The sequence below is a fragment of the Clostridium brassicae genome (genome assembly GCF_026738875.1).
GTDB lineage: Bacteria > Bacillota > Clostridia > Clostridiales > Clostridiaceae > Clostridium_H > Clostridium_H brassicae.
This window is the reverse complement of record NZ_JAPQFJ010000007.1, coordinates 1-57,671: the sequence shown is the minus strand read 5'-3', so window position 1 is coordinate 57,671 and position 57,671 is coordinate 1. Positions and strand designations below refer to the sequence as shown.

The following is a 57,671-nucleotide window of genomic DNA, read 5'->3' as shown; positions in this document are numbered from 1 at the left end:
GAAACAGTAGAAAATGGATGGAATATTATTGTCGGAGCAGACAAAGATAAAATAAAGAAATGTATTTTAGATTTTGAGCCTAAACAAGTTAGAAAAGAGTATTTTGGTGATGGAAATGCCGTGCAAAAGATAATTAGTGAGTTATTTTGATTAATAACCTTATATATAAATTATTGCTAAATAGTATTATATTGCTCTATAATTGATTTTAGTAAAATAAAAACAATTATAAATTCAACTAGTTACTCTATATTTATTTTACTTATTGAATTATGGAGCAATTATGTTATATTCTATATAGTTATAGTTTAAAGAATAATTATAAACTATAGCCAAATGTATGGGGGAATATAAATGAAAAACATATTAATAGTAGCCTATTATTATCCACCAAAAGGAGGAGCGGGAGTTCAAAGGACAGCTAAATTTGCTAATTATCTCAGTAAATTTGGATATAATGTAAATGTGCTAACGGTGGTTAAAGATGCAAGTGGACTTAAGGATGATTCTTTAAATAAAGATATTTATTCTGAAATAAGTGTTTATAGAACTGATATAAAAGAAACTAATATTTTAAATAATCTTTTAGCTTTAAAAAATAAGAAGATTAGCAATGAAGTGGAAAATAAAGAAAACACGACAAGTGAAGTTATAGAGACTAATTCTTTTAAAAGGAAAATTAAGAATAACATAAAAAATGTAGTTAAAAAATCTTTTTTTAATATGTACAATTTTATATATGCTCCTGATGATAAAAAGGGATGGATTGAATACGCATTAAAAGAAGGTAGAAAAATAATTAAGGAAAAAAATATAGATTTAATATTTTCAACTTCTTCTCCATATACATCTCATTTAATAGGGTATGAGCTTTCACAAGAATTTAAAATAAAGTGGATAGCAGATTTTAGAGATCCATGGGTTTCTAATGCCTTTGTGGATTATGGACCATTAACAAAAAAGCGTCATGAAAAGCTAGAATCTAAAATAATAAAGAATGCAGACAAAGTTATAAGTGTAAGTGAACCTATAGTACGTGATTTTATAAATAGATATAAGGATGAAGAAAAGGATAAATTTTATATTATAACTAATGGATATGATGAAAATGATTTTTGTAACTTTTCTTTAGAAGATAATGATAAAAAAGACGAATTTGTTATTTTACATAACGGATCTTTATATGGAGAAAAAAGGACTCCTGAAAAAATTTTTGCTGCAGTAGAGAATTTAATAAATTCAAATAAGATACCTGCACAGAAAGTAAAATTTAAATTTTTAGGAGAAATAGGAAGTGAACATAAAAAGATAGTAGATTACTATGAGAATAAATACCCTGGAATGGTAGAATGTAAGAATTATGTTCCTCACGAAGAAAGTTTAAGAGAAATGTCAAAATCAGATGCATTACTTTTGTTTATTCATGAAGGAAAAGGTACTGAAGGTATTTATACAGGAAAAATATTTGAATATATAAGAGCAGGAAAGCCTATTATTGCATTGGTACCAGATGGAGTAGCAAGGAACTTGGTTATAAGTACAAATACAGGTTTTGTGGCATATCCATCTAAAATAGATGAGATTGAAGATAGTATATATAAAGCTTATTATGTATGGAACAAAGAAGATGGTTCAATAGAACCTAATTGGGAGGAAATACATAAATATAGTAGGGAAAACTTAACTAAACAACTAATAGAAGTTATAAATAGTTTAGAATAAAAAAATTTAAATTGAGGTAGATAAAGATGAGAGTCTGTTTTTTAGGAGATGGAAATAGTATTCATATAAAAAGATGGCTTTATTTTTTCAGAGATAGAGGTCATGAGGTACATTTGATTACTTTTTCTAATACAGATCTTGATGATATTATTGTACATAAAGTAGGGAAGTTTGATATAAATCAAGATGGTGGTAATTGGCGATACATATTAAAATCAGGAGAAATAAAAAAAATCATAAAGGAAATAAATCCTTATATAGTAAATGCCCACTATGTAACAAGTTATGGATTTATAGGGGCACTTACAGGATTTAAAAATCTAGCAATTTCTGCTTGGGGAAGTGATATACTTGTAGCGCCTAAGAGAAATGCAGTTTACAGATGGATAACTAAGTTTGCATTAAACAAAGCAAAAATTGTTACTTCTGATTCAGAATTTATGTCAGATGAAATTAGAAAATTAACCAATACAAAAACTATTACTGTACCTATGGGGGTTGAGCGAGAACTATGCTTTTTAGATAGAGAAGAAAAAGAGGATGAATTTAAAATATTAAGTTTAAGAACGGTTAATAAAAATTCGAATATAGACATAATAGTTAAAGCTTTTGCAAAATTAGTAAAAAGTGAAGAAAATAAAAAAATGAAGCTCATTATTACTAATGATGGTCCAGAGATGGATAATATAAAAAATTTGATAAAAGAACTTGAAATAGAAGACAAAGTAGAAATAAGAGGGTTTGTTTCAAGACAAGAACTTTTAAATTTACTGACTTCATCTCAAATATTTATATCCATATTAAATTCAGATTCTACTTCAGTTACTTTATTAGAAGCTATGGCATGTGGGGTACTATCAATAGTATCTGATTTACCTGCTAATAGGCAATGGATAGAAGATAAAACAAATGGATTAGTACTAAAAAATATAAATGAAGAAGAGTTATATAATGCTATTAAGATGGCTATGGAAGACGATAAGTTAAAAGGCAAAGCAGAAAACATCAATAGAGAGACTATAATTAAAAAAGCTCTTTGGGAAGATAACATGTCTTTTGTAGAAAAAGAATATTTGCATCTTAGTAGATTATAGATTGAGGAGTGATACATAAGTGGAAGAAGGTAAATGTAGGGAAACAGTATCCGTAGTTATTCCTTGTAGAAATGAGAAAGATTACATAGGGCAGTGTCTTGATTCTTTTGTAAATCAAACATATCCAAAGGAACTATTTGAAGTGTTTATTTGTGATGGTATGTCTGATGATGGAACAAGGGAGATAATAAAAGGGTATGAGGATAAATATGACAATATACATCTTTTAGATAACAAAGGATTATCTGCTCCTAAGGGAATGAATTTAGGCATAAAAAAAAGTGAGAAAGATATAATAATAATTTTTGGGGCTCACTCTTATGCAGATAAGGACTTTGTAAAAAACAACGTGGGATTGCTTCAAAAGGAAGGGGTAGGATGTTCAGGAGGTCCTATTGAGACTATTAGTACTAATGAGGTAGGAAAAGCTATTTCTCTTGCTATGAGCTCACCATTTGGTGTAGGAAATGCATTATTTAGATATGCACAGAAAGAAATGTATGTGGACACCGTTGCTTTTGGAGCTTATGAGAGAAAAGTATTAGAAGAAATAGGGCTATTTGATGAAGAACTTGTAAGAAACCAGGATGATGAACTCAATTATAGAGTTGTAAAAGCAGGTTATAATATATTATTATCTCCTAAAGTAAAATCAAAATATTATAGTAGAGGTTCTCTTGGAAAGCTATGGAGGCAATATTATCAATATGGATTTTGGAAAGTTAGAGTTATGCAGAAGCATGGCAAGACATCATCTATAAGACATTTAGTACCAGCAGCTTTTGTTCTTGCAAATACTTTTGGTATAATTTTAGGATTGTTTTTTAAACCTATATTGATTTTATGGCTAATACAGCTTATTATGTATTTAGGTTTAGATATGCTATCATCTATTAAATTGATTAAAAATGATTTTAAACTCATAAAATATATACCATTTATATTCCCTATGCTACATTTAAGTTACGGATTAGGATTTATAAATGGATTTATGACATTTTATGTATTTAAATCAAATAAGGCAGTTACGAAGAACACAAAAATGTCTAGATAAACAGGATAGATCTATTGAATAATTAATTGAACAATTATTTCAAAATTAGCACGCCTAACTGCGTGCTAATTAATTTGATGAAAAGTAGGTGAGACAATGTCAAAGAATAATAGCATTTTAAACGTGTTAATATATTTGTATATAATAATATTAGCAGTTGCTCCTAGTAAAGTTAAGGGAGTTCCTATAGCAGATGTACTATTTTTACTAATTGCTTTTGTATATATAATGAAAGTATGTATAAGTAAAAAAAGTAGAACTAGACTAACTAATGGACTTAAAGATTTTTTAAGAGATAGTATTGGTATATTTATGTTATTATTATTTATAGTGATGGGGTTATCTGTTTTATATGCATCCTATAAAGGAATGGCATTAAAAGAAACTTTTAGATTTGCCACATACATAGTTATATACTTTATTTTCAAATATGAAATAAATGATAAAAGAATACTAGATAATATAATTAAAATTTATGTCGTATTAATAATATGTATATGTTGTTTTGGAATAATCCAATACTTCACAAAAATAGGAGTAGCAAAAGAATTTATATATGCAGAAGGATATGCATTTAAAGTAAGAATTCCATCTACTCTTGAAAATCCAAATAGCCTAGGAGCTTTTTTGATTTTACCAATGTTCCCATTAATAATGGCTGCTACAAATGTAGAATATAGGGATGAAAAAATTCTATATTGGACTTCATCTATATTAACATTTATAAATATAGTTTTATGTGGCTCACGTAATGCTTGGCTAGGCGTTTTAATAGGAGCATTCCTTTTAGTGATAATTTATAATTGGAAAGCCATATTCTTGTTTCTTATTGGAGGAGGAGCAGCACTTATGATTCCTCAAGTTAGAAATAGATTACTGGATTTTAGAACAATAGCTGGCGATGGAAGAATTAAGTTATGGAAAATAGCAGTCAAAATGATAAAAGAACATCCAATAAGGGGTGTTGGAAATGGGAATTATTATTGTTTATTAGGAGAATATGTAAAGAAATATCCTGAACTAGATTACAATCATCATGTTAATTTTCCAGTTCACAATTCCTATCTTAAAATATTAAGTGAACTTGGAGTTGCTGGGATCGTATCTTTTGTAGGACTTTTGATAGCAGTATTTATAAAAATAAAATCTTTTGCAAATAAGGTTAATGATAAATTTTATAAAGCATTTTATACAGGATTTACAGTGTCAGTGATTGTATTTTTTATGATGAATATAAATGATAATTTATTTTTTGTTCCTAAAATAAGTATGTATTTTTGGATTTTAGTAGCTATATCTCAATCTATGATTTATAATAATAGCAGAAGTAGCAGACGTTTTTATTAAAAATATTTAATTTATGTAGGAGGCAATATGGACGTAAATTCAATACAAATTAGTATACAAAATGATATAGATAGTAAACAACTTCAATTTGCAATTAAAAGGATTATGGACATAATATTATCTATGGTAGGTATAATAGTTCTTATGCCCATATATATAATAATTGCTATTTTGATAAAAACAGATTCAAAGGGACCTGCTATATTTAAGCAAGTAAGAGTAGGAAAGAATGGTGAACTTTTTAAAATATATAAATTCAGAACTATGGTAGTAGATGCTGAAAGTAAAAGAGAGTTAGCCATAGATACGCAGAATATAGAAAACTTTGTATTCCAAAGCAAAAGTGATAATAGAATAACAAAGATTGGTGCTTTTCTAAGAAGAACTAGTTTAGATGAAATACCTCAGTTATTTAATGTACTTTTTGGACATATGAGCTTAGTAGGCCCTAGACCTGAAATACCTGATGTTGTTAATGTTTATCCAGAAAAATATAGGGAAAGACTATTAGTTTTACCAGGCATAACTGGGCTTGCACAAATTAGTGGCAGGGGCGAAATTGAGCTTGGGAAGACTGTATATTATGATTTAACATATATTAAAAATTTTTCTGTTTTATATGATGTAAAAATTTTATTTAAAACAGTAGCAAGTGTATTTAAAAATGAAGGAGCATTCTAGTTAAATGTTTACAGAAATATTAGACTATAAAGTCTTTGGTGGAACTAAAAAAGAGCTTTTAGATTGTGTGGAGAGTTTTGATAAAGTAAATATTATTTCAGGAAATCCAGAAATACTATATAGTGGTATGAAGGATGAGTTTTTAAATAAAGTTTATAATGATGAATCTGCCATAATAATACCTGATGGAGTGGGTACAGTAATAGCTTCAAAAATGGTTAAAAATCCTGTGAAAGAAAAAATTGCAGGAATTGAGGTTATGGGAGAAATAATAAACAAATGTGAAAAAGAAGGTAAAAGCATATATTTAGTAGGTGCTAAAGAAGAAGTTCTTAAAGAGTGTGTAACTAATATAAAGAATAAGTTTCCAAACATAAAAATTGTAGGTTACCACAATGGATACTTTGATTTAGAAAATTGTGATGATATTGTAGAGGATATAAAGATTAAAAAACCATATGCTCTATTTGTTGCTATGGGATGTCCTAGACAAGAAATTTTTATTGCAAGAAACATGAAAGAATTTCCATGTAAAATATTTATGGGAGTTGGCGGAAGCTTTGATGTTTTTGCTGGAAAAGTTAATAGAGCACCAGAATGGATGATAAATCTAGGAATAGAATGGCTTTATAGAGTTGTAAAAGAGCCTTTTAGAATAAAAAGACTTGGTGTTATACCTAAATTTTTATGGAAAGTTAAGAAAAATAATTAAGTACTAGACTAAAGGTACTAGGAAAATGTGAGCTTTACTCACTAAGCCAATTGTGGAGTTCCACAATTGGCTTGTTTAATAATTAGATTAATAATGTATAATGATTTTCAATTTAATTATTAAATATAAGGAAAATATTTGCTAGGCACTAATTAATAATTTACAAAAAAGCTAATTGAGATGTTACATAAAGGTTTTAGCTATTACGAAATATTACTAGTGATTAGAATAAAAAGGCTACTTATTAGGAAGTGGCTATTAGTAACTAGTTTGTAACACCTATAATAATATTGTATTGCAATATTATTATAAGAAAGAAAGGCGGGTTAAAATGAAGGTTCTTCATATTATAACAGGTAATGATAATGGAGGAGGAGCAAAACATGTTTTAAACATATGCAAATACTCTATAGATTGTGAAAATATCCTTGGATGCATAGGAGAAGGATATTTATATAGCAAAAGCTTAGAAGAAAGTGTAAATACAATAATGTTTCCAAATAAGATTTCAAACAAGGAGATTATAAATTTTGTTGAGGAAAACAAAATAGATATTATGAACTTTCATGGAGCTAAGGCTTTTTTAATACATAGATTTTTAAAAAACAAAATAAAGGCAGCTACTTTAGCAAGTATACATAGTGACTATAGATATGATTTTTTAAACAACAAGATTAAATATTTATTATTCACTCCTTTAAGTAAATATGGTCTTAAATCTTTTGAAAATTATATGTGCATTTCAAACTATATAAAGGATGTTTTAGATGAAAATGGATTTAAAGGAGATAAGGCTGTTATAAATAATGGAATAAATGCGGAAGAGATAAAGGTAACTGTTACTAAAGAAGAAATAAGAAAAACATATGAGATTTCAGAAAAAGATTTTGTTTTTGTAAGTGTGGGAAGATTGCATCCTATTAAAAATCACCAAAGTCTTATAAAAAGTTTTAGTAAGCTAAGAAATGAATTTAAAGATACAAAGCTTGTAATAGTAGGAGATGGGGCATTAAGGGAAGAATTAAAAGAACTTATAAAAAAATTAGATTTAGAAAATGATGTTGTATTAACTGGTTTTGTAGAAAATCCTATTAATATTGTAAACGCTTGTGATATAAGCATACTAACTTCTTTTAATGAGGGTGGTTCTCCACCTATAGTAATTCTTGAAAGTGGTCTAGTTAAAAAGTCAATTATATCTACAAAAGTAGGAGATATAGAAAAGAATTTTGATGAAAATACAGTATTTATTATTGACAAAAATACTGAAGAAGAAATCTACAACAAAATGAAAGAAGTTTATTTAAATAAGGACAAGATAGATTGTATGGGAGAAGAACTTTACAAGGAAGTTATAAAGAATTATAATATGAAAAGATTTTGTAATACATATTATTCATTTTATAAAAAAATACTAGGATGTTAAATAAATCTTTTTTACAAGTAACTTGTATTTTTTACAATGAAAATATTTAACAATATAAATATGTTAAAAATGGAGATTAGTATATGCATAACAAAACAGTAATAAAAAGCTCAGTTATAATAATTATATTAACTATTTTAGGAAAAATTATGGCTTTTGTAAGAGATATCCTTATTGCTTCTGAATTTGGAAAAACTTACACAACTGATATATATATATCTTCTTTGAGAGTAGTAATGCTACTTACTACTATAGGATATGGTCTTACTACAACCCTAATACCAATGCATACAGATAATATAGAAAAGAAAAGTGTGGAAGAAAGAAATATTTTTGTAAGCAATCTTTTAAATACTTCGGGACTTATTACTATAGTATTTATATTTATTAGTATAATTATTTCACCATACATATTTAAAATATTTACACCAGGATATGCTGGGAAGCCAGAAGTATTTTATAAAGCTGTACATATTTTAAGAATAATGTTTGTATCCTTAATTTTTGTAGCTATTCAAAGTATAATTACGGGAGTACTTCAGGCTCATAAAGAATTTGCTGAACCCGCTGCTATGGCTTTTGCACAGAACATTATAATGGTTATTTATCTTATAGTACTAAGTAATGTATATGGTATGAATGGATTTGCAGTAGCTACTGTTACAGGATTTGCAGCTCAACTTTTAATAAATATTCCCAAATTTAAAAAATTAGGATATAGATATATTTTTGTAGTGAATTTTAAAGATAAAGATATATTAAAACTTTTAAAATTAATGTTTCCAGTTATAATAAGCACATCCATAATACAAATAAATTTATGTATAAGTAATTCTTTTGCTACAACTGTATATGAAGGTGCTAGTACAGTATTAGATTTTTCAAATAAGTTAAATATGATTGTATATGAAGTTTTTGCTGTAGCTATATCAATGGTTATATATCCAACTTTAGCTACATATGTTGCTCAAAAAAACAGTGTAGAATATAAAAATTCTTTAATTAAAGCATTTAATGTAATATTGCTTATAATGGTTCCAGCTAGTATTGGAGTTTTAATACTAAGAGAACCTATCGTAAGTGTTATATTTGAAAAAGGTAAATTTGATAAAGATGCTGTAAAACTAACAGCTACAGCTCTTATGTTTTATACTCCAGCCATGATTGCTTATGGTGTTAGGGACATACTATATAAAGCTTTTTATTCTATTAAAGATACTAGAGTTCCTATGATAAATAGTATTTTGGCTATTTTATTAAATATAATTTTAAGCTTTGTATTAGTTAAAAATATGGAAGTATCGGGTTTAGCTTTAGCTTCATCTATTTCTACAGTTATTACAACTTTAATTTTAATTTTTATACTAAATAATAGACTTAAGGGTATAAATTTAAAATATTTAATTAAAAGTTTTTTTAAAATTGGAATTTCATCACTTGTAATGGGTGGAGTTATAATTAATATTAGAAATTTATGTTTTTTAAAGTTAGGAATTAATTTTTTAGGAAATATAGTTACAATTATAATTTCTTTTGTGGTAGGAGTAATTGTGTATTTTGTATGTGTTTATTTGCTTAAAGTGGAAGAATACATATACATGGTAGAGCTTGTAAGGAAAAAGATAGGAAAGAATAAAAGCTAATTTCTATACACATACTACTATAAAAGGAGTGTGATATAATGGATTTTTATGACGTAATAGAAAATAGAAAAAGTATAAGAACTTTTAAAACTAATGGTTTGGATAGAGAAAAAGTAAATAGAATGATAAATGCAGCTATGATGTCTCCATCATGGAAAAACGCAACTTCATACAAATTCATTTTAGTTGATGATGATAATTTAAAGCAAAGAATAGCAGATACTATAATAAATAAAACAAATGAAGCTGGTGAAGCTGTTTTAAATGCGCCTATGACAGCAGTAGTAGTAGCTGAGCCAGATGCTTCAGGAGCTATAGAAGGAAAAGAGTATTATCTTGTAGATGCGGCTATAGCTATGGAACACTTTGTACTTGCTGCTACAGATGAAGGGTATGGAACATGTTGGATAGCTTCTTTTGATGAAAGAAAAGTAAAAGAAATCCTAGGAGTACCAGATAGCTTTAGGGTAGTAGCTTTAACTCCTGTAGGAGAAGTAGCTGCAGAAAAACCTCATAATCCTAAAAAAGATGTAAAAGATTATGTATTTTTAAACAAATGGGATAGAGCTTTTTCAGATATTGATACTAAACTTATATTAAATCATTAATCTTATATAACCATACAAGAATTCTTGTATGGTTATTTTATGTGTGCCCAGCATGGAGAGGACTGAACTTTAAGGAGATTTAGAAATTTGAAAGTTCCGGAAAATATTCAAAGATTGTAGAAAACTAAATATTTAGAATCTAGTGTGAAAAATAAAGTGGAACTTGAAGATAAGCAAAGAGTACATAGAGTATTTCCAGCAACTTCAAAAGGAAGAACCAGTGAAGAAGAATATATAAGAAATCAACAAAATGAAGATAAAATACTACAAAAAATACTTTATATTATGCCTTAATATAATATCTGGTTTTACATAATCATTAGGGCCATATTTCTTATTAGAAGTTAGTATATCATATAATATTTTTATGGCCTTATATCCTTGAGTATGAGGATGTTGATGTATTGTTGCTTTTATTATACCTTTTTCTATGTAGGGGATTTGTTCATTAGAAAGATCTGTGGTTATAATTGCAACATTTTCTTCCTTACCAAGATCAATTAAAGCATCACATCCATAAATGCTATTTGAGGAATTAAAATAAATGCCTTTTAAATCAGGATGATGATTAAGTATTTCTTTAACCATATTATAAATAATTTCAGGATTTTCTAGTGCTCCATAAACTCCTACAAGTTCAATAGAATTTGGATAGGAACAGATTACATTAGCAAATCCTTTAACTTTTTCTTGATGATCTGCTAAATTGTAAAATCCCGTTATGATGGCTACTTTACCTTTATTACCTATAAAATTAGATAATAATTCTCCGGCAATTTGTCCATTGGTAAAAGAATCTATGCTAACACAAGTAGTGCGATTACTTTCTGGTGCATCTGTACCGATTGTAACAACAGGAATGTTATTATTTACAATTTCATTAATAATATTATTCATTTCTGTTCTATGTTGTGGAAAAATTGCTAATCCATCAATACCTTTTTTCATTACTTCTTGTATGTATTTAATTTCAGATTTGGAACCTAATTTTTTTGTTTTTATACATAGTATTTCTACATTATAATCAATTAAAGATTTTTGTGCATCTATAATACCAGATTCAACCTCTGGAAAAAAATAATCAGAATTCCCAGGCAATATACATCCTATTTTTATAGGTTTGCGTGACAAAGATTGAGCTACTTTATTAACTTCATAGCCCATTTCCTTAGCGACCTTCAAAACTTTAGATTTGGTTTTTTCGCTAATTCCAGGACGATTATTTAATGCACGGTCAATTGTACCAATAGAAACATTTGTAGCTTTAGCCAAGTCCTTTATTGTGATTTTTTTTACCATAATAAGGTACACCTTGCTTTCTTATAGAATCAGAAAAATTTTAATAATAAAAATAAATAAAAGTTATTGAAAAAGAATTATAATTAACTTATTCTTATATCATAAGTTTTTATTTAAAATATTTGAATAGTGTGTTAATATATATGAAATATATTAGAATATACATTAATATTACTTCATCCAGAAGATATTATCTAGGGTGTACTATTAAATTACATAGTATATTAATATATAATTGCCAAATGCAAGAAAGTATTTTCATATCTATTATTTAATATTATAGAATGTGGTTAATGACATTCTATTTATAGTAAGTTATGAAATTATTTAAGATTTATACAAGCTACCGTTAACGATAACGAATTTTTATAGATAGATATAATACATTTTAAATAGTGGGAGGAAAATGTATGGAAAGAAAATTTTATAATGTTAGATTTGCTGCTCAACCTATAAATTGGTCAAACAATGACTTAGCTAGCTTGGAAGAGAACGTTAGTTTTCAACAGATTCTTGATGAAATTCATGAAGTTGGGTATGAAGGAACAGAATTAGGAAAAAAATATCCTAAAGATACTAAAATTTTAAAAAAAGAATTAAAGAAAAGAAATCTTGTATTAACTTCTGGTTTTGGGAAAGTTTATTTTACTAATTCAGAGTTATCAGAAGAATTTTTTAAACAATATAAAGAACATGTATTATTTCTAAAAGAGATGGGATGTGAATATGTAATAACTTGTGAAATAGGGAATTCGTCTTATTGGGATTCAAATTCAGATATGAATGAAATAGAATCAAACAATTTAAACGAAGAACGATGGTATTTATTGTCACAAGGGTTAAATAAAGCTGGCCAATTTTGTAAAGAAAATGGAATGAAGCTTGTTTATCATATGCATGCTGATACACCAATTAATAGTTTAGAACAAATAAGAAAATTAATGAATTTAACAGATAAGGATAAAGTATTTTTAGTGGGAGATACAGGACATCTATTTTACTGTGGTGTGGATTTAGAAAGTTTCTTTGAAGAATTTGCAGATAGAATAAAATACGTACATTTAAAAGATGTTAGGGAAGAGGTTTTATTAGAGATTAAAAAATATAATATAGATTTTGAAGCAGCAGTAAGATTAGGAGTGTTTACAGTTCCAGGAGATGGAAGTATTGATTTTACACCTATTATGGATATATTAGAAGAAAATGATTATCAAGGATGGATTGTAGTAGAAGCAGAGCAGAATCCTAAATATGCAAATCCGTTGATATATGCCAGTAAGGCGAGAGAATATATTAGAATCATAACTAATATGTAAATTAAGAGAATGAAATAATTTAATATATTATTTAAAATAATGAATACTATCGTTATTTTTATTAAAAAATGATAAGATAAGGACTAGTAATGAAATATTTATATAATAGTTAAGAAAAATTATTTTATAGGAATTTTTGCACAAAATAAGATTATTTGATTATAGTATAGAAAATAGGAGGAAGAGCATGCAGAAAAATTTAATGATCAAAGATTATATTGAAAAGTTATCTTCAAAAGAAGCTGTACCAGGAGGTGGAAGTGCATCAGCTGTAGTTGGGGCTTTATCTTCAGCTTTAACTTCTATGGTATTTAATCTTACAATAGGTAAAAAAATTTTTGAAGAATATAGTGAAGAAGAAAAAAAACTAGTATATAGAGCAGCAGATAAAATAATAAGTTATAATAATGAATTTTTAGAGTTCATGGATAAGGATGGGGAAGGTTTTTTAAGCCTTATGTCTGCTTTTAGACTTCCTAAGAATACAGAAGAAGAAAAAATCAAAAGGAAAAATAAAATAAAAGAAGGGTATGAAAATGCATTAATAGTTCCTTTAAATTTAGCTAGAAGATGTATAGAATTATATGAATGTGTATATATATCAGCAAAGTATGGGAGCAAAAATGTTATATCTGATGCAGGGGTTGCTGCAATATTGCTTCAAGGAGCAGTAGAAAGTGCGGTCTTAAACGTAACTATAAACCTCCAAGGAATAGAAGATAAGGTTTATAAAAATAAAGTAGATTGTGAATGCAGAGAAATATTAAAAGTAGCTTCTAATAGGAAAATAGAAATAATGGATATAGTAAATAGCAAAATAGGGTAATAACGAGTTGTTACCCATATTTAAGTATGGTATACTTTTGTCTATGTGTTTATATTAATTTTGGAGAGATAAAAATGCTTAAAAATTTTTTAGACAAAATAAATGAATTATACAACATAATAAATATACCCATAGACAATACATTGAAAATAATGGCCCTTCAAAATTATAGAAAAATGCTTAATGTGGAGGGAGAAAGATTTTCAGATTTATATGTAAAGTACATGGAAAAAGATAAAGAGCGATCAATGGGAATAGTGTACACTCCTCGTGAAATATCTAGCTATATTATACGAAATTCAATAAAAAGTGAAGATATAATAAAAAATCCATATTTAAAAATTTTAGATCCTTCTTGTGGATGTGGAAATATATTAATTCCATGTTTTCAATATTTAATGAAAATATATGAGGATAATCTTGATGAAATAAATAAAAAGAATAATTTATGTATTTCAAAAGAAAATATAGCTCATCACATAATAGATAATAATTTGTTTGGATTTGATTTAGATGTGGATGCCTTAAAGATATTATCTGTAGATTTATTCAATTTAGCTAATTATTTTAAAAAAGATAACTTTATTCAAAGAGATTTTTTAATAGAAGATATTAATGAAAAATTTGATATTATAATTGGAAACCCGCCTTATATAGGACATAAATCTATAGGTAAAGAAAAAAGTTTGATATTGAAGAAAAAGTATAAAAACATATATAAAGATAAAGGGGACATTTTTTATTGTTTTTTTCAAAGCGCGTTAAATAATTTAAATAAGAAGGGAAAGTTAAGTTTTATAACTTCAAGATATTTTATTGAATCTCCTAGTGGAGAAGAACTAAGAAAGATTTTAAAAGAAGTATGTTCGTTGTACAAAATAGTAGATTTTTACGGAATAAGACCTTTTAAAAAAGCCGGTATAGATCCAGTTATAATATTTTTATCAAATGAGCAAAATAAAAATGAAGATATTGAGGTAATAAAGCCAATTCATGGTACTATAAAAAATAATAAAAATAATTTTTATAAATCTTTATTTTTAGATGAAGGAGATAGTTATAAAAAATTCTACATAAAAAAGAATATGCTTAATAATAAAGGGTGGATATTAAGGGATGAAAAAGAAAGAAATATAATTTCTAAAATAGAAAATAAAAGTTTTACTCATCTTTATAATATATGTGAAAGTTATCAAGGAATAATTACAGGATGTGATAAAGCTTTTGTTGTAGATTGCAAAACAATTGAAGAAGAAAAAATCGAAAAAGACTTAATAAAACCCTGGATAAAAAGTAGTTTTATACATAAGGATAATGTAAAAGAAAGTACAAAATATATTATTTATTCTGATATGATAAAAAAACAAGAGAATTATCCTAATGCAATAAAATATATTGAACAATATAAGTATAAGCTTTCAGAAAGAAGAGAATGTAAGCGGGGAGTTAGAAAGTGGTATGAGCTTCAATGGGGAAGAAAGCAAGAAATATTTGAGATGGAAAAAATAATATTTCCTTATAAATCATCTAAAAATAGATTTATTTTAGATAAAGGTAAATATTTTAGTGCAGATATTTATTGTATCATATTAAAGAAAAATGTACCTTTTACTTACAATTATCTTGTTTCTATTTTGAATAGTAAAGTGTACCAATATTATTTTCAAACTTTCGCTAAAAAACTAGGAGATAATCTTTATGAATATTATCCAAACAATATTATGAAATTATGTATACCAACTATGGGGACTTTAGAAAAAATCTCAGACAAACAACTTTATTCTTTTTTTCAATTTACAGATGAAGAAATAAGTATAATAGAAGAATATGTAATAAGCTAAAATTGAAATTCTAAATTTTGATTTTAGCTTATTTTTATTTTATTTGTACCAATAATATAATTTTGATTAGATATTTAATGAAACTTATTTATATGACTTTATGAGTAAATGATTCATATAAAATCCAAAAATTAATTTACTATTTAAGCCTAAGGTTGAATAAAAAAGCCCCTTTATGTATAAAATATATGTTTTTGGGAAAAATATTAATGAGAAATTTATTTTATTTGGATAAAGAAGGAAATTAAAGGATATTATAGAACTAGTATAGTGATGTGAAATTTTAATTTAATTTACACATAAGTTATAAGTATTGGAAGCCTATTTGTAAAACTTAATACAAATTTATAATGAGGTATGGGAGGGGTATCATGAATGTAAGTTTTGAAAATAAAGGGGATAAGTTAGTAGTACATATGTTAGGGGAATTAGACCACCATAGTGCAGAAGAAGTGAGAAACAAAATTGATGATAGGGTAGAAAGAGAAAAATGTTATAAGTTAGTTTTGGATTTTTCAGGAGTTACTTTTATGGACAGTTCAGGGATAGGGGTTGTTATAGGAAGATACAAAAAACTATTGCGTAGCAAAGGTAAGCTTTATATTACTAAGGTAAACGGTTCGGTAAAAAGGGTATTTGAACTATCAGGGATGTTTAAAATAATTCCGCTATATGATAGTATTGAACAAGCACTAGAGAATATGTAATGGGGGGATAAAAGTATGTGTGATAATAAAATGAAAATAGAGTTTTGGAGTAAATCTGAAAATGAGGGTTTTGCTAGGGTATCAGTGGCTGCTTTCATTTCACAATTAGATCCTACAATTGAAGAGATTACAGATGTAAAAACTGCAGTATCAGAGGCTGTCACTAATTCTATAATTCATGCTTATGAAAACAAACAAGGGATAGTAAGTATAGAAGCTGAACTACATAAAAATGAGGTGGTCATTAAAGTAGAAGATAATGGAATAGGGATACAAAATGTTGAACAAGCAATGCAACCTTTATATACATCAAAACCTGATCTTGAAAGATCCGGAATGGGATTTACTGTAATGGAGACTTTTATGGATGAATTAAAAGTTGAATCAAAGGAAGAAATTGGGACAAAGGTTATAATGAAGAAAAGATTCAAGTCCATGGAGTAAAGTAATTATGTTTTAGGAAAGGAGGAAAACCTTGCAGGTGGTTTGTGAATATTATGAAGGATGATATAGCTAAAAAAGATAGTAGAAAATTTGATGGAAACTTAGAATTGATTGAAAAAGCTAAAGATGGTAATAAAGAAGCACTAGATAAACTTGTCAAAACTAATTTGCCTTTAGTTTCAGCTGTAAGTAAAAAATTTTTACACAGAGGATATGAATATGATGACATATTTCAAATAGGGTGCATAGGTTTAGTAAAAGCCATAAATAACTTTGATACAGAATATAATGTTCAATTTTCTACTTATGCTGTTCCTATGATTATGGGGGAAATTAAACGTTTCCTAAGAGATGATGGATTAATTAAGGTTAGCAGAAGTATAAAATACAATGCTAGAAAAGTGCATTATGATAAGGAAAAGTTAACAAAAGAATTAGGAAGAGAACCAACTATAGAAGAATTGTCAGATTTTTCAGGAATGTCTACTGAAGACATATTATTTTCAACAGAAGCAGTAAATGATCCTAAATATTTATATGACACAATTCACCAAGAGGATGGGGCACCTATTTTCTTGATAGATAAAGTAAGCGAAAATAAAGATGTAAATAAAGAATTAATTGATAAATTAGCTTTAAAAGAAGCTTTAAATAAACTAGATGTAAGGTCAAGACAAATAATTATGCTTAGATATTTTAAAGATATAACTCAGGTTGAAGTTGCTAAGATGCTTGGAATTAGTCAAGTACAAGTGTCTAGAATAGAAAAAAAGGTCTTAAAGTTGATGAAAGAAAAATTAAGTATATAAGATACAAATTGGGTACTAAAATTTGTATCCTTTTTTTTGTTTAAAAAACGTTTAATTGCAAACAATAAATATAGATTAAATAAAAGTTAGAATAGAAGGTGTTAATATGAATAAAAATCAACAGCAAAAAAAAGAACAAAAGCAAGAAGAAAAAGTAAAACAAAAATTTAATACCATAACAGAACAAAAAATACCTAAGTCTAATCTTATAGGAGATTGTATAAAGGCTTTTGTTGTAGGTGGATTAATATGTGATATAGGACAGTTTTTTAATAATTTTTATATGAATATTGGTTATGGGAAACAGGATGCAGGTACACTAGCTTCAATTACTTTAATTTTTATAGGAGCTTTATTAACAGGAATAGGTATATATGATAAAATAGGTGATTTTGCTGGAGCTGGATCTGTAGTGCCTATAACAGGGTTTGCAAATTCTGTTGTAGCTCCTGCCATAGAATTTAAAAAAGAAGGGTTTGTTTTTGGAGTAGGTGCAAAGATGTTTACAATAGCTGGGCCTGTATTAGTATACGGTATAGGTTCTTCTGTTATTGTAGGAATAATATATTATTTTATTACTATATAATAGGGTGGTAGGCTTATGTCAAAGAGAATAGGTAAACAAACAATAAAATTAAATAGTAAACCAAAAATAATCACTACTACAAGTGTAGTAGGACCTAAAGAGGGAGAAGGACCATTTAAGGATTATTTTGATATTATACTTCAAGATGATTTAGATGGAAAAGATAGTTATGAAAAAGCTGAAAGCAGTTTACTTTATAGAGCGGTAAGTGAAACTATAACTAAAGCTAATTTAAAGGAACAAGATATAAATTACTTGGTAGCGGGAGATCTCTTAAATCAGCTTTCAGCATCTAATTTTGCAGCAAGAGATATGGATATACCTTTTATAGGACTTTATGGAGCATGTTCAACTATGACAGAATCGTTGAGTGTGGCATCAATGATTATGGATGGAGACTTTGCTGATTATGTAGTAGCAGCTACATCTTCACATTTTTCATCAGCAGAGAGACAATTTAGATTTCCTTTGGAGATGGGAAGTCAGAGAACACCTACAGCACAATGGACAGTTACAGGGTCAGGAGCAATGCTTTTATCTAAAAACGGTGATTATCCTTATACTACATATGTTACAATAGGTAAAATTAAGGATTATGGAAAGACTGATACTAATGATATGGGTTCTGCGATGGCACCTGCAGCAGTAGATACAATAAAACAACATTTTAGAGATACTGGAAGGACACCTCAAGATTATGACTTAATAGCTACAGGAGATTTAGGGAATTTTGGTAAAAAAGTAACACAAGAGTTGCTAAAAGAATATAATTACGATGTTTCAAAGAATTATATAGACTGCGGGGATGAAATATTTGACAAAGAAAAACAAAGGACTCAATGTGGAGGAAGTGGTTGTGGCTGTTCTGCGGCTGTTGCATGCGGGTATTTATATAAAGAAATGTTAAAAGGAAAATTTAAAAAAATTCTTCTCGTTTCTACTGGTGCACTTATGAGTCCTACTACTTCTCTTCAAGGGGAAACTATTCCCGGAATTGCTCATGCGGTATCTATAGAATTTGGAGGTAATTGAAATGAATGATTATATAGCTGCCTTTATAGTAGGAGGAATTATATGTGTTATTGCTCAGATTTTAATGGATAAAACAAAAATCAGTCCAGGAAGAATATTAGTTATTTATGTAACAGCAGGAGTTATTTTAGGAGCTTTAAACATTTATGATGTAGTAGTGGAATATGGGAAAGCAGGTGCAACAGTACCGTTAGTTGGGTTTGGTTTTAATCTTGCAAAATCTGTTATAAAAGAAGTAAATGAAGCTGGGCTTTTAGGAGCCTTTACAGGGGGAGCAAAAGGAAGTGCAGGAGGAATTACTGCAGCTATAATATTTGGATATATGATGGCTATAATTTTTGATTCTAAAACAAAAGGATAAAGGCTCATTTGAGAGCCTTTATCCTTTTGTTTTATATTAGTATTATCTAATACGCCTAGAATTTTGAGAGTTTCCTGTATCGGTGTTAGGAGTATTGTTACCAGGATTAGTAGTATCCGGATTTTCTGTATTACCGTTATTGTTATTATCTGTATTGTTGTTATTACCATTACCATTATTACCTTGATCATTATTTTCGGTATTATTATCTTGATTATTATTGTTATTGCCTGCCTCACCATTATCTGTAGGGGTATTAGGCGTCGGTGTTGGTGTAGGCGTTGGTGGTTGCGGTGAATAATCATCAAGTCGACTAGGTAATACATAAGGTTGATCTTCTAAATAAACACTTGGACTATAATTTCTTTTTATAAATACTCTAGAGACCCTAAGTGCAGAAGGAGTTAAATCTGATGCAAGCTTACCAGTTATTTTATTTATATCTGCACTTACATGTATATTGTCATATTCTGTAGGTACAGTTCCATTTATAAATAACTCTGAATATACCATGCTTCCTCTAGGATCTTGATATGACAATTCAGTAGGTAATAATCCAGATACTCTGTCTACTGAAGCACTTGTAATTCCAGAAGGCATAGCAATATCTTTAACTGGTAAATTTTTAACAGCTTGATTCATTATTTTACCAAAAATATAAGCAGCATCACTACTATATATTTTTTGAGCATTTTTATTTTCAATCCAAATAGCACCTGAATAATAAGGTGTAAGACCACAGAACCAAAGGTTTTTAAAGTTGGTTGTTGAACCAGTTTTACCAGCTATAGGTATTTCACTATTATAACTTGATTTTAATCTAGTTGCAGTACCTCCTCGTATAGGTTCTTTTAACATATCATACATTATGTATGCTGCTTGAGGAGTTAATATATTTTTGGTTTCTATCTTAGGTTCAAGTATAACTTTGCCTGTTTTATCAACAACTTTAGTATAAAGTTTAGGTTTTGTATACAATCCATTATTACCAAATACTCCATAAGCATTTGCCATAGTGTAAGTATTAGTACCGGAGTTTAACTCTCCTAAAGCTAAAGCTGCTATGCTATTTTTATCTGTTGCATTTAAAGAAAGACCAAATTTTTCTCCGTAAGTTGATGAAACCTGAAGTCCTATTTTATCCACTGTCTTTATAGAATAAAGGTTCACTGAGTTTTTTACAGCATTTCTCATATTAAGATATCCACTATATCTATATGAGGCATTTTTAGGATTCCATGGTCTGCCACCATTGTATTTTTTACCCATTTCTGCTGGTAGGGGTGAGTCTTCCAATACGGTAGCTGCAGTAAATATTTTTGTGTCAATTGCAGGTGAATATACAGTTAAAGGTTTTATACTTGAACCAGCAGGAACACGAGCATCGTAAGCTCTGTTATAAGACATAGCTGGCTGTTCTCCACGTCCTCCAACCATAACTTTTACAGCTCCATTACGATAATCAACTAATACTGCAGACATTTGAGGCTCTACTATTCCTTTTGAATCCTTGCCTGATGATACTCTAAGATTATCTTCATCTATAATTTTTTGCGTAGAAAGTTGTAAATCTTTGTCCATAGTACTATAAATTTTAAGATTTCCGTGAACTAATAAATTTTCAATTTCTTCATCAGTATACTGATATTTTTCTTTTAAATCTTTTCTCACTTCATTAACAACAGGTCTAGAAAACCATTCGAAATTATATTTATCACTAGAAATAGTAGCTTTACCAACAACAGAATTACCTAATGTTGCAGCAGAGCTATCTGCTGTTAGCTTTTCGCTAGGAATGTCAAGTTCATCAATAGCTTTTTTATATTCTCCTTCAGATATAAAACCATTTTCTTTCATTTTTGAAAGCACAGTTTTTGTCCTATTTTTATACTTAGATGGATCTTTCTTTGATGTCTTAGAATATGGGTAATAAACAGAAGGACTTTGTGTAAGACCCGCTAAAAAAGCACATTGTACCAAAGATAAATCTTTAGCGGAACAATTAAAATATTGTTGTGCAGCAGCTTCAACACCAATAGCTCTTCCACCTAGATAAATAGTATTTAAGTATGATTCCAAAACTGCTTCTTTACCAATCATTTTCTCTAGTTTAGGAGCTAAGTACCATTCTTGAATTTTTCTTGTCAATTTTCTCTTAAATATAGATGTTGAGTCTAAATTTTTTGTATCTGTATCGAATATGGTATTTTTTAACAGTTGTTGAGTTATAGTAGAACCACCTTGAAAATCTTTTTTACCACTAATTAAGTTTTTAAAATCAATAAAGAGAATTCCAGCGATTCTTTTAATGTCTATCCCATTATGTTCAAAAAATCTTTCATCCTCTATGCTGACAAAAGCATGTGTTAAGTTTTTAGGCATTTGATTATATTTTATTAATACCCTTTTTTTATCCGTGATTATAGTATCCATGGGCTTTTCTTTGTCATCATAAATTACTGAAGGTTGATTAGCTGCTACAATTTGATTGATATTTAATTCAGGAGCAGTTTTTATCATTGCAAGAGCCATACCACCAATAGCTACTGTGAAAAATATAAATAAAACTAAAATAGTTGTTAGTATAACTTTTAGAACTTTAAATTTTTTCTTTTGGGGTTTTTTATTTTTATTTTTACTTTGGGTTCGGCCCTCTTTATTTTCAGTCATTAATAATCCTCCTTATGCTTACGTAGTTTAAAATATTATAGCATATAATGAAATTATACACTATTTTTTAAAATTTGATAATATTAATACAGGGCTAATACAGAACATTAATTCTTAGTTCATTATATTAGAAAAATGAATAATATTTTTTGATAATTATTTTAGTGGATAATAGAATACCAATATAATTTATTCTGTTGTTCATTTATTAAGAACAAAGTAAATATAATATATAATAAAGCATAAAGGAGGAAATAGTATTAAATATAGAAAAGTAAAAATATTAGGAATTGTATTATTAATAATAATCAGTGTAAGTATTTTGTTATATATTTTTAATAAGACACTAACTCCTTCAATAACCGAAATAGCAGATACAGAGGCAAAGGCTATGGCGATAGAAATAATAAATAAGTGTATAGTTGATGAATATGTAAAAAACTTTAATTATGATGATATAATAAAGTATGAAAAAGATTCAGAAGGAAATATTATTCTTTTAAAAGCAGATACACTAAAGATGAATATGATTGCTTGTGAAGTAGCGTTAAAAGCTAGTAAGCAATTAAAAGAAGTTGGTGAAAAAGGCATAAGTCTTCCATTTTCTTATGTATTTAAAAATAACATAATATCTAGTATTGGACCTAATATTAATATAAAAATTAATCCTGTAGGGTATGTGGAAGCCAAATATATATCAGTTTTTGAAAGTGCAGGAATTAATCAGACAAGACATAAAATTTATGTTAGAGTTAATACTAAAGTAAAAGTTATGCTTGCGTTAAGTAGTAATATTGTAGAAATAAATAATGAAGTGCCTATAGCAGAGACTATTATTGTAGGAAAAGTTCCAGATACTGCTTTACAATTTGATGATAAGGGAGTAAAAATCCCAAGTAATTAAAAAATTACTATGCTTTTTAGCATAGTAATTTAAATAAATATTAATCTTCCCAATTAAAAACATAAGGAACATTTCTATAGTAATCTCCGTAATTTAATCCATAACCAACAACAAATACATCAGGTATTTCAAAACAACAGTAATTAGGTGTTATATCCACTTTTCTTCTTTCAGGTTTGTCTAAAAGTACGCAACTTTTAACATCTCTAGCGCCTAATGATTTTATATGGTTCATTACAAATTTCATTGTTATTCCTGTATCAACAATATCATCTACTACAAGTACATCAAATCCTTCAATATTATCAGGAATATCGTTTACTATTTTTACGTTGCCACAAGAAGTTTCATTATGACCATAACTTGAAGTTGTCATAAAACCGATTTTAGTAGGTACGGTTATGTGTCTAACTAAATCAGCGGCATATATAAAGCTTCCTCTAAGCAATGAAAGAACATAAAGATTTTTGTCTTGATAATCAGTTGAGATTTTTTCTCCAAGTTCGATTATCCTTTTTTGAATTTGTTCTTCGCTTATAAGAATGTTTCTTTTTTTATTTTCCATTGTATTCCTCCATACCATAGATATTTACAACATTGATTTTATAGTATAAAATTATATGAAAGTTGTCAAGTATAAGGAAATAAACACACAAATTTAACAAAAATAAACTGGCAAAGTGAAATGAGGTGCTCATATGATAACAGGAAATACAGAAGGAATAAGAAAATCTATTATAAATAGGTTAGAAGATATATATGAATGCAAAATAGATAAATATAGTTTTTTCCAAGAAGAATTAATAAACATAATTTGTGAGATTACAGAAGAGATAAATAAGGAAGTAAGTGTAGCTATAGATAGAAGAGGAAATGTAGTAGATATTTCTATAGGAGATAGTAGTGCAGTTGAAATGCCTTTAATAAATATACGTGAAAGAAAATTATCAGGGGTAAGAATTATTCATACTCATCCTAATGGAAATTCTATGTTGTCAAATTTAGATATTTCTGCTCTTATCAAGCTAAAACTTGATTTTATAGCTGCTATAGGTGTTGAAAATGGGGAATGTACAGGTGTAACATTGGGATTTTGTGGAATAGAAAATAATAAACTAAAAGCAGAAATAATGGGACCATTGAGTAAAAAAGATGCTTTGAATGTAGATGTATTAGATATTATAAATATTTCAGAAGAGAACATAAAATTTAATGAAGTTGAAGAAGATAATAGGGAAAAGGCTATATTAATAGGAATAGAAAACGAAGAAAGTTTGGATGAATTAGAAGAATTGGCAAAAGCTTGTGATGTAATTACTTTAGATAAGGTTCTTCAAAAAAGAGATAAGGGAGATACTGCGTTTTTTATAGGAGAAGGAAAGGCAAATGAAATTTCTATGTTAAGGCAGGCATTAAATGCAAATGTAATAATATTTGATGATGAATTAACAGCTTCTCAAATCAGAAATTTAGAAAGCTTAATAGGAGTAAAAATAATTGATAGAACAACTTTAATATTAGAAATATTTGCAAGAAGGGCAAGAAGTAAAGAAGCAAAAATACAAGTAGAATTAGCTCAGCTTAAATACAGACTTCCAAGACTTACGGGATTAGGTGTACTTCTTTCAAGAACTGGAGGAGGAATAGGAACTAAGGGTCCAGGAGAGAAAAAGCTTGAGATGGATAAAAGACATATAAGAGATAGGATTCATGATTTGACAGTACAACTTAAGAAAATTAAAAAAGTTAGAGAAGTCCAAAGGGAAAAGAGGAGTAGAGAAAATATACCTAAGATATCTCTTGTAGGTTATACTAATGCGGGGAAATCTACTTTAAGAAATAAGTTATGCGAAATAGCTTCTCCTAAGGAGATAGCTGAAAAAGAAAAGGTCTTTGAAGCTGATATGTTATTTGCTACTTTAGATGTTACTACAAGAGCATTGATGCTAAGAGATAATAGATTAGTAACTCTAACAGATACAGTAGGATTTGTACGAAAATTACCTCATGATTTGGTTGAAGCGTTTAAGTCAACATTAGAGGAGGTTATAAATTCTGAACTGCTTTTACATATAGTAGATTCTTCAAGTGATACAGCAAATAAACAGATAGAAGCTGTAAATGAAGTATTAAGAGAACTAGGAGTAGGAGATAAACCAGTAATTTTAGTATTAAATAAGGTTGATAAGTCTGATGAAAAATATTTAGAAGCATTAAGAGAAAAATACAATAAATTAAATCCTATAGAGATTTCGGCAAAGCAGGAAATAAACTTAAATTTACTTTTTGACAAAATTTCAAATTCTCTTCCTAATCCTTTAAAAAGAATGGAATATTTAATACCTTATACTGAACAAGGTATTGTTGCATTACTTCATAGAGGAGCAAATGTTTTAGAAGAGGAATATAAGGAAGATGGCACATATATAGAAGCTATGGTAGACCAAGAGGTTTATAATAGATGCCAAAAATATATTTTAACTGAAGACTACTAAAATAGAGTCATTAAGTAATGTAAGGCCAATAGGAGTAAATATGAGTAATGATAAAGATAATAGAGATATTTTAAATAAAAGTGGTAATGAGATTATTGAACAAATACAGGATGACTATATAAAATGCAAAAAAGATGCGGAAGAAAAAATAAAAGCTAATGAAAAAAAAATAAAAGATAGTAAGCAAGCGCAAGAAGCCACTAGTGATTCTGGATGTATAGATGATGAACTCACCTGTTTAAGTAAAAAACTAATAGAGATAAATACAATTAGGGAAGAAATTACAAAACTAAGATTAGATCCAGCAAAAAAAACTTTTTTTACGAATGATATAGAGCCGTTACTTAGAACTTTAGAAGTTTTGTCCCTTTCAACAGAAAGATTTGCTCTAGCAGTATTCAATATATATAGTAATAATTTTACAAAATTTTCAGAAGTGAAGGATTTATTAAACTTAATTTATAATTTAAGTGATACATCAGAAGATGTTTTAAAAGTATTAAATAAAGAAATAGATATGATGCTTAATATATATAAATGCGATTTTAAAAAATAAATTTGGGGTGTTTTGTATGGAAAAAAAGATATGTCCTATTTGTAATAAAATCAGAGAAATAAAACTCATATGCGGCAAATGTAAAGGTGATATGGTAGATAAAGGAAGACAACAAGAGTATTTTGATGATTATAGCGCGGATGATCCAATAAATGATTTAGAAGACTCTTGTGTCCATATATATAAATGTGAAAATTGTGGGGCTTTTGAGAAAAAATATATAAAGAAAGTAATAGTGTAATTATTAAACAAGTGATCTTTAAACTAAACCATAATATAAACGACTAAAGAAGAGACTCTATCCCAAATCTATGATTTGGGTTCTCTCATTTTATTTAGGGTGAAGTAGAGAAGAACTACATTTATAAATAAGTTTTTGTAAGCTTAATAGAAAAAATGTTTCTGATAAGCAATAGAAGCTTAGAGTTTGGAAAAATATCAAAAATATATGAAATAGGGGGAGTTTTAATGCAGAGTACTATTGCAAAATATCAACGTGCTTTTAATAATGTAGTGAAAAAGATGAAAAGTAATGACTCTATTCTTGCAGTTATGGTTTTTGGTAGCATAATAACAGGAGATTTGTGGAAAGAATCAGATATTGATTTGTTTGTTATTTCAAAAGATAATTTTGAAGGAATGAGAAACATATATACACAAGAGGATGAAGTACCTGTGCACGTAAAATTAATGAGCAAAGAACGTTTCCTTAATATTAATGGAAAAGACTTAATAGGTGGTTTTATACATAGAATTTTTGCTTCTTCTAAATTGGTGTTTTCTAAAGATGAAGAAGTTACTGCTAAATATGATATAGGAAGATATTATCCAGATAGTGAAAGAGAAAAATGGAATATGGTTTATCTTGGGGAGTTACTTAAAAATATGAGTGTTTGTGAAAAATATTTAAATGTAAGCAATTTATATATGGCATATAGTGAAGCTGTAAAATGCATTGAAGACTTTTCCAAGCTGTATGTCAATTCTTTTGGACACATGATAAGCAAAGATATAATAGTTGTTGCTATGAATTTAGATGATAAATTCAAGGAATTAGTAGATGATTTATTTTTTAATAAATCTAATATAGAAATGTCTATACAGAAAATATTAGATTATTTACATGAAAATATAGAATTAAATTTTAAAAAGTACACAAGTTTATTATTAGAATACATGAATAAAAAAGATTGTTTGTTAAGTTCAGAGGATATAAAAACAGATGAGTTCTTCAAAAATTATAAAATAGATTTTGAGTCGATATTAAATAAATTGTGGGAAAAAAAGATAATAAAAAGAGATATTAGAGAATTTAAAGACAAGAATGATAGCACATTATTTAAAGAGAAGGTATATTTTATTTAAAAATAGAGTATAGGTGATAGATACTAGATTTTAGAATAGGAGATTTCTTTTCAGATATCAGAAAACTTTGAAATAAATTAAGATAGTCACCAAAGTTTTTAAATAAGGTATCTGAGGAATAGAGATTAAAAAGAAGAAAGTCTAAGGGCTTGACCAAAAGGTTTACGAAACCTAAAATCCATCTAGTATCTAGTATCTAGTATCTAGTATCTAGTATCTAGTAGAATAGTTGGATGAGGATGTGATTATATGGAGAAGTACCTTTTGAATTTGGATGAAGAGATGCCAAAATATTTGCAAATATCAAAGCACATCGAAAAATTGATAAACGAAAAAAAAGTAAAGGACGGAGAAAGACTTCCAGCCATAAGAACATTAGCAAAATTCCTGGATGTTAATACAGTTACTATTGTAAGTGCATATAAATTGCTTCAACAAAAAGGTTATGCATTGCAAAAAATGGGAAGTGGTACTTATGCTAAAGGGAAAGAAGAGAGAAAAAACTTCCTTAAGCAATATTCTAATATATATAAAAAAGTTAGCGGGGAATCTTTAAAGGGGTACATTGACTTTTCAGGAGAAACTACCTGCAGTGAATTTTTCCCTGTTGAAACTTTTAAAAAGGTTTTAAATGATGTGTTAGATAGAGATGGTGCCGAAGCTTTTGTTTATCAAAGTGCTTTTGGTTATGAGGGACTTAGAAAAAGTATAAATAATCATTTTTGGGATAAGAGGATAGATACTGATAATATAATGATAGTTTCTGGAGCTCAGCAAGGAATAGATATAGTTGCTAAGGCACTGATAAATGTTAATGACAATATTGCTATAGAAAAGCCTACCTATAGTGGAGCTCTAAATGTATTTAAAGGAAGACGTGCAAATATTTTTGAGATAGATATGCTTAGAGATGGTATAGATATAGGTGCGTTTAAAAAAATATTAAAGAAAAATAAAATAAATTGTTTTTATATCATGAGTTATTTTCAAAATCCTACTGGAAGCACATATAGTATGCAGAAAAAGAGAGAAATTTTAAATTTAGCAGAAGAATATGATTTTTATATTTTAGAAGATGACTATTTATCTGAATTGATTTTTGATAAGGATATGGAATATAAAAGCTTTAAAAGTTTGGATACAAATGATAGAGTTATATATGTTAAGAGTTTTTCTAAAATATTTCTACCAGGTATAAGACTTGGATATTTAGTTTCTCCGTATAAATTTAAAGATAGAATACAGAGTTCTAAAATTAATACTGATATAACAACATCCAGCCTTATGCAAAGAGCATTGGATTTATATATTAAAGAGGGATATTGGAAAGATCATATGAAAAATTTAAATGAAGCTTACAAAGAAAGATATAATTTAATGAAAAATTATATTGAAGAAATATTAAAAGACAAGGTAGAGGTTAATATGCCTGGTGGAGGGCTTCATTTTTATTTGAAGATAAGCGATAAAATTAATGTTGATTGTTTAGAACTTTTTTATAAGTGTAAAAAAGAGAAGGTAATTATAACCCCAGGGGTTTTATTTTATAAAAATAATTTTGATGGTGAAAAATATTTTAGATTAGGTTTTTCTCAAACTAATGTCAATGATATAGAAAAAGGATTAAATATAATAAACAGGATTCTTAGGAGTTTTACTTCTTAGAAACCGTTATCCAGGGTTGTGTCATTATTTATTTCTACTTTAAAAAAGTAGGAATATTAGAATGACTAGACATCGGATAAACAGGGTTCTTAGGAGTTTTACTTCTTAGAAACCGTTATCCAGGGTCGTGTGATTATTTATTTCTACTTTAAAAAGGTAGAAATATTAGAATGACTAGACATCGGATAAATAAACTTCTTAAATAAATAGGAGAGTAGGTATGAAAAAAGGTCTTGTGGAGTTTGACTGGAATGATATAGAAAAGTATACTGATGAGGAAATTACCTATTTTTTATTTGTAGAGGGTAAAAGTATAGATAGCATATGTAAGATTAGAAAAATTGACAGGATAACTGCCCAAAGTCATATAATTGAGGGGAAAATAAAATATAGATTTTTAACTAAAAGTAAAAATACAGAAGAGTTTTTTGAGTCTATATCTAAAGCGGGAAAACAAGATAAATTGTCTGTGCTTAAATCTCTGGATAAAGATAGTGCAAAAAAATTGGTGCAATTTATAAGAGACAACTATGTGGAAATGTATCCTAAAGAAAAAGAAGCGGCTGTTTGGATTTTAGGAGAGTTAAGAGAAATAGAATGTATGGATATTTTGATGAAGGCTTCTGTACATAAGGCTACAAATGTAAGAAGAATGGCAATATCAGCTATGGGGAAAATACAAGACAATAAGTGTGAAATTGCGTTAATTAGAGCATTAGATGATCAAAATCCTCAGGTGATTACTTATGCTATAAAAGCTTTAGGAAAGATAGAAAGTGTAAATGCTAAAGAAAAAATAGAGTATATAAAAAATAACACTGATAAGAAATATGTAAGAGAAGCTGCAGAAAATTTTTTGAACGGGGTGGTTTAGTATGAGTTATTTCACAATAAAAAGTGAAGCTGTTTCTGAATTTGAGGAAAGAAAGTCTACATTTATTGGACATGCAAAAAGGGTATATACAGAAAGTGAAGCTAGAGAGTTTATAGATAAAATAAAAGCTGAGCACAGGGAAGCTACACACAACGTATACGCTTATGTAATTGGCGAAAACATGGGAATTCAACGTTATACTGATGATGGAGAACCTCAGGGAACAGCAGGAGTACCTATGTTAGATGTAATAAAGAAAAAAGGTATAACTGATGTAGTACTTGTTGTTACTAGATATTTTGGAGGAATACTTCTTGGAACTGGAGGACTTGTTAGAGCCTATTCTAAAGGGGCTTCTACTGCCATAGATGAGGCTGGTGTAGTTGAAAAGGTTGAAGGATGCCAAATACATATTAAAATAGACTATGATTTACTTGGAAAAGTACAATATGTATGTAGTCAAAATGAGTGGTATATTGAGGATACAGAGTATACTGATAAGGTATGTTTAAAAATATTATCTCCAGTAGATAATATAGAAAATATAAAGTCCAAAATAGTAGAAATAACAGCAGGAAAGTGTGAATTTAAATTAGATGATAAGAAATTTTATTTTAAATTAGAAACTAGGTTATTTGAAGAGGAGATTTAACAAACGATTTGAAATGAAATATTCTTATGTGTTATAATATTAATCGGTTTTTAAGTTAAATGCTGTGTTTTAAGAAGATGTTGATTTTTATTTGTTATCGGCAGTTATTTAAAGCATAGAAAACTAAACAGTATATTTTTAAAATAAATTTTTACATATTTAAGCTGTTAAATAATTTATTTATTAACATAGATTATAGAGCGGCCTAGTTTCAATAGTTAATATACGAAAGAGTTAGGGGGAATTTGTTTATGTCAGGACATTCTAAATGGCATAATATACAAGCTAAAAAAGGTAAGGTAGATGCTAAAAGAGGAAAGATATTTACAAAAATAGGAAGAGAACTTATGATTGCATCTAGAGAAGGTGGCTCTAACTTAGATTCAAATGCTAAGCTTAGAGATGTTGTTGCAAAGGCAAGAGCTGCAAATATGCCAAATGATACTATTGATAGAGCAATAAAAAAAGGTGCAGGTGAACTTGAAGGAATTAGCTATGAAGAGATAGTATATGAAGGATATGCACCTGCTGGAGTAGCTGTAATGGTAAAAACTCTTACAGATAATAGAAATAGAAGTGCAGCAAGTGTTAGACACTTATTTGATAAGTACGGCGGAAATCTTGGTGCAACAGGTTGTGTTTCATACATGTTCCAGAAAAAAGGTGAAATAGTTATAGAAAAAACAGATAGTATTGATGAAGATGAATTAATGATGATTGCATTAGAGGCTGGAGCAGAAGATTTCAATACAGAAGATGAAGTATTTGAAATCATAACTGACCCTGCTGAGTTTTCAACTGTACGTGAAGAGTTAGAAAAAGCAGGTTATGAGTTTGCACAAGCAGAAGTTACTATGATACCAGATATGATGACTTCTTTAGATATGGAAACAGCTCCAAAAGTTCAAAAGCTTATAGATATGCTTGAAGATGATGATGACGTTCAAGATGTTTACCACAATGCCGAGTTCCCAGAAGGATGGGAAGGTTAAAGGGTTTAGGACTAGGTAAAAACTTTTTAATCTCAAAAATTTAAGAGTTAAAAAAATACTTAACAAAGACCATAACAAATTGTTAAGCAATATAACCACCTTTTGTAAAAGTATATTATACTTTTACAAAAGGTGTTTTTGTTTTGTAAATAAAATTTAATAAATTGCTTAATCATAGGATATATTAATAATAAAACTTTCTATTGCTTTTTTAAAAACTGCTAAATGTTAAAATTATCTTTTAAAGGTAATTAGGAGGAAAGTAAGTATGAATATTAAAGAAATAAATGTTGAAGTCACTGACTTAATAAAAGATAAAATTCCCGAAACATCGTACAATACATGGTGTAAATATGTAGAAAATGCTTATGTACAAGAAAACAATATTGTAATTCCAGTTGAAAATGAATTTGAAAAAGCCATAATTGAGGAGCGGTATTTAGAGTTATTTAATACAGCTTATCAAAAGTTTAAAGATGAATTTAGCTATGATAAAATTATAATTATGACTGATGAAAATACAGATTCAAAACAGAATAAAAAAGAAGAATCTGAATATAAAACAGCGGAAAAAATGAAAGAGTTAGCAGATAAAAAGAATGAGGAATTAATAGATATAAAAAAAGAAACGGAAAAAGCACTAAAAAAAATACTAGAAACTGTAGAAATGATGGCTGGAAAAGGTGACTATTCTACAAGTTATCTATGTAACAATATAGAAGAATGTAATGTTATAGAAAATGTAGCTAAAGAACTTGAAAAATTAGGATTTTTAACTAAAATAGCGGATTTTGGAGAGTACAAGAAAGCAATTAATATTAAATGGGATAACTTAGAAGATGAAAATAATGAGAATTAATACAATAGATAATTTGTGCTTGTTTAATTGGATAAACTTCAGGATTATGTTTTATAAAGAATTATATTAAATGTAGATATGAAAAAAGAGAATTTAGAATTTAATAAGAAAAACTTTAAAATATTGTTATACTTAAATTTAACCACTTTCAATATAAATATTTATATTGAAAGTGGTTTCTTATATGATTACAGATTTAATAAAAAAATTCGATATTACATATAAATAAGTTTGGTTATATTTTAATAAATTGTTGGTTCCGTATAATTTCAAAAGTAATTCTAAATTTAGTTTAAGTAATATTGCTAAAATTTCATAACTGAAATAACTCAAACAATGAAATTTCTTAACACTAAATTCTATAAACTAAATGAGAATCGTAAATTTTTATTATAATGAACTCAATAATTTAAAACATAGTCTTAGAAATATTAAAGTAAGTTTTAAAAAAGTTAAACAATAAAACCTCTTTTAAAACATAACCATAAATCTAAAGATAATTTAGGAAAGAGAAAAAAGTTAACAAAATAAGAAGATAAAAAATATAATAATGGTGTTAAATTAATTTAAGATGAAAAAATTTTAACAAAAGAATTTATATATTTTTGATATTGATAAAAACACATTTCAATAATTAAAGTATATTTTTATGCTTGATCATAAAAACTAAATAAAAATTAGTATAGGGTATGATGAATTTTGTGATATATAGATAATGGAGGATCATGAAATGATTAAATTATCATTAGAAGAATATAAAAATAAAATGAAAGATAGATATAAGGATATATTAAAAAAAATAGATGATAAACTTGTATTGGCAGATTCATGGAGTAGAGGAAAGTTATTATATGAATTATTGGAAAAGACTAGTATGTGTCCAGAAGAATTAAAATATTATGTGTTTTATAAATGGTGGGATAGTATAGACTCATATCATTCAGAATTTGACAGAGATAGTATTAAGAAATGGATTAAATTAGCAAATGTTGATATAGAATTGGAAGTACAAAATAAATTAATTATAGATGATGAAGGATTTATAAAAGTTTATAGGGGAGCACATGAATTAAATGAGGGTTGGTACGGAATGAGTTGGACTACAGATAAAGAAATAGCTAAAAAATTTGCAAATGGCTGTGGGGTTAGACTTCAAACTAAAAATCCAACTATATTAATAGGAAGAGTTTTTTATTCTAATGTTTTAGGAATATTTAATGATAGAAAAGAAAGTGAAGTATTATGCTATCTTGTTAATAAGCAAGATAGTATAGAAAGAGTGTATAATTTACCATTACTAAAATTAAATTACTAAGATAAGTTGGAATATATATAAGGTTGTTGATGAATAAAACGTCAACAACCTTTTTCTGACAAATGCAAAGGAAAAAATAGTTATAAAGTGAATAAATAAATAAATACTTGACCATAATATCGATAAAGGACAAAGGAGTGATATTATGGAAAAAAAGAAAATATATGCAATAGAAATTATTTGTTTGATATGTTTTACTTTTTTATTAGGATATACTATAGGATTAAGTAAAGCTGAAAAAAATATAAATAATAATAGTTACGAGTCAAGTATGGATGTTAATGTGCCTAAGACAGTCAGTGACAAGGCTTTAAATAAAGTAGTTTCTGAAAATGCTGAAGTTGTTTTTCAAATGCAGTGTGATTCAAATAATGGAAGCAAATATATAGTAGAAAGAAGAAAAAAAGCTTCTGATGAAGGTATAGTAGGTAAAAAAGGAAATGAACTAGAACAAAAATATAAAGATGAAGGATATATTCTTAAAGACATTAATAACGAAACTGTTCAAATGATAAGAAAGCCTTTAGTTTATAATCCTAAGGCATATGTTTTAATGACTGAAAATAACGAAATAGTAATAGCTCATGCTAATGAAAAAGGAAGTATATTTGACGAGAAAGGCAATATAATAGAAAGACAGGGAACAGGAACTAAATTGCAAAGTTTAAGACCAGAAGATATAAAAAACATTGTAAAAGGTGATAAATCTATACAGTATAAAAGCAATGTAGAATTAAATGATAGCATAAAAGATTTTGATATAAAATATGAAATGCCAGAATAAAGCATTTCATATTTTTTTTAACATACTTTTGGTGTATGGTTCTAACAATACTTTATTCTAAGATGTATGGGATTGGGACATACTACTGAAGATAATGTATTCTTGATAATTTTAGATTTAAATGGTAAAGTATTATATGATTAAAAAGTAGAAAATATTTTAAAAAATCATTGAGTGTTTATAATTTTAAACAATATTAAAAAAAAACAGAGTCTAACAAAAATGAGCTTTGGAGGAATAAACTTTGTATGAATATATGAAAGGTAAATATGTTGGTATAAAAAAAGAGTACATAATAATTGAAAACAATAATATTGCTTATAAAATATATACTTCAGGAAGTACTATGTCACAGATGCCAAATAAAAGCGAAGAAGTAAAGCTTTATATAGAACAAATAGTTAGAGAAGATTTTATTGGATTGTACGGATTCCTAACAGAAGAAGAAAGAGAAATGTTTAATCTTCTGTTAACTATAAATGGAGTTGGAGCTAAAGCGGCACTCTCATTACTTTCTATAAGTAGTGTTAATAATTTAAAAATATCTATAGTTTCTAGTGATTATGGAATGTTAACAAAAGCTCCAGGCATAGGCAAAAAAATTGCTCAAAGAATAATTTTAGAACTAAAAGATAAGATTGCTATTGCAGATGAACAATTGGATGAAGAAAACTTAGTAAATATATCAGATTCTATAGAAAAGAATTTAGCAGAAGCACTTCAAGCTCTTATTTCTTTGGGATTTTCAGAAAAAGAGGCAAAAGCTGCGCTTAAACTTGCTAATGTTAATGATTCTTTGGAAGATATAATTAAAAATAGTTTAAAACATTTAATGAATTGAGGGGATGTATATGGAGGATAGACTAGTTTCTGCTTCATATAAAAATGAAGATATAGATATTGAATATTCTTTGAGACCTCAAAGCCTTAATGAATATATAGGACAAAAAAAAGTAAAAGAAAAACTTAGCATATTTATAGAGGCTGCAAAAAATAGAGGAGAGTCTTTAGATCATGTTCTTCTTTATGGACCGCCTGGCCTTGGGAAAACCACTTTAGCAAATATAATTGCTAAAGAAATGGGCGGCAATTTAAAGATAACTTCTGGGCCTGCTATAGAAAGAGCGGGGGATTTAGCAGCGATTCTTACAGGGCTCAATGACTTTGATGTTTTATTTATTGATGAAATTCATAGATTGAGTAGGGCTGTGGAGGAGATACTATATCCTGCTATGGAGGATAATGCTATAGATATAGTAATAGGGAAAGGAGCGGCGGCAAAATCTATAAGATTAGATTTGCCTAAGTTTACACTAATAGGAGCTACGACTAGAGTAGGACTTTTAACTTCACCTCTTAGAGACAGGTTTGGAGTGTTAAGTCCTATGGAATTTTATGATGAAGAGGAACTAAAGGAGATAGTAATAAGATCTTCTAAAATATTAGGAATTGAAATAAAGGAAGATGCAGCAACAGAAATTTCAAGAAGGTCTAGAGGGACACCTAGAATAGCTAATAGAATTCTAAAGAGAGTTAGAGATTATTGTGAAGTAAAAGGTGATGGAATAATTGATCTTTCTTCCTCAAAAAAAGCATTAGAATTACTAGAAATAGATAAACAAGGTTTTGATAGAATAGACAATAGAATATTAGAGGCAATAGTTGATAATTTCAAGGGCGGGCCTGTAGGACTTGAAACTTTAGCTTATTTTATAGGCGAAGAGTTAGATACAGTGCAAGATGTTTATGAACCATATCTTCTTCAAAAAGGATTTATAATAAGGATGCCTAGGGGAAGAAAGGCTACTGAAAAAGCTTATAAACATTTAAAGAGGCAAGTAGAAAAGTAAAAATATTGATTTAATATAATGGTCAAATTTTAAGAGTTAAAGATAAATATTTGTTAAATCGTATAAAAATAAAAATTACACAAGAGGAGTGGACATAGTGAAGGTTAGTGATTTTGATTTTTATTTACCAGAGGAATTAATTGCACAACATCCAGCAGAAAAAAGAGATGAGTCAAGGCTTATGATAATTGATAGAAAGACCAATGAAATTGAACATAAAGTGTTTAAGAATATTGTAGATTATTTAAAAGAAGGAGATTGTCTAGTATTAAATGATACTAGAGTTTTGCCAGCTAGGTTAATTGGGCAAAAAGAAGGTACTGGTGGCAAAATGGAATTCTTGCTTCTTAAGAGAATAGATAAAGATAAATGGGAAGTCCTTGTTAAACCTGGGAAAAGAGCTAAAATAGGAGCAAGATTTGAATTTGGTCAAGGAGAGCTTAAGGCCGAAGTTAAAGGAGAAGGAGAAGACGGAAGCAGAATTGTTGAGTTTGAATATGAAGGAATATTTGAAGAAGTATTAGATAATCTAGGGCAAATGCCTCTTCCACCATATATAACTGAAAAGTTAGAAGACAAGGAAAGGTATCAAACTGTTTATTCAAAAGAGGTGGGTTCTGCTGCAGCGCCAACAGCAGGTCTTCACTTTACAGAAGAGTTATTAAATGAAATTAAATCAAAAGGCGTTAAAATATGCTTTCTTACCCTTCATGTAGGACTTGGAACTTTTAGACCTGTAAAGGTTGATACTATAGAAGAACATCATATGCATTCTGAGTATTATACAATGTCAAAACAAACAGCTACTACTATAAATGAAACAAAAGAAAAGGGCGGAAGAGTTATAGCTGTTGGGACTACATCATCAAGAACTTTAGAAACTATAGGAGATGAAAATGGAAGAGTTAAAGAACAATCAGGATGGACAGATATTTTTATATATCCTGGTTATAAATTTAAAATAGTAGATGCATTAATTACAAATTTTCATTTGCCACAATCTACTCTTTTAATGTTAGTAAGTGCTCTTTCAAGCAAAGAACTTATGATGAATGCTTATAACATTGCTGTACAAGAAAAATATAGATTTTTTAGTTTTGGAGATGCTATGTTTATAAAATAAAAAATTAATATAGTGACTGGTTATTAATAAATTTATTATGCAACCTTATTTAAAGTTGATTTGGAAGGAGATAATTAATGTTTAAGCTGATAAAAAAGAACGGAAATGCTAGACGTGGTGAATTTACTACACCTCATGGAGTAGTACAAACACCAGTATTTATGAATGTGGGTACTTTAGCTGCTATAAAAGGAGCGGTATCTACTATGGATTTAAAAGAAATAGAATGTCAAGTAGAACTTTCAAATACTTACCATCTTCACTTAAGACCAGGAGATAAAGTCATTAAAAAGTTGGGTGGACTTCATAAGTTTATGAATTGGTATAGACCTATACTTACTGATTCAGGTGGTTTTCAAGTGTTTTCTTTAGCAGGATTAAGGAAGATAGAAGAAGAAGGGGTTTATTTTAACTCTCACATAGATGGAAGAAGAATTTTTATGGGACCTGAAGAAAGTATGCAAATTCAAAGCAACTTAGCATCTACAATAGCTATGGCTTTTGATGAGTGTATACCTAACCCATCTTCAAGGGAATATGTTGTAAATTCCGTAGCAAGAACAACAAGATGGCTTGAGAGATGTAAAAAAGAAATGGAAAGATTGAACTCTCTTCCAGACACAATAAATAAAAAACAAATGCTATTTGGAATAAATCAAGGTGGAGTTTATGAAGATATAAGAATAGAGCATGCCAAAGAAATATCAAAAATGGATTTAGATGGATATGCTATAGGTGGTCTTGCAGTTGGAGAATCTCATGAGGAAATGTATAGAATTATTAGTGCAGTAGAGCCATACCTTCCTTCTGATAAACCAAGATATTTAATGGGAGTGGGGATTCCAAGTAATATACTTGAAGCAGTAGAAAGAGGAGTAGACTTTTTCGATTGTGTACTTCCTGCCAGAAATGGAAGACATGGACATGTGTTTACTAAGTATGGTAAAATTAATTTAATGAATGCTAAGTTTGAGTTAGACAATAATCCAATAGATGAGGAATGTGACTGTCCTGCATGTAAACATTACACCAGAGCTTATATAAGACATCTTTTTAAAGCAAAAGAAATGCTTGCAATGAGATTATGTGTACTTCATAATTTATATTTTTACAATAAATTAATGGAAGATATAAGAGTTGCAATAGATGGCGATTATTTTGATGATTTTAAAGCTCAAAAGCTAGAGGAATGGGGCGGAAGAGCGTAGAATTAATAATAAAAGAATAAAGATTTGTAAAAAGGAGGGTTTACTATGCCACAACAATCAATTATATCATTAATATTGCCTTTTGTGTTATTTATGGGGGTACTATACATATTTATTATATTACCTGATAAAAAGAGGAAAAAGCAATACAATTCCATGTTAGAGGGATTAAGAGTAAACGATGAGGTTATAACAAGAGGTGGTATAATAGGGAAAATTACAAGAATACAAGATGAATTTATCATAATTGAATCAGGTCCAGATAAAGTGAAATTTAAACTTTCAAAGAATGGAATTGCTACTACTACTAGTGCATTAAAGGAAGAAAAATAATAATGTACTAAAACACCTCCAATCCACATAGATATTACTAGATAGGAGGTGTTTTTATGGGCGATAATAGTAGCATAATGCCTATAGGAGAAGGGATAGTAAGAAGTTTTTTTTTAACACTGGGATTATTGTTAATATATGCAGTGATAACTTCTTTTACAGACACAAATGCTAAATTTGATTCTGTATATAAAGTTGTAATAACTGCTCTTGGAGTAATGTATGGAACAATGTATGCAGTAAAAAAGATAAATAAAAAAGGTTGGCTAGTTGGATTGGTGGTAGCATTAATTTATATGATTATTATTTATCTCGTGTCTGTACTTAACGGAAGAGGTTTTGCACTTACAAATTTTAGTATACTTAGAATAGTACTAGCCCTCGGAGTAGGTACCTTATCTGGTATGTTGGGGGTAAATATTTAAAATACTTTATTTAATTTTGAATATATGATATAATTTACAGAGTAATTTTATATTGGGAATGGAGGAATTGAGATGAAACACATTAAAACTATAAACAAGCCAAATATAAAAAACAGTTTGAATAAGCCAGGATGTAAAGAATGTGCTAACTCATGCCAATCTGCATGTAAAACATCTTGTACAGTTGCAAATTTAGCTTGTGAAAAATAATAGTTAAAGATGAGCAGTAACATTTAGTTACTGCTTTATGTTTGTTTGAGGAGGAAATTAAATTGTCATTAATACATAAATTTATTCAAGATGAAGACTATTTTGTTTTAGATGTAAACACGGGAGCGGTACATATAATAGATGAAATAGTATATGATTTATTAGATGAGGATAATTTTAGAAGCAAAGAAGAACTTATTGAAGAATATAGAGATAAGTACCCTGTAGAAGAAATACAGGAAGTATACAATGAAATAGATGAATTAGTAAAAGAAGGATATCTATATTCAAAAGATTTATATGAAGATATAGCTATAAAAAGTGAAGAAGGAGACAGTTTTATAAAAGCATTGTGTTTAAATATAACTCATGATTGCAATCTAAGATGTAAATACTGTTTTGCAGATGAAGGAAAATATCATGGTGCTAGAAAAGTTATGTCTGTAGATGTAGCTAAAAAAGCTATAGATTATGTTATAGCTCATAGTGGACCAAGAAAAAATATAGAAGTAGATTTATTTGGAGGAGAACCTCTTCTTGCAATGAAAGAAATAAAAGAAATAATAGCTTATGCAAGAGAACAGGAAAAAGTACATAATAAAGTTATAAGATTTACTATGACTACTAATGCTACCCTTTTAAATGATGAAAATATGGAATATATGGACAAAGAAATGGGAAATATAGTATTAAGTATTGATGGAAGAAAAGAAGTAAATGATAATGTTAGAATAAGAGTAGACAATAGTGGAACTTATGAATCAATACTTCCTAAAATATATAAAATGGTAGAGAAAAGAGACAAGTCAAAACAGTATTATGTAAGAGGGACTTTTACTAGAGATAATACAGACTTTTTTAAAGATATAAAGCATTTAGCGGATTTAGGGTTTAAAGAAATTTCTGTTGAACCTGTTGTACTTCCGGATGAACATCCATTATCTTTAAGAGAAGAAGATTTAGAAACTATATTTGAGAACTATGATATGCTTTATAAAGAAATGTTGGATAGATACAGAAAAGGAAATGAATTTAAATTCTATCATTTTAACATAGATCTTCAAGGGGGACCTTGTGTTTATAAAAGAATATCTGGTTGCGGTGCAGGACATGAATATATTGCAGTAACTCCTGATGGAGATGTATACCCATGTCATCAATTTGTAGGAAATGAAGATTTTAAAATGGGCACAATATATGATAGTGATGATAAGATAAATTGGGATATTGCTCAAAAATTTAAGTCTGCACACATATACAATAAACCTACATGTAAAGAATGTTGGGCTAAATTTTATTGTAGTGGAGGCTGTCAAGCTAACAACTATAATTTTAACAATGATATACACACTCCATATAAAATAGGATGTGAGATGCAAAAGAAAAGAGTAGAATGTGCAATTGCTTTAAAAGCGAAAAAGATGGAAAAATAATTTAAAAATTACCTAATATTGACTAGAAAAAATAAAAGTACTATAATAAGGTATATTTGTGCCTATAATATGTGACAAAGGGGGATAAAAATGAGAAACTCAAAAGTTAACAAATCTAAAAAAACTAAGAGTACAACTTTGTTTTGTTTAATTGTTTTAGTAGTAGCTGTGCTAGCATATGCTGGTTTTTTTGGATTTAAGAATATAGCTGGGTATAGAGTAAAACCATTTAGTGAAACAATAAACAAAGGACTTGATCTTCAAGGTGGTATTTCTGTTTTAGAAGAAGTTCAAAGTGAAAAATTTGATAATTCTACAATGGAAACAACTATAGAAATGCTTTCTATGAGAGTAAACCCTAATGGGGCTAAAGAAACAACTGTATCCAAAGAGGGGAAAAATAGAATAAGAATCGAAATACCAGGAGAGTATGATTCGAAGAAAGTCCTTCAAAGTATAGGAAAAACAGGTAAATTAGAATTTAAAGGGCCAGATAATAAAGTTATTTTAACTGGTACAGATGTTAAAACAGCAAATTCATATATGAACGAAATGGGTAAACCTATAATAGGGTTGGAACTTAATGCAGAAGGAACTAAGAAGTTTGCTGAAGCTACATCAAAGTTTTTAAATCAACCAATAGGAATATATATGGACGGGGAAGAACTTACTAAGCCTACAGTTAACAGTGTAATAACTAATGGAAAGGCAATTATTGAAGGTAGTAAGTCATTAGAAGAAGCAAAACGACAAGCTAATATAATAAAATCAGGAGCTCTTCCTGTTACACTTAAAGCTGTTGAATTTAAGACAGTAGGTGCAACTCTAGGACAAAATGCTTTGCCTCTAAGTATGAAAGCAGGAGCTATAGGAATAGGATTGATTTTATTATTTATGTTATTCTACTATAGAGCGCCTGGATTAATGGCAGATATAGCACTAGTATTTTATGTAGTTATTGTACTTGCGACTTTCTCAGCTGCTAATGTAACACTTACTTTATCAGGAATAGCAGGTTTCTTACTTACGGTAGGTATGGCTGTTGATGCTAATGTACTCATATTTGAAAGAATAAAAGAAGAGTTAAAAATAGGGAAAAGCATAAGAAATGCTGTAGAAACAGGGTTTAATAGAGCGCTTTCATCTATACTTGACTCCAATATAACTACCATAATAGCAGGTATAGTTTTATATTCTCTAGGTTCAGGTTCAGTTAAAGGATTTGCTTTAACACTTATGATAGGTATAGTATTAAGTATATTTACAGCCCTAACAGTTACAAAACTATTACTTAAATTAGGTATTGAAATAGGATTAATCAATTCAACTTCTCATTTTGGTGTTAAGAAGAAGGAAACAGCAAATAGGGTATTAAGTATTATACAAAAAACAAAAATTTGGTTTAGTTTATCTTTAATAATAATTGTAATAGGTATGACTCTCTTGGGAGCTAAGGGGTTAAATTATGGTATAGATTTTAAAGGCGGAAATATTGTAACTATTGATATGGGAAAAGGCTTTAATCAAAATATTAAAGAAGAAGTAGATAAGATAATAAAAAAATATGATCCTAATGCTACCACTAATATAGCTAATGAAACCCAAATAGATATAAAAAGTAATGTATTAACAAATGATACTATAAATAAAATGTTTAATGATGTAAAACAAAAATATAAACTTAAGGACAATGCTTTGGTTTCTCAAAGTAATGTTGGTCCAGCCATAGGTAAAGAATTAAAAGATAAAGCGTTGAAAGCTTTTGGAATAGCAACTATAGCAATGTTAATATACATAGCTATGAGATTTGAACTTAAATTTGGAATAGCAGCAATAGTAGCGCTAGTGCATGATATACTGATTACTTTAAGTGTGTATGCTATTTTCCAAATCCCTTTAAATTCTCCTTTTATAGCAGCGATATTAACTATATTAGGTTATTCTATAAATGATACTATAGTTATTTTTGATAGAATAAGAGAGAATAAGAATAAGATGAGAGGCAAAAAAATAGAAGAATTAGCGAATGAAAGTATAACACAAACAATGACAAGATCTATAAATACTGTATTAACTACATTATTTACAATTGTAGCAGTTTATGTATTTGTACCATCTGTAAGAGATTTTGCTTTCCCTCTTATAATAGGGATAGTTTCAGGAGCGTATTCTTCAATTTTCATAGCAAGCCCAGTTTGGGTTATGCTTAAGAAAAGGAAATCCAAAAATAAAGCTGCAGCATAGATAGATTTCTTAGCTTTAGATGGAGTTCTAAACTCCATCTAAAGCCAAGAAAACATTATTTAAGGTTCTGTTATTTCTTACTCTCTTTAAAGAGAATGAGAGTATTAGAATGACTAGACATCGGATAAACAGAATTCTTAGTTTCAGAAGGAGTTTTTACTCCATCTGAAAATTTAGAAATCGTTATCCAGGGTCGTGTCATTTCTTACTCCCACTTTAAAGAAAATGGGAGTATTAGAATGACTAGACATCGGATAAGCAAAAAGATCCAGAGAGGTGAATTCTGGGTCTTTTATTTTTTTATTTGTAAAAAATATTTGTAATAATAGTGATTTTAACTTATAATATTATTTGCTTCCTATAAACTTTGGGGGACTGTATATGAAAAAATATTGTTGTTATGATAACTTTTTAAGTTCAATGAATGAAAGTGATACATATATTTTAAAAGGAATAAAAAGTGCTGTTGACAGGATTACTGAAGCAGTTAATAAAAGAGAGAAGATAATTGTTTACGGTGCCTATGATGTAGATGGGATAACCAGCGTTTCACTTCTTATTCTAATTTTAAAATATTTAAATTCAGATGTAGAGTACTATATTCCAGATACTTTAGAAGAAAAAGAAATTTTTAATTGTGATGCAATTGAAAATGATATAAGAGTTCTAGGAGCAAATTTAATCATTACCGTAGGATGTGGAATTAATTCATTCAGAGAAGTAGAGTTCTGTAAAAAATATAATATGGATGTAATAATTACAGATTATCATGTGCCCAAGGATGGTATACCGAAAACTATAGTTATAAATCCTAAACAAGAAGGGTGTATTAATTCATTCAAAGAATTGAGTGCGGTAGGGATAGCTTATAAATTAGCTTATGCTATAGCTAAAGAGTATCATGTGAAATATATTGAAAAGTATCTTGATTTAGTAGCAATAGGTATAATTTCCAGCGGTGTATCTTTAGTTGATGAAAATAAAAGTATGGTTGAAAAAGGCATTTATTATTTAGCAAATACTAATAACTATGGAATTAAAGCTTTAATGAAAATAAATAATATAGTTGATATAAACTATTTGTCTTTATTTAAGATTTCTCACACTATAATGCCTAAAGTTAATGCAGTAGGAAGAATGGACGATGCAAGGATAATAGTTGAGCTTTTTACCACTTCTGATAAAGAAAGAGCAGAAAGAATTGCTAAGTATATAAATATGATAAGAAAATATAATTTTTAATATAGACTTTGTTTTAAAAAATGCAAATAATATTTCCTAAAACGTCCTTATTGACAATTTCTTAAAACATAGCCTTAATACAATTAAAATCAATAAAACATGTAGGGGGAATACAAGTGGATTTAAGAGAAAGTATTAGAATAATTGATGGATTTCCTAAGGAAGGAATAAGTTTCAAGGATGTTACAACACTATTACAAAATAGTAAAGCTTTCAAGTACTCAGTAGATAAAGTTGCAGAGCATTTAAAAGACAAAAACGTTGATGTTATTGTAGGACCAGAAGCTAGAGGCTTTTTATTTGGTGCTCCAGTAGCTTATGCAGTTGGAGTTGGATTTGTTCCTGTTAGAAAAAAAGGAAAACTTCCAAGTGATACAGTTTCAGTTGACTATTCTTTAGAATATGGAACAGATACTTTAGAAATACATGAAGATGCTATAAAACCAGGACAAAGGGTTGCTATTGTAGATGATTTACTTGCTACGGGTGGAACTATTGAATCTGTTGTTAAACTTATAGAAAAGCTTGGTGGAGAAGTGGTAAGCGTTGACTTTATTATTGAACTTACTGATTTAAAAGGAAAAGACAAACTAGATGGTTATGATGTAATGTCTTTAGTTCAATACGATATATAAAAGTACTCCTGACTTGATCAGGAGTGTTTTTTATAATGATTAATATATTTCAAAATGGATAAAATATTGGTAGACAAAGGAATTATATAAAAAAAGGTTTTTATTGCAAATTTCTACACCATATTATATAATGTTTATAAAAAAAACAGCGGCTGGTTACTAAAACCAGCTTTTGATTTTAGGAGAGAAATTGTATGCTGGATGATTTATTAGAAAAAATTGACGGAAATTGTCATAATGTTAATAAAGAATTTATTATAAAAGCTTATAATTTTGCGGAGAGTGCACATGAGGAGCAAAAGAGAATATCTGGTGAACCATATATAATGCATCCAGTTCAAGTTGCTTGTATACTGGCTGAAATGGGATTAGATGAAAATACTATTGCAGCAAGTTTACTTCATGATGTGATTGAGGATACGCACTATACTTATGAAGATGTAGAGAAAGAGTTTAATAGTGAAGTTGCTAACTTAGTTGAAGGAGTAACAAAACTCGGCAAAATAAAGTATAAAACAAAGGAAGAGCAACAAGCAGAGAATGTAAGAAAGATGCTTTTTGCTATGACTAAAGATATAAGAGTTATATTAATAAAGTTGGCAGATAGACTTCATAATATGAGAACTTTAAAATATATGTCTGTTGAAAAGCAGAAAGAAAAAGCAAAAGAAACTTTGGATATCTATGCCCCTTTGGCACATAGATTAGGAATTTCCAAGGTTAAATGGGAATTGGAAGACTTAGCTTTAAGATATATGAATCCTAACCAGTATTATGATTTGGTAAAAAAGGTTGCTGAAAAAAGAGATGAAAGAGAAGAATATATAAATAATATAATTCAGCAACTAAAAGAAAAATTAGAAAGTACAGGTATAAAAGCAGATATAGCAGGAAGACCTAAACATTTTTATAGTATTTATAGGAAGATGGTTGTAAAAAATAAAACTATAGATCAAATTTATGATTTAACTGCTGTTAGAATTATTGTAGAAGATGTAAGAGATTGTTATGCTGCATTAGGGATTGTACATACTATGTATAAGCCTATTCCTGGAAGGTTTAAGGATTATATAGCAATGCCTAAACCTAATATGTATCAGTCACTACATTCAACAGTTATTGGACCTCAAGGAAAACCTTTTGAAATACAGATTAGAACTTATGAGATGCATAATACTTCAGAATATGGAATTGCAGCTCATTGGAAATATAAAGAAGGAGATTCGGCTAAAGATGGTAAGAACTTTGAGACAAAGCTTACTTGGCTTCGTGAAGTTTTAGAATGGCAAAGAGAAACTACAAATCCTGAAGAATTCATGGAAAATTTTAAAATAGATATGTTTTCAGATGAAGTTTTTGTATTTACACCTAAAGGTGCTGTAATAAATCTTCCATATGATTCAACTCCTATAGATTTTGCATATAGAATCCATACAGATGTAGGGCATAAATGTGTAGGGGCTAAAGTTAATAGCAAAATAGTTCCTCTTAATTATCGTTTAAAAACTGGAGAAATTGTGGAAGTGCTTACATCTGCAGCATCTAAAGGGCCTAGCAAGGATTGGCTAAATTTTGCAAAGAGTAATCAAGCTAAAAGTAAAATTAAAGCTTGGTTTAAGAAGGAAAAAAGACATGATAATATAGAAAAAGGAAAAGAATTAATTGAAAAAGAATGTAAGCGTCAAACAATAAACTTTACCAAATTGGCCAAAGGTGAGGTTTTGGATACATTATTAAAGAAATTCAACTTTAATACTTTAGAGGACTTATATGTCGGGTTGAGTATAGGTTCTGTAACAGCTTCTTCCGTTATAAATAAACTAGTAGCTTATTCAAAAACTGAAGGAGAACAAAAAGAAGAGGTTGATTTAGAACAGCTAAAAAAGCAACTTAATGAATCTGCTAAAATAAAGAGAAAAGGCAATTCACCTGGAGTTAAGGTAAAGGGAATTGATAATGTATTAATAAGATTTGCAAAGTGCTGTAATCCTGTTCCGGGTGATCCAATTATGGGATATATAACAAAGGGAAGAGGAGTTTCAGTACATAGAAAAGATTGTGAAAATGCAAAGTCTTTAGCTATAAATGATACTACTAGGCTTATTGAAGTTGAATGGGAATGTGAAAATTCTAGAAAGTCAGAATATATAACCGCTATAGAAGTAAGAGCAGAGAATAGAGATTGCCTACTAGCTGAACTTATGGAATCAATAATAGATACAAAAATAGCTTTATATGCAGTTAATGCTAAAACAATAAGGTCAGATATATCAATAGTAAATATAAAGCTTAGAATATCTGATATAGAAAAATTAAAAGAAGTTATGAGAAAAATGAAAAGGCTTAAAGGAGTTATTTCTGTATATAGAACAAAAAATTAATGAGGTGTTAAGATTGAGAGCTGTAGTACAAAGAGTTTCTTCATCCTCTGTAATGGTGAATGGAGAAGTTGTAGGAAAGATAAAAAAGGGATTTAATGTTTTGCTTGGTATATCTAAAGATGATACAATGGAAGATGTTAGATATTTAAAGGATAAAATAATAAACTTGAGAGTGTTTGAAGATGAAGATGAAAAATTAAATAAATCCTTAAAAGATGTAGAAGGGGAAATTTTAGTAGTTTCTCAATTTACTTTATATGGAGATTGTAGGAAAGGAAGAAGACCTAATTTTATGCAGGCTTTAGGAGGAGAAGAGGCGGAAAAACTCTATCTAGAGTTTATAGAGGCGTGTAAAGAAGAAATAGATATAGTAGAAACAGGAGTATTTGGAGCTCATATGAAAGTAGATATACAGAATGACGGTCCTGTAACTTTGATGATAGATAGTAAAAAAAATTTTTAATATAAACATGGTTCTTGGTTTCAGACGGAATTTTAAGTCTCACAGTTTAATTTTAGGACTTGTTTCAAATTATATATAATATTATATATAAGTAATTTATATAATATTAACAATTTTAAAAACACAGTCTAATTTTGAAATAGAAAGGGTGGTATCATGAAAATAAAAGTAATTCCATTAGGACTTTATGCTGCGAATTGTTATATATTAATAGATGAAAATACTAAAGATGCCTCTATAATAGATCCAGGCGGAGATGCTAAGCTTTTAATAAAAGAGGTAGAAAAATTAGAAGTTAATCCTAAGTATATTCTTTTAACTCATGGACATATGGATCATGTTGGAGCTGTAAATGATGTTAAGGAAAAATATAATATACCTGTATATATTAATTTAAAAGATAAAAAAATGATGAATGAAGGTCAAGATGTTTTTGGGGCGACTTGGAAAGGAACTTCTGAAGATACAGAAATTAATGAGGGTGATATCTTAACATTAGGAAGTTTGGAAATTAAGTGTATAGAAACACCCGGTCATACTCCAGGTGGAATGTGTTTTATTGTAAGGAATGTAGTTTTTACAGGAGATACTTTATTCGAAGGTTCAATTGGCAGAACCGATTTTGTTGGAGGAGATTATAATGCATTAATTAAAAATATAAAAGAAAAATTAATGATTCTTCCTGAAGACACTATAGTTTTACCTGGTCATGGACCTAAAAGCAATATTGGATATGAAAAAAGAAGTAATCCATTTTTATAATGGATTATGCTTTAAAATAACGTAGAAATCCATCAAGATACCATAGTGTTTTACTTAATGGAGATTTATTGGCATTTGAGTAAATATTAAAAATTTTAATATTTATATAAAAGGTGGATTTTTAATTGCAAATCACATAGAACTTTAGAATTTATATTTCTGTTCTATTGATATATGAGGTAATAAAAATGTTAAAAATTAAATTGAATGATTTTAAATATAGATATGATGTATATCATATTTTTAAGCTTTTTTTTGGCTTTGAAAATATTATTTTTGTTGAAGAAGATTTTAATTATGAAGTAAGGATATTGGATAATAAAGTAGAAATATATGAGGATAATAATGAGTATATTTTTGAATTTAATAAGGCTTTAAAAAAAGGCAATGCTATAAAAGGTGCAATTTTCAAATATCTTAAAAATAAAACAGGTAAAAATCTTCCTTGGGGAATTCTAATAGGAATAAGACCTACAAAAATTGTTTTGGAAATGATGAAACAAGGGAAAAGTGAAGAAGAAATAATTAAAATTTTTAAAGAAGATTTTTTTGTTAGGGAAGATAAAGCTAGACTTTGTGTAGATATAGCAAACATGGAAAAAGAAAGAGTCAATAAAGAGCAAAATAACATAAGCATTTATGTGGGAATGCCTTTTTGCCCAACAAGATGTTTATATTGTTCTTTTGCATCAAATCCTATTAAAAGTTGCATAAAGATAGTAGATGACTATTTAAAAAACTTAGATTATGAAATATATAAAATTAGAGAATTTATAGATAATAAAAATCTAAATATAGAGTGTGTATATTTTGGAGGAGGTACTCCTACTTCTGTAAATGAAGGACAATTTGAATACATTATGTCTTCTATATATAAGAGTTTTGTAGAAGGAAGAAGTGTAAAGGAATTTAATGTTGAGTGTGGAAGACCAGATAGTATTAATGAAAATAAGCTTAAAATTATGAGAAAATATGAGGTTAATAGAATAAGTATAAATCCTCAAACTATGAATAATGAAACTTTAAAGGAAATAGGTAGAAACCATAGTGCACAAGATGTAATAGATAAGTTTAATATGGCAAGAAAATGTGGCTTTGATAATATAAATATGGATATAATTGTTGGACTTCCAAGTGAAGGACTTTCTCATATTAAAAATACTTGTTCTGAAATATTAAAACTTAATCCAGACAGCGTTACGGTTCATGGAATGTCTGTCAAAAGAGCTTCTAGACTTCATGAGAAGATAGTTAATAAAGAAATTAATATAAAAGAGCAAGATGAGTTAAATGAAATGTATGAAGAAACAGTTAAGCTGGCGCAAAATCTTAATATGAAACCGTATTACATGTATAGACAAAAAAATATGCTGGGCAATATGGAGAATGTAGGATATGCTACAAAAGCTAAAGAAGGAATATACAATATTGAGATGATTGAAGAAAAACAGACTATTATAGGTATTGGAGCAGATGCTGTTACAAAAGTGATTTTCCTAGATGAAAATAGACTAGAAAGATTTCCAAATATAAAAGATGTAAGAGAATATATGCATAGAATAGATGAAAAAATTCATAAAAAATTAGAGTTGCTAGGAAAGCTATATTAGTAAAGTGCCAATAATTTGGCACTATAATTTTGAAGGAGTGTGATATTTGATGGCAATTCAAGCCCCAAAGGGAACCAAGGATTTACTTCCTGCAGATTCTTATAAATGGCAATACATAGAAGAAAAATTAAGAAATATAGCTGCTGTTTATGCTTGTAGAGAAATTAGAACACCAATATTTGAACATACAGAATTATTTGAAAGAGGAGTAGGAGAGACTACGGATGTTGTGCAAAAGGAAATGTACACTTTTAAAGATAAAGGGGATAGAAGTGTAACTTTAAAAGCAGAAGGAACGGCTCCAGCAGCTAGAGCATTTATAGAAAATAGTTTATTTAATGAAGCACAACCAACTAAGATGTATTATTTTACTCCGGTTTTTAGATATGAAAATGTTCAAAAAGGAAGATTGAGACAACATCATCAATTTGGAGTAGAAGTTTTTGGTTCAAAAGAGGCTTCTATGGATGCGGAGATTATAAGTCTTGCAATGAAGGCTTTTAAAGAGTTCGGAGTACATAATTTAGAATTAAATATAAATAATATAGGATGTCCAGAATGCAGAAGTAGGTATAATGATGCACTAAAGGCATATTTTAAATCTAGATATGATGAACTTTGTGATACATGTAAAAGTAGATTTGAGAGAAATCCTATGAGGATACTTGATTGCAAAGTTAAGGAATGTAAAAGCATAGCTAAAGAAGCGCCTATCATTTTAGATTATGTTTGTGAAGAGTGTAAAGATCACTTTGAAAAATTAAAGAATTATTTAGGTGCTTTAGATATAAAGTACAAAGTTGACCCTTATATTGTAAGGGGATTGGATTATTACACTAGAACAGTTTTCGAAATAATAAATGATAATATAACAGTGTGTGGTGGTGGAAGGTATAATGGCTTAATAAGTGAAATTGGAGGAAAAGATACTCCTGCGGTAGGCTTTGGAATGGGAATAGAAAGGCTACTTCTTACTCTAGAAGAAAATAATATACAAATACCTAAACCAAATCATGTAGATTTATATATTGGATCTATGGGTGAAAGAGGAAAGATTGAAAGTTTAAAATTAGTAAATATTTTACGAGATAAGAAATTAAAGTGTGAATGCGATCATATGGATAAATCCGTTAAAGCTCAAATGAAATATGCTAACAAGATACAAGCGGCATTTACCATCATCTTGGGAGAAAATGAGTTAGATGAAGGAAAAGCTAAACTAAAGAGAATGGAAGACGGAGAGCAGTTTGATATAAACTTGAAGGATTTAGATACAATAGTTACAATAGTAAATGGAAAATAGTAGAGGAGGATTAACATGGCAGAATCATTAAATGGACTTAAGAGAACATCCATGTGTGGACTTTTAAGAGAAACAAATGTGGGTGAGAAGCATGTAGTTATGGGATGGGTTCAAAGAAAAAGAAATCTTGGAGGATTAGTTTTTATAGATCTTAGAGATAGAGATGGAATTCTTCAAGTTGTATTTGGAGAAGAAATAAATAAAGAAGCTTTTGAAAAAGCAGATTTAGTTAAAAGTGAGTACTGTATAGCTGTAGAAGGTGAACTTGTAAAAAGACAGTCTCCTAATGAAACTTTACCAACAGGAATGGTTGAGTTAAAAGGACAAAGTATCAAGATACTATCAGAATCTGAAACTCCACCTATATACATAAAAGAAGATTTAGATACTGATGAAATGGTAAGATTAAAATATAGATATCTAGATCTTAGAAGACCGGATATGCAAAAAATATTTAAAATAAGACATAAAATAGCTAAAGTAGTAAGAGATTTCTTAGATGAAAATGGATTTTTAGAAATAGAAACTCCTATAATGACTAAGAGTACTCCAGAAGGAGCCAGAGATTATCTTGTTCCAAGTAGAAATTACCCAGGAATGTTTTATGCATTACCTCAATCACCACAATTATTTAAACAATTATTAATGGTGTCAGGTTTTGATAAGTATTTCCAAATAGCTAAATGTTTTAGAGATGAAGATTTGAGAGCTAATAGACAACCTGAATTTACTCAAATAGATATGGAACTTTCTTTCGTAGACATGGAAGATGTAATTGAAGTAAATGAAAGATTAATAAAGAGAATCTTTAAAGAAGTTGGAGATATAGATGTACAGCTTCCTATACAAAGAATGCCATACAAAGAAGCTATGGATAAGTACGGAAGTGATAAGCCAGATTTGAGATTTGGAATGGAAATTAATGATCTTACTGATGTAGTTAAAAATTGTGAATTTAAAGTATTTAAAGATGCTATAGAAAATGGGGGAAGTGTTAGAGCAATAAAAGCACCAACCTGTGCAGATATGGGAAGAAAGCAAATTGATAAACTTGGTGAATTTGTAAAGACATATAAAGCAAAAGGTCTTGCATGGATGGCATATAAAGCAGATGAAATAAAATCTCCTATATCAAAATTCTTAAGTGAAGAAGAAATAAAATCTATTTTAGATAAGGTAGATGCAAAACAAGGAGATTTAATTTTAATTGTTGCGGATAAAGACAGTGTTGTACTTCAAGCTCTTGGTGCATTAAGACTTCAAATGGCAAGCAAACTAGAATTATTAAAAGATAATAAGGAATATAAGTTTGTTTGGATTACAGATTTCCCACTATTAGCTTATAATGAAGAAGAAGACAGATATCAAGCAGAGCATCATCCATTTACAATGCCTAAAGATGAAGATATAGAGTACCTTGAAAGCGATCCAGGTAGAGTAAGAGCAAAAGCATATGATATAGTTTTAAATGGAGAAGAATTAGGTGGAGGAAGTATAAGAATCCACGATACTAAACTTCAAGCAAAAATGTTTAAGGTTCTTGGATTTACTAAAGAAACTGCTTGGGAGAGATTCGGATTCTTATTAGATGCTTTTAAATTTGGTCCACCACCACATGGCGGATTAGCTTATGGATTTGATAGAATGACTATGTTCCTTGCTGGAACAGAAAACATCAAAGATGTTATAGCTTTTCCTAAGAATCAAAATGCTTTCTGTCCTTTGACGGAAGCACCAAATGTAGTTGATGAAAATCAATTAGAAGAATTAGGAATAAAAAAATCAGTTACAGATAATAAATAATTTATCCGATGTCTAGTCGTTCTAATATTCCCATCTTCTTTAAGTAGGAATAAAGAATGACACGACCCTGGATAACGACTTCTAAGGAGTAAAATTCCTAAGAATTCTGTTTATCCGATGTCTAGTCGTTCTAATATTCCCATCGCACTCTGTGAAAGCGATTCGCACCAAATCGAAGATTTGGACTCTCTGCTTTTTTAAAAAGTAGGAATAAAGAATGACACGACCCTGGATAACGACCTCTAAGGAGTAAAACTCCTAAGAATCCTATTTATATATTTTAATAAATTATTGAACTTATGTAATATAAGAAAGTAGAGTAACAAAGTTAAAAAACGCAAAGATATAAATATCAGATTCCTACTTAATTAATGAAATAAGCATATTTAATAAAAATGTTGTTTATTTCATGGTTTGGTAGGGATTTTTTTGATAAAAAGATAAATTGGTGATATACTAAAATAATACCGGGTATACGTATATAATTTATTATTTTAATGTAGGAGAAAGATATATGGAAAAGAAGAAGGATAAAAAGAAAAACATACAAGTTAGATTAAGACGTATTGAGGGACAAATAAAAGGAATAGAAAAAATGATGGATAGCGAAGCCTGTTGTAGAGATATATTAATACAAGTTGCAGCTGTAAGAGCAGCCATGAACAAAGTTGGAGCTCTTATACTTCAAAACTATGCAGAAAATTGTATGGTACAAGAAGGGGATGACAAAAATATTGAAAAGATAGAGGAACTAATATCTACTTTGACCATGTTTATGAAATAGAACAATGTTAGTTACTGGTAACTAGCTACTAGGTTAAAGATACTAGGAGAGGGTGTCTTGATAGGTCTTTAGAATAAAAGTGCTAGTTGCTAGTTATTAATTGCTAATAATCACAAAAGTTTTTAGATAAATTATTTAGCATCTAGCACATGTTTATTTTTTCATCTTTTTTATAGACATTATTACCTTGGTAATTGAAGCTACAAGAATGGTAGCTACGGCTATGGTTACAGCTAGACTAAGGGTTTCTAAGCCTATGCCAAGAGATGTGTCGATGTTTCCTTTTGTGGATTCTAGCATAGTATAATACATTCCGGCTCCAGGTACTAAAGGTATAATAGCACAGATTAAAAAAATTGTTACGGGGGCTTTTAATACTCTAGCAGCTATTTCAGAATATATACTTAAAGCTATTGAACCTAAAAATATTGCAAAAATTTTTGAAGCCGAATGCTGAAGAGCAAATATGTAAACAAACCATCCAATGGCCCCTCCTAAAGAAGTGAAAAAAATATTTTTACCTCTTATATTAAATAGGATGGCGAAACACAATGTAGCCATAAAGGCATATAAACAATTTAAAAGAAGGTTATCAATCATATAATTATACCTCCAGATACTAGTGACCATATCTTTATTACTAATCCTGAGCCTACAGCTATTGCTATAGCTATAAAAAATGCTTCTACGGCTCTAGATATTCCAGAAACTAAATCTCCAGATATAGTATCCCTTATAGCATTAGTAATTAAAAGACCTGGAACTAAAATCATTATAGAACCTATTATTATTTTATCAGCATCATGACCTATATTAAGTTTAATACTAAGTATAGCTATAAAAGATGCTATAGCACCACATAAGGAATTTATAAAAAACTCGTTTATTTGTATCTTATTTAAAAACGTAAATGTGATTTTTATAATTAAGCCTATCACTAAAGAGACAAAGAAGTCTTTAATATTTCCTCCAAAAAGCAAAGTGAAAAAACCAGCTACAAAAGAAGCTGCGATAACTAATACTCTAGAACTAAATCCTTTCATATTACTAATTTGGTTAAGTTTATCATTTACTTCGTCTAAAGTTAATTTTTTAGGAAGTATAGATCTTGATAAATCGTTTACCATGGAAATTTTCTCTAAGTTTACAGTTCTAGTACTTATTCTTTTTACAACAGAATAAGTTTCCCCGTTTTTATCTATAATAGAGAGCATAATTCCTGTAGGAGTCACAAAACAGTCAGCTTGATTCATATTAAAGGAATAGCAAATTCTTCTCATGGTTTCTTCTACTCTATAAGCTTCACCACCACTTTGGAGTATTATTTCCCCAGCTTTAATAGCAATATGAAGTAATTTGTAGCTTCTATTCATGCTGAAGACCCTTTCTGATAAGTAATATTTTTACTAAGTAATGTTTAATGTTTTATAAGGTAATTATAACATAATAACTTTATAAATATGTATTTAATTTTATGCTATTAATCTCTAAATTATAATGATTGGTCATTAAAAAACAATTGCTGGTTTTAATTGTTAAAAGAGCTATGGAAGTTTTAAATAAGGCATTTAGAAAGTAAAGATTAGTTACTAAAAAGAAGAAAGACTAGGGTATTTGGCAAAAACTTTTATGAAATCTAAAATTCACCTAGTACCTAAGAAGTTAGGGTTGATAATTTAAAGAAAAAAACTTATAATTTAGTAAACATATTTTAAGGAGGGGCTAAATTTGAATTTTGATAATTTAAAGATTATAGACAAAGAAATTTATGAGGTTATACAGGATGAAACAGGAAGACAAAATGACAATATAGAACTTATAGCTTCAGAAAATTTTGTAAGCAAAGCAGTAATTGAGGCAATGGGATCTCAACTTACAAACAAATATGCTGAAGGATATCCAGGTAAAAGATATTATGGTGGATGTTACATAGTAGATAAAGCAGAAGAGTTAGCTAGAGAAAGAATGAAAAAGCTATTTAAAGCGGAACATGCAAATGTTCAACCACATTCAGGTTCACAAGCTAATATGGCTGTATATTTATCAGTATTAAAACCAGGAGATACCATATTAGGTATGGACTTAACTCACGGAGGTCATTTAACTCATGGAAGTCCAGTTAATTTTTCAGGACAATTGTTTAACTTTATTTCTTATGGTGTAAATAAAGATACTGAAAAAATAGATTATAATGAACTTAGAAAAATTGCTATAGAGAATAAACCAAAAATGATAGTAGCTGGTGCAAGTGCTTATTCAAGAATAATAGACTTTGAAGCTATAAAGTCTATTTGTGATGAAATAGGTGCTTACTTCATGGTAGATATGGCTCATATAGCAGGTTTAATAGCTGTAGGTCTTCATCCATCACCAGTACCATATGCAGATTTTGTTACAACTACTACTCATAAAACTTTAAGAGGACCTAGAGGTGGAGCTATATTATGTAAAGAAAAATATGCAAAAGCAGTGGATAAAGCCATTTTCCCTGGAATACAAGGAGGACCTTTACTACATGTTATAGCTGCTAAAGCAGTTTGTTTTGCTGAGGCCTTAAAGGAGGATTATAAGGACTATATACACCAAGTTGTAAAAAATGCTAAAGTTCTTGAAGAAGAACTTAAAAAATATGATTTTAAATTAGTTTCAGGAGGAACAGATAATCATTTAATCCTAATTGATTTAACTAATAAAGATATTACAGGAAAAGAAGCAGAAGCTCTTTTGGATAGTATAGGAATAACAGTAAATAAAAATACTATTCCTTTTGAAACAAGAAGTCCATTTGTCACAAGTGGCATAAGAATAGGTACTCCTGCTGTTACAACAAGAGGATTTAAAGAGGAGGAAATGAAAGAGATAGCTTATCTTATAAACTATGTAATTGAAAATAGAGATAAGGATCTGACTGAAGCTAAAGAAAAAGTTAATAAAATATGCAGTAGACATCCTATTTATAAATAACTAATTTAAAGAGGAAGATGTATTTTAATAAATTGGAAACTTGCATAATTGTAAAATTATGCAGTTACATCAAATATCTTTAAATAATAACTTTAGAACTTTATCAAAAAAATTAACAATTTTTTGATAAAGTTTTTTTGTCTATAAATAAAACCACCTGCTATGCAGGTGTGTTCAGAAAAGCTTAAGCGTTGAAAAAAAATACCTCGCTTTGATAGAATAGATATGGTTTCGTCAGCCAATCTAAAATCAAAGGAGG

Annotated in this window: 57 protein-coding genes and 1 pseudogene (1 of these 58 running past the window's edge); 52 read left to right on the top strand and 6 right to left on the bottom strand. The window is 28.6% G+C overall.

Going from position 1 to position 57,671, the window contains the following annotated elements; genetic code table 11:
- From wecB to OW729_RS08340, 11 genes are all read left to right on the top strand, one after another.
- Window positions 1-150, top strand: partial view of a non-hydrolyzing UDP-N-acetylglucosamine 2-epimerase gene (gene wecB, locus OW729_RS08390; RefSeq protein WP_268061041.1) — the 3' portion only. It extends 900 nt beyond the left edge of the window; the window shows 150 of its 1,050 coding nt (coding positions 901-1,050); its start codon lies off the left edge, out of view; its stop codon occupies window positions 148-150.
- A gap of 204 nt (window positions 151-354) precedes the next feature.
- Entirely contained in the window at window positions 355-1,722 is a 1,368-nt protein-coding gene (locus tag OW729_RS08385) for a glycosyltransferase family 4 protein (RefSeq protein WP_268061040.1), read from the top strand.
- Between the two features lie 26 nt (window positions 1,723-1,748).
- Entirely contained in the window at window positions 1,749-2,816 is a 1,068-nt protein-coding gene (locus tag OW729_RS08380) for a glycosyltransferase family 4 protein (RefSeq protein ID WP_268061039.1), read from the top strand.
- Between the two features lie 19 nt (window positions 2,817-2,835).
- Complete coding sequence (locus OW729_RS08375; RefSeq protein ID WP_268061038.1) at window positions 2,836-3,870, top strand: glycosyltransferase family 2 protein; 1,035 nt, start codon at window positions 2,836-2,838, stop codon at window positions 3,868-3,870.
- Between the two features lie 96 nt (window positions 3,871-3,966).
- Window positions 3,967-5,217 carry an O-antigen ligase family protein gene (locus OW729_RS08370; RefSeq protein WP_268061037.1) on the top strand — a complete coding sequence of 417 codons (1,251 nt, stop codon included), beginning with the start codon at window positions 3,967-3,969 and terminating at the stop codon, window positions 5,215-5,217.
- 27 nt (window positions 5,218-5,244) lie between these two features.
- Window positions 5,245-5,898 carry a sugar transferase gene (locus OW729_RS08365; protein WP_268061036.1) on the top strand — a complete coding sequence of 218 codons (654 nt, stop codon included), beginning with the start codon at window positions 5,245-5,247 and terminating at the stop codon, window positions 5,896-5,898.
- Window positions 5,899-5,902: 4 nt separating this feature from the next.
- Entirely contained in the window at window positions 5,903-6,610 is a 708-nt protein-coding gene (locus OW729_RS08360; protein WP_268061035.1) for a WecB/TagA/CpsF family glycosyltransferase, read from the top strand.
- Window positions 6,611-6,941: 331 nt separating this feature from the next.
- Complete coding sequence (locus OW729_RS08355) at window positions 6,942-8,036, top strand: glycosyltransferase (RefSeq protein WP_268061034.1); 1,095 nt, start codon at window positions 6,942-6,944, stop codon at window positions 8,034-8,036.
- 83 nt (window positions 8,037-8,119) lie between these two features.
- Window positions 8,120-9,679: a murein biosynthesis integral membrane protein MurJ gene (gene murJ, locus OW729_RS08350; RefSeq protein WP_268061033.1), complete on the top strand. Its 1,560-nt coding sequence runs from the start codon at window positions 8,120-8,122 to the stop codon at window positions 9,677-9,679.
- Between the two features lie 38 nt (window positions 9,680-9,717).
- Window positions 9,718-10,287: a nitroreductase family protein gene (locus tag OW729_RS08345; protein WP_268061032.1), complete on the top strand. Its 570-nt coding sequence runs from the start codon at window positions 9,718-9,720 to the stop codon at window positions 10,285-10,287.
- Between the two features lie 144 nt (window positions 10,288-10,431).
- Window positions 10,432-10,581 carry a hypothetical protein gene (locus OW729_RS08340; protein WP_268061031.1) on the top strand — a complete coding sequence of 50 codons (150 nt, stop codon included), beginning with the start codon at window positions 10,432-10,434 and terminating at the stop codon, window positions 10,579-10,581.
- Here the strand turns inward: OW729_RS08340 and OW729_RS08335 are convergent.
- Window positions 10,552-11,586: a LacI family DNA-binding transcriptional regulator gene (locus tag OW729_RS08335; RefSeq protein ID WP_268061030.1), complete on the bottom strand. Its 1,035-nt coding sequence runs from the start codon at window positions 11,584-11,586 to the stop codon at window positions 10,552-10,554. The two genes, OW729_RS08340 and OW729_RS08335, sit on opposite strands and share 30 nt — an antisense overlap.
- A gap of 410 nt (window positions 11,587-11,996) precedes the next feature.
- Between OW729_RS08335 and iolE the strand changes: the two genes are divergently transcribed.
- The 9 genes from iolE to spoVAE all read left to right on the top strand — a co-directional run bounded on the left by iolE (window position 11,997) and on the right by spoVAE (window position 19,508).
- Window positions 11,997-12,902, top strand: a complete 906-nt coding sequence (gene iolE, locus OW729_RS08330; protein WP_268061029.1) for a myo-inosose-2 dehydratase — start codon at window positions 11,997-11,999, stop codon at window positions 12,900-12,902.
- 187 nt (window positions 12,903-13,089) lie between these two features.
- A complete protein-coding gene (locus tag OW729_RS08325; RefSeq protein WP_268061028.1) occupies window positions 13,090-13,728 on the top strand; it encodes a cyclodeaminase/cyclohydrolase family protein in 639 nt (212 codons plus the stop codon).
- 74 nt (window positions 13,729-13,802) lie between these two features.
- Window positions 13,803-15,569, top strand: coding sequence for an Eco57I restriction-modification methylase domain-containing protein (locus tag OW729_RS08320; protein ID WP_268061027.1), 1,767 nt, complete (start codon window positions 13,803-13,805; stop codon window positions 15,567-15,569).
- Window positions 15,570-15,940: 371 nt separating this feature from the next.
- Window positions 15,941-16,276, top strand: a complete 336-nt coding sequence (gene spoIIAA / locus OW729_RS08315; protein WP_268061026.1) for an anti-sigma F factor antagonist — start codon at window positions 15,941-15,943, stop codon at window positions 16,274-16,276.
- 15 nt (window positions 16,277-16,291) lie between these two features.
- Window positions 16,292-16,720 carry an anti-sigma F factor gene (gene spoIIAB, locus OW729_RS08310; protein ID WP_268061025.1) on the top strand — a complete coding sequence of 143 codons (429 nt, stop codon included), beginning with the start codon at window positions 16,292-16,294 and terminating at the stop codon, window positions 16,718-16,720.
- 53 nt (window positions 16,721-16,773) lie between these two features.
- Complete coding sequence (sigF, locus tag OW729_RS08305; RefSeq protein ID WP_268061024.1) at window positions 16,774-17,529, top strand: RNA polymerase sporulation sigma factor SigF; 756 nt, start codon at window positions 16,774-16,776, stop codon at window positions 17,527-17,529.
- Between the two features lie 106 nt (window positions 17,530-17,635).
- Window positions 17,636-18,115 carry a stage V sporulation protein AC gene (spoVAC, locus tag OW729_RS08300; RefSeq protein ID WP_268061023.1) on the top strand — a complete coding sequence of 160 codons (480 nt, stop codon included), beginning with the start codon at window positions 17,636-17,638 and terminating at the stop codon, window positions 18,113-18,115.
- Window positions 18,116-18,130: 15 nt separating this feature from the next.
- Window positions 18,131-19,147, top strand: coding sequence for a stage V sporulation protein AD (spoVAD, locus tag OW729_RS08295; protein ID WP_268061022.1), 1,017 nt, complete (start codon window positions 18,131-18,133; stop codon window positions 19,145-19,147).
- A 1-nt stretch (window position 19,148) separates the two neighbouring features.
- A complete protein-coding gene (gene spoVAE / locus OW729_RS08290; RefSeq protein WP_268061021.1) occupies window positions 19,149-19,508 on the top strand; it encodes a stage V sporulation protein AE in 360 nt (119 codons plus the stop codon).
- A 42-nt stretch (window positions 19,509-19,550) separates the two neighbouring features.
- Here spoVAE and OW729_RS08285 read toward each other — a convergent pair whose 3' ends face one another.
- Window positions 19,551-22,178: a transglycosylase domain-containing protein gene (locus OW729_RS08285; protein WP_268061020.1), complete on the bottom strand. Its 2,628-nt coding sequence runs from the start codon at window positions 22,176-22,178 to the stop codon at window positions 19,551-19,553.
- A gap of 232 nt (window positions 22,179-22,410) precedes the next feature.
- On the opposite strand from OW729_RS08285, the gene yunB reads away from it, so the two are divergent.
- Window positions 22,411-23,082 (top strand): sporulation protein YunB, encoded by a 672-nt coding sequence (gene yunB / locus OW729_RS08280; RefSeq protein ID WP_326498368.1) that lies wholly within the window; start codon window positions 22,411-22,413, stop codon window positions 23,080-23,082.
- Window positions 23,083-23,122: 40 nt separating this feature from the next.
- On the opposite strand, the gene hpt is transcribed toward yunB, so the two are convergent.
- Window positions 23,123-23,647, bottom strand: coding sequence for a hypoxanthine phosphoribosyltransferase (gene hpt, locus OW729_RS08275; RefSeq protein WP_268061019.1), 525 nt, complete (start codon window positions 23,645-23,647; stop codon window positions 23,123-23,125).
- Between the two features lie 133 nt (window positions 23,648-23,780).
- Here hpt and hflX point away from each other — a divergent pair, with 133 nt between their 5' ends.
- The 21 genes and pseudogenes from hflX to secF all read left to right on the top strand — a co-directional run bounded on the left by hflX (window position 23,781) and on the right by secF (window position 43,465).
- Window positions 23,781-25,577 carry a GTPase HflX gene (gene hflX, locus OW729_RS08270; RefSeq protein WP_268061018.1) on the top strand — a complete coding sequence of 599 codons (1,797 nt, stop codon included), beginning with the start codon at window positions 23,781-23,783 and terminating at the stop codon, window positions 25,575-25,577.
- Between the two features lie 40 nt (window positions 25,578-25,617).
- The gene (locus tag OW729_RS08265) at window positions 25,618-26,133 is read left to right on the top strand and encodes a Sec1 family protein (protein WP_268061017.1); all 516 of its coding nucleotides are present in this window, start codon (window positions 25,618-25,620) and stop codon (window positions 26,131-26,133) included.
- A 16-nt stretch (window positions 26,134-26,149) separates the two neighbouring features.
- Window positions 26,150-26,374: a hypothetical protein gene (locus OW729_RS08260; RefSeq protein ID WP_268061016.1), complete on the top strand. Its 225-nt coding sequence runs from the start codon at window positions 26,150-26,152 to the stop codon at window positions 26,372-26,374.
- 227 nt (window positions 26,375-26,601) lie between these two features.
- Window positions 26,602-27,498 carry a nucleotidyltransferase domain-containing protein gene (locus OW729_RS08255; protein ID WP_268061015.1) on the top strand — a complete coding sequence of 299 codons (897 nt, stop codon included), beginning with the start codon at window positions 26,602-26,604 and terminating at the stop codon, window positions 27,496-27,498.
- A gap of 249 nt (window positions 27,499-27,747) precedes the next feature.
- Window positions 27,748-29,163 carry a MocR-like pyridoxine biosynthesis transcription factor PdxR gene (gene pdxR, locus OW729_RS08250; protein WP_268061014.1) on the top strand — a complete coding sequence of 472 codons (1,416 nt, stop codon included), beginning with the start codon at window positions 27,748-27,750 and terminating at the stop codon, window positions 29,161-29,163.
- A 220-nt stretch (window positions 29,164-29,383) separates the two neighbouring features.
- Complete coding sequence (locus OW729_RS08245; protein ID WP_268061013.1) at window positions 29,384-30,037, top strand: HEAT repeat domain-containing protein; 654 nt, start codon at window positions 29,384-29,386, stop codon at window positions 30,035-30,037.
- Between the two features lies 1 nt (window position 30,038).
- Window positions 30,039-30,689, top strand: coding sequence for a YigZ family protein (locus tag OW729_RS08240; protein ID WP_268061012.1), 651 nt, complete (start codon window positions 30,039-30,041; stop codon window positions 30,687-30,689).
- 251 nt (window positions 30,690-30,940) lie between these two features.
- The gene (locus OW729_RS08235; protein ID WP_268061011.1) at window positions 30,941-31,681 is read left to right on the top strand and encodes a YebC/PmpR family DNA-binding transcriptional regulator; all 741 of its coding nucleotides are present in this window, start codon (window positions 30,941-30,943) and stop codon (window positions 31,679-31,681) included.
- Window positions 31,682-31,949: 268 nt separating this feature from the next.
- Window positions 31,950-32,540 (top strand): DnaA N-terminal domain-containing protein, encoded by a 591-nt coding sequence (locus tag OW729_RS08230; RefSeq protein WP_268061010.1) that lies wholly within the window; start codon window positions 31,950-31,952, stop codon window positions 32,538-32,540.
- Window positions 32,541-33,270: 730 nt separating this feature from the next.
- Window positions 33,271-33,855 (top strand): hypothetical protein, encoded by a 585-nt coding sequence (locus OW729_RS08225; RefSeq protein ID WP_268061009.1) that lies wholly within the window; start codon window positions 33,271-33,273, stop codon window positions 33,853-33,855.
- A gap of 145 nt (window positions 33,856-34,000) precedes the next feature.
- The gene (locus OW729_RS08220; RefSeq protein WP_268061008.1) at window positions 34,001-34,639 is read left to right on the top strand and encodes a hypothetical protein; all 639 of its coding nucleotides are present in this window, start codon (window positions 34,001-34,003) and stop codon (window positions 34,637-34,639) included.
- A 244-nt stretch (window positions 34,640-34,883) separates the two neighbouring features.
- The gene (gene ruvA / locus OW729_RS08215; RefSeq protein ID WP_268061007.1) at window positions 34,884-35,480 is read left to right on the top strand and encodes a Holliday junction branch migration protein RuvA; all 597 of its coding nucleotides are present in this window, start codon (window positions 34,884-34,886) and stop codon (window positions 35,478-35,480) included.
- A 10-nt stretch (window positions 35,481-35,490) separates the two neighbouring features.
- Window positions 35,491-36,489 (top strand): Holliday junction branch migration DNA helicase RuvB, encoded by a 999-nt coding sequence (ruvB, locus tag OW729_RS08210; protein WP_268061006.1) that lies wholly within the window; start codon window positions 35,491-35,493, stop codon window positions 36,487-36,489.
- A gap of 97 nt (window positions 36,490-36,586) precedes the next feature.
- Window positions 36,587-37,612, top strand: a complete 1,026-nt coding sequence (gene queA / locus OW729_RS08205) for a tRNA preQ1(34) S-adenosylmethionine ribosyltransferase-isomerase QueA (RefSeq protein WP_268061005.1) — start codon at window positions 36,587-36,589, stop codon at window positions 37,610-37,612.
- 77 nt (window positions 37,613-37,689) lie between these two features.
- Window positions 37,690-38,820 (top strand): tRNA guanosine(34) transglycosylase Tgt, encoded by a 1,131-nt coding sequence (gene tgt / locus OW729_RS08200; RefSeq protein ID WP_268061004.1) that lies wholly within the window; start codon window positions 37,690-37,692, stop codon window positions 38,818-38,820.
- Window positions 38,821-38,865: 45 nt separating this feature from the next.
- On the top strand, window positions 38,866-39,153 hold the full coding sequence (yajC, locus tag OW729_RS08195; protein WP_268061003.1) for a preprotein translocase subunit YajC: 288 nt from the start codon (window positions 38,866-38,868) through the stop codon (window positions 39,151-39,153).
- Window positions 39,154-39,209: 56 nt separating this feature from the next.
- Window positions 39,210-39,578: a TIGR04086 family membrane protein gene (locus OW729_RS08190; RefSeq protein WP_268061002.1), complete on the top strand. Its 369-nt coding sequence runs from the start codon at window positions 39,210-39,212 to the stop codon at window positions 39,576-39,578.
- Window positions 39,579-39,650: 72 nt separating this feature from the next.
- On the top strand, window positions 39,651-39,788 hold the full coding sequence (gene scfA / locus OW729_RS08185) for a six-cysteine ranthipeptide SCIFF (RefSeq protein WP_268061001.1): 138 nt from the start codon (window positions 39,651-39,653) through the stop codon (window positions 39,786-39,788).
- Between the two features lie 62 nt (window positions 39,789-39,850).
- Window positions 39,851-41,221 (top strand): thioether cross-link-forming SCIFF peptide maturase, encoded by a 1,371-nt coding sequence (scfB, locus tag OW729_RS08180; RefSeq protein WP_268061000.1) that lies wholly within the window; start codon window positions 39,851-39,853, stop codon window positions 41,219-41,221.
- 90 nt (window positions 41,222-41,311) lie between these two features.
- Window positions 41,312-42,577: pseudogene (secD, locus tag OW729_RS19415) on the top strand (protein translocase subunit SecD); the annotation flags it as partial.
- Between the two features lie 21 nt (window positions 42,578-42,598).
- Window positions 42,599-43,465 (top strand): protein translocase subunit SecF, encoded by an 867-nt coding sequence (gene secF, locus OW729_RS19410; protein ID WP_326498367.1) that lies wholly within the window; start codon window positions 42,599-42,601, stop codon window positions 43,463-43,465.
- 70 nt (window positions 43,466-43,535) lie between these two features.
- On the opposite strand, the gene OW729_RS08170 is transcribed toward secF, so the two are convergent.
- Window positions 43,536-43,667, bottom strand: coding sequence for a hypothetical protein (locus OW729_RS08170; RefSeq protein WP_268060998.1), 132 nt, complete (start codon window positions 43,665-43,667; stop codon window positions 43,536-43,538).
- A 179-nt stretch (window positions 43,668-43,846) separates the two neighbouring features.
- Between OW729_RS08170 and OW729_RS08165 the strand changes: the two genes are divergently transcribed.
- The 9 genes from OW729_RS08165 (at window position 43,847) to OW729_RS08125 (ending at window position 54,448) form a co-directional block, all read left to right on the top strand.
- On the top strand, window positions 43,847-44,707 hold the full coding sequence (locus tag OW729_RS08165; RefSeq protein ID WP_268060996.1) for a DHH family phosphoesterase: 861 nt from the start codon (window positions 43,847-43,849) through the stop codon (window positions 44,705-44,707).
- A gap of 116 nt (window positions 44,708-44,823) precedes the next feature.
- Window positions 44,824-45,342, top strand: coding sequence for an adenine phosphoribosyltransferase (locus OW729_RS08160; RefSeq protein ID WP_268060995.1), 519 nt, complete (start codon window positions 44,824-44,826; stop codon window positions 45,340-45,342).
- Between the two features lie 194 nt (window positions 45,343-45,536).
- Entirely contained in the window at window positions 45,537-47,723 is a 2,187-nt protein-coding gene (locus tag OW729_RS08155) for a RelA/SpoT family protein (RefSeq protein WP_268060994.1), read from the top strand.
- A 13-nt stretch (window positions 47,724-47,736) separates the two neighbouring features.
- Complete coding sequence (gene dtd, locus OW729_RS08150; protein WP_268060993.1) at window positions 47,737-48,186, top strand: D-aminoacyl-tRNA deacylase; 450 nt, start codon at window positions 47,737-47,739, stop codon at window positions 48,184-48,186.
- 156 nt (window positions 48,187-48,342) lie between these two features.
- Window positions 48,343-48,948: an MBL fold metallo-hydrolase gene (locus OW729_RS08145; protein ID WP_268060992.1), complete on the top strand. Its 606-nt coding sequence runs from the start codon at window positions 48,343-48,345 to the stop codon at window positions 48,946-48,948.
- A 188-nt stretch (window positions 48,949-49,136) separates the two neighbouring features.
- Entirely contained in the window at window positions 49,137-50,558 is a 1,422-nt protein-coding gene (locus OW729_RS08140; RefSeq protein WP_268060991.1) for a coproporphyrinogen III oxidase, read from the top strand.
- A 49-nt stretch (window positions 50,559-50,607) separates the two neighbouring features.
- Window positions 50,608-51,861 (top strand): histidine--tRNA ligase, encoded by a 1,254-nt coding sequence (gene hisS, locus OW729_RS08135; RefSeq protein ID WP_268061130.1) that lies wholly within the window; start codon window positions 50,608-50,610, stop codon window positions 51,859-51,861.
- 15 nt (window positions 51,862-51,876) lie between these two features.
- Window positions 51,877-53,664, top strand: a complete 1,788-nt coding sequence (gene aspS, locus OW729_RS08130; protein ID WP_268060990.1) for an aspartate--tRNA ligase — start codon at window positions 51,877-51,879, stop codon at window positions 53,662-53,664.
- A gap of 514 nt (window positions 53,665-54,178) precedes the next feature.
- The gene (locus OW729_RS08125; RefSeq protein ID WP_268060989.1) at window positions 54,179-54,448 is read left to right on the top strand and encodes a metal-sensitive transcriptional regulator; all 270 of its coding nucleotides are present in this window, start codon (window positions 54,179-54,181) and stop codon (window positions 54,446-54,448) included.
- Window positions 54,449-54,601: 153 nt separating this feature from the next.
- Here the strand turns inward: OW729_RS08125 and OW729_RS08120 are convergent, their stop codons facing one another.
- Both OW729_RS08120 and OW729_RS08115 read right to left on the bottom strand, forming a co-directional pair.
- Complete coding sequence (locus tag OW729_RS08120) at window positions 54,602-55,048, bottom strand: threonine/serine exporter family protein (RefSeq protein WP_268060988.1); 447 nt, start codon at window positions 55,046-55,048, stop codon at window positions 54,602-54,604.
- Entirely contained in the window at window positions 55,045-55,821 is a 777-nt protein-coding gene (locus tag OW729_RS08115) for a threonine/serine exporter family protein (RefSeq protein WP_268060987.1), read from the bottom strand. The genes OW729_RS08120 and OW729_RS08115 overlap by 4 nt, the downstream gene beginning before the upstream one ends.
- A 355-nt stretch (window positions 55,822-56,176) precedes the next feature.
- On the opposite strand from OW729_RS08115, the gene glyA reads away from it, so the two are divergent.
- Complete coding sequence (gene glyA, locus OW729_RS08110) at window positions 56,177-57,412, top strand: serine hydroxymethyltransferase (RefSeq protein ID WP_268060986.1); 1,236 nt, start codon at window positions 56,177-56,179, stop codon at window positions 57,410-57,412.
- The last annotated feature ends 259 nt before the right edge of the window (window positions 57,413-57,671 follow it).

What these genes read in the sequence shown, in the direction of transcription:
- OW729_RS08385 (WP_268061040.1), top strand. Translation starts at nt 355, where the DNA reads ATGAAAAACATATTAATAGTAGCCTATTATTATCCACCAAAAGGAGGA.
- OW729_RS08380 (WP_268061039.1), top strand. Translation starts at nt 1,749, where the DNA reads ATGAGAGTCTGTTTTTTAGGAGATGGAAATAGTATTCATATAAAAAGA.
- OW729_RS08370 (WP_268061037.1), top strand. Translation starts at nt 3,967, where the DNA reads ATGTCAAAGAATAATAGCATTTTAAACGTGTTAATATATTTGTATATA.
- OW729_RS08365 (WP_268061036.1), top strand. Translation starts at nt 5,245, where the DNA reads ATGGACGTAAATTCAATACAAATTAGTATACAAAATGATATAGATAGT.
- OW729_RS08360 (WP_268061035.1), top strand. Translation starts at nt 5,903, where the DNA reads ATGTTTACAGAAATATTAGACTATAAAGTCTTTGGTGGAACTAAAAAA.
- OW729_RS08355 (WP_268061034.1), top strand. Translation starts at nt 6,942, where the DNA reads ATGAAGGTTCTTCATATTATAACAGGTAATGATAATGGAGGAGGAGCA.
- murJ (WP_268061033.1), top strand. Translation starts at nt 8,120, where the DNA reads ATGCATAACAAAACAGTAATAAAAAGCTCAGTTATAATAATTATATTA.
- OW729_RS08345 (WP_268061032.1), top strand. Translation starts at nt 9,718, where the DNA reads ATGGATTTTTATGACGTAATAGAAAATAGAAAAAGTATAAGAACTTTT.
- OW729_RS08335 (WP_268061030.1), bottom strand. Translation starts at nt 11,586, where the DNA reads ATGGTAAAAAAAATCACAATAAAGGACTTGGCTAAAGCTACAAATGTT.
- iolE (WP_268061029.1), top strand. Translation starts at nt 11,997, where the DNA reads ATGGAAAGAAAATTTTATAATGTTAGATTTGCTGCTCAACCTATAAAT.
- OW729_RS08325 (WP_268061028.1), top strand. Translation starts at nt 13,090, where the DNA reads ATGCAGAAAAATTTAATGATCAAAGATTATATTGAAAAGTTATCTTCA.
- OW729_RS08320 (WP_268061027.1), top strand. Translation starts at nt 13,803, where the DNA reads ATGCTTAAAAATTTTTTAGACAAAATAAATGAATTATACAACATAATA.
- spoIIAA (WP_268061026.1), top strand. Translation starts at nt 15,941, where the DNA reads ATGAATGTAAGTTTTGAAAATAAAGGGGATAAGTTAGTAGTACATATG.
- spoIIAB (WP_268061025.1), top strand. Translation starts at nt 16,292, where the DNA reads ATGTGTGATAATAAAATGAAAATAGAGTTTTGGAGTAAATCTGAAAAT.
- sigF (WP_268061024.1), top strand. Translation starts at nt 16,774, where the DNA reads ATGAAGGATGATATAGCTAAAAAAGATAGTAGAAAATTTGATGGAAAC.
- spoVAC (WP_268061023.1), top strand. Translation starts at nt 17,636, where the DNA reads ATGAATAAAAATCAACAGCAAAAAAAAGAACAAAAGCAAGAAGAAAAA.
- spoVAD (WP_268061022.1), top strand. Translation starts at nt 18,131, where the DNA reads ATGTCAAAGAGAATAGGTAAACAAACAATAAAATTAAATAGTAAACCA.
- spoVAE (WP_268061021.1), top strand. Translation starts at nt 19,149, where the DNA reads ATGAATGATTATATAGCTGCCTTTATAGTAGGAGGAATTATATGTGTT.
- OW729_RS08285 (WP_268061020.1), bottom strand. Translation starts at nt 22,178, where the DNA reads ATGACTGAAAATAAAGAGGGCCGAACCCAAAGTAAAAATAAAAATAAA.
- hpt (WP_268061019.1), bottom strand. Translation starts at nt 23,647, where the DNA reads ATGGAAAATAAAAAAAGAAACATTCTTATAAGCGAAGAACAAATTCAA.
- hflX (WP_268061018.1), top strand. Translation starts at nt 23,781, where the DNA reads ATGATAACAGGAAATACAGAAGGAATAAGAAAATCTATTATAAATAGG.
- OW729_RS08265 (WP_268061017.1), top strand. Translation starts at nt 25,618, where the DNA reads ATGAGTAATGATAAAGATAATAGAGATATTTTAAATAAAAGTGGTAAT.
- OW729_RS08260 (WP_268061016.1), top strand. Translation starts at nt 26,150, where the DNA reads ATGGAAAAAAAGATATGTCCTATTTGTAATAAAATCAGAGAAATAAAA.
- OW729_RS08255 (WP_268061015.1), top strand. Translation starts at nt 26,602, where the DNA reads ATGCAGAGTACTATTGCAAAATATCAACGTGCTTTTAATAATGTAGTG.
- pdxR (WP_268061014.1), top strand. Translation starts at nt 27,748, where the DNA reads ATGGAGAAGTACCTTTTGAATTTGGATGAAGAGATGCCAAAATATTTG.
- OW729_RS08245 (WP_268061013.1), top strand. Translation starts at nt 29,384, where the DNA reads ATGAAAAAAGGTCTTGTGGAGTTTGACTGGAATGATATAGAAAAGTAT.
- OW729_RS08240 (WP_268061012.1), top strand. Translation starts at nt 30,039, where the DNA reads ATGAGTTATTTCACAATAAAAAGTGAAGCTGTTTCTGAATTTGAGGAA.
- OW729_RS08235 (WP_268061011.1), top strand. Translation starts at nt 30,941, where the DNA reads ATGTCAGGACATTCTAAATGGCATAATATACAAGCTAAAAAAGGTAAG.
- OW729_RS08230 (WP_268061010.1), top strand. Translation starts at nt 31,950, where the DNA reads ATGAATATTAAAGAAATAAATGTTGAAGTCACTGACTTAATAAAAGAT.
- OW729_RS08225 (WP_268061009.1), top strand. Translation starts at nt 33,271, where the DNA reads ATGATTAAATTATCATTAGAAGAATATAAAAATAAAATGAAAGATAGA.
- OW729_RS08220 (WP_268061008.1), top strand. Translation starts at nt 34,001, where the DNA reads ATGGAAAAAAAGAAAATATATGCAATAGAAATTATTTGTTTGATATGT.
- ruvB (WP_268061006.1), top strand. Translation starts at nt 35,491, where the DNA reads ATGGAGGATAGACTAGTTTCTGCTTCATATAAAAATGAAGATATAGAT.
- tgt (WP_268061004.1), top strand. Translation starts at nt 37,690, where the DNA reads ATGTTTAAGCTGATAAAAAAGAACGGAAATGCTAGACGTGGTGAATTT.
- yajC (WP_268061003.1), top strand. Translation starts at nt 38,866, where the DNA reads ATGCCACAACAATCAATTATATCATTAATATTGCCTTTTGTGTTATTT.
- OW729_RS08190 (WP_268061002.1), top strand. Translation starts at nt 39,210, where the DNA reads ATGGGCGATAATAGTAGCATAATGCCTATAGGAGAAGGGATAGTAAGA.
- scfA (WP_268061001.1), top strand. Translation starts at nt 39,651, where the DNA reads ATGAAACACATTAAAACTATAAACAAGCCAAATATAAAAAACAGTTTG.
- OW729_RS08170 (WP_268060998.1), bottom strand. Translation starts at nt 43,667, where the DNA reads ATGACACGACCCTGGATAACGATTTCTAAATTTTCAGATGGAGTAAAA.
- OW729_RS08165 (WP_268060996.1), top strand. Translation starts at nt 43,847, where the DNA reads ATGAAAAAATATTGTTGTTATGATAACTTTTTAAGTTCAATGAATGAA.
- OW729_RS08155 (WP_268060994.1), top strand. Translation starts at nt 45,537, where the DNA reads ATGCTGGATGATTTATTAGAAAAAATTGACGGAAATTGTCATAATGTT.
- OW729_RS08145 (WP_268060992.1), top strand. Translation starts at nt 48,343, where the DNA reads ATGAAAATAAAAGTAATTCCATTAGGACTTTATGCTGCGAATTGTTAT.
- OW729_RS08140 (WP_268060991.1), top strand. Translation starts at nt 49,137, where the DNA reads ATGTTAAAAATTAAATTGAATGATTTTAAATATAGATATGATGTATAT.
- hisS (WP_268061130.1), top strand. Translation starts at nt 50,608, where the DNA reads ATGGCAATTCAAGCCCCAAAGGGAACCAAGGATTTACTTCCTGCAGAT.
- aspS (WP_268060990.1), top strand. Translation starts at nt 51,877, where the DNA reads ATGGCAGAATCATTAAATGGACTTAAGAGAACATCCATGTGTGGACTT.
- OW729_RS08125 (WP_268060989.1), top strand. Translation starts at nt 54,179, where the DNA reads ATGGAAAAGAAGAAGGATAAAAAGAAAAACATACAAGTTAGATTAAGA.
- OW729_RS08120 (WP_268060988.1), bottom strand. Translation starts at nt 55,048, where the DNA reads ATGATTGATAACCTTCTTTTAAATTGTTTATATGCCTTTATGGCTACA.
- OW729_RS08115 (WP_268060987.1), bottom strand. Translation starts at nt 55,821, where the DNA reads ATGAATAGAAGCTACAAATTACTTCATATTGCTATTAAAGCTGGGGAA.